We start from the raw sequence: 57671 nt of genomic DNA on the forward strand, positions 1-57671 counted from the left end.
TTCAATGCCCATCAGATATTGGAACGTTACAGAAAAAATGTAATAGAAGTGTTTCAAAAAGTGAAAACTATCCATCCGGATGTGGAAACTGTAGTCATCTACGGTGAATTGTTCGGAGGTGGTTTCAAACATAAAGATGTAGAACCCGTAAAAGATGCAGTGAAGGTACAGAAAGGTATTGAATATGCACCTTACAACGAATTTTACGCTTTCGATATTAAACTAAATGGAATTACCTATTTGGATACCGAAGTAGTCAATAAGTTTTTTGATGAGACAGGATTTTTCTATGCTAAAATTTTGTTTCAGGGAACTCTGGAAGATGCTTTGAAATTTCCCAATGTTTTCAATTCAAAAATTCCAGCTTGGCTGGGACTACCTGAATTGGAGAACAATATGTGTGAAGGTACAATCGTAAAGACCTTGAAAACCAAATACTTTGGTAACAGTGCCCGAATCATTCTAAAAAATAAGAATGAAAAATGGGTAGAAAAATCCAAAATGGTTAAAAAAGAAGCTAAAGCTGTTCAAAAACAGGTGTGTTTCAGTGAAAAAGCTCAGGAAATCTGGGACGAAATCCAAAAATATGCTACAGCCAACAGACTGAATAATGTGGTCAGCAAAATCGGCGAATTCGAACCTAAAATGATAGGTAAGGTAATTGGTCTTTTTTCACAGGATATTTTAGAGGACTTCCAAAAAGACTTCCCGGCAGCTTTCACAGCTATTGAAAAAGAAGAGCAGAAAAGGATCAATAAAAAGTTGAATTCTTTAGTAATTGATTTTATAAAAGAAGAGTTAATGACTCTTAAAGTATAGTTTCGGTAAATTTTTACCGAAACTTTTTTATGTATAATAAGTAACCATAAAAGTCAGAAGAACGAAAACACTTCATTTCCACCAAAAGAAATAGTGCAAATGAAGCTGTGAAAATTTCCATCCTTTTGAGGGGTGGCGAAAATTCAAAGAATTTTTGACGGGGTGGTTTTAAAAAAAGCAAAAACAATTAAAAAATGAAACCCAATATATTTTTTACAGCAGACCATCATTTTGGTCACGAGAATATTATAAAGTTTTCAGAGAGACCCTTTGAATCACTGGATCATATGAATGAAGAACTCATTAAAAGATGGAACGAGAAAGTTGAACCCGGTGATACAGTCTACCATTTAGGAGATATGAGTTTAGGAAAACCGGATTTTACAAAAGAGATTTTAGATCGGTTAAATGGCAATATCCATCTGATTAAAGGCAATCATGAAGGAGCTGCTTTAACGTATCCCAAACGATTTGCTTCCATCAGAGATTATCACGAACTGAGAATTGATGAACCTGATCAAAACAATGGTAAACAGAAAATCATCCTTTTCCATTACGCCATGCGTACCTGGAATGGTTCACACCGCGGAGTCTGGCAATTATACGGCCATTCACACGGAACTTTGCCGGATGATGAGATGGCACTTAGTTTTGACGTTGGGGTAGACTGCCACAATTTTTATCCGGTTTCCTACGAGGAAGTCAAAGAAATTATGAAGAGGAAAAAATGGACTCCTCCATTTGCTCCCAGAAATTAACAATTAACAATGAAAAAGAAGCTGAAAGGTAGGAGAAGTAGAAACATAACTAACTTCTAACCTCTGGCTTCTCATTTCTAAAAAAATCATGAAAACAACCAATGAGATCATAATCATCGATCTGGAAGCTACGTGCTGGGAAAACGACAGAATTCCCATCGGGCAGCAGGTCGATATTATAGAAATAGGAATTTGCAAATTAAATGTAACAACAAAAGCAATTTCCCAGAAACAAAGCATTTATATAATTCCGGAACGATCAGAAATCAACAGATTCTGCACAAAACTGACAGGAATTACTCCGCAGCTGATAGAAGAAAAAGGAATCTATTTCGAAGAAGCATGTGAAATAATCAGAGATCAGTACCATTCCGTACCGCTTACCTGGGCAGGATATGGAAACTTCGATGGAGAGCAGATCAGAGAACAATGTGACTGGCTCGGTATAACCAATCCTTTTTCAGAAAATTATATGAATGTGATGCATGAATTTAAAAGACATTTCAATTTGCACAAACAAATAGGACTTAAAAGAGCCCTGAGTTATCTGAATATGGATTTTGAAGGCACCCATCACAGCGGAGCAGACGATGCTTATAACACAGCCAGAATTTTAAGTAAGATTCTGTAAAAGTAATTAGGCTGGAAGACTGAAACTGGAAGCTGAAAGTAAATGAAACATTGTAAAAACTTCCCTCTTCCCATATTCATCTTCCACCATAACAATCAAATTTTAAACAAGTGAAAACAACAGAAAATATATTAATAGTAGACCTCGAAGCAACGTGTTGGGATAACCGGCCGCCAAGAGGTCAGGAAAGTGAGATCATCGAAATCGGGGTGTGCATTATGAATGCCAAAACCGGTAAGATCTCCAAAAATGAAGGGATTTTAATCAAACCTCAGTATTCAAAAGTAAGTCCGTTCTGTACGGAACTCACTACCCTTACCCAAAATATGCTGGATCATGAAGGTATCATGCTGGATGACGCTTTCGATATCCTGAGAGCAGAATATGATTCCGAAGAACTGACATGGGCAAGCTACGGAAACTATGACCTGAATATGCTTCAGGATCAGGCAAGAAGATTCTACACAGATTATCCTATGAGTGATGACCACATCAATGTGAAGACATTATTTGGTGAAATTCATCCTACCATCAGGAAAAGTGTCGGAATGAACAGAGCTTTGGGTGAATTGGGTATGACCTTAGAAGGTACGCACCACAGAGGAGTAGACGATGCAAAAAACATTGCGAAGATTCTGCATTGGTGCCTGAAGAATTATTAAATAATCTGAAATAATAGCAGATGCATTTAAAACAGAGACTGTCTCAAATAATGAGGCAGTCTTTTTATTTTGCCAAGTCTGTGATCTTATTGGAGATAAAATCATAAAGTTCCGCAGGAATAGAATGTCCCATACCTTTAATAATGATCAATTCAGCGCCCGGAATAGCATCCGCAATATCTTTTCCACATTCTAAATGAAAGATTGGATCATCTGTTCCGTGAATAATCAATGCAGGAGCAATTATTTTTTTCAATAGTTCAGGATCGTATTGAAAAGAGCCCATAGCCAAAAGCTGCCGGATGATTCCGTTTTTTGTCTTGGTACGTGTAAGTTCTTGTTCCAGCAATACTGTTTCCAGATTTGGATCAAAAACATATCCCGAACCTGATATTCTTTCCGCAAAACGTATCTTCTCCCTTAAGTATTCTTCTTTATGGAGAACAGGATCTGCAGGCACCCGTGTCATCATCGCCATCACTTCAGGATCTGGTTTGGGAAGAGAAGGATTCAATGAAGTTGACATAATGATTGTCAGTGATAAAACCCTTTCAGGATAATAAGAACCTAAAAGCTGAGCAATAATTCCTCCCATGGAACGCCCTGCAATATGAGCTTGTTTGATATTTAAATGATCAAGAAGCCTAATGACATCATTCGTCATATCCATCAGCGAATAAGGAACTCCTTCCTTACTAAGTGCGGCAAAAATCTCTTCAATACCTTTATCAGAAGGAATTTCTTTTTTTGCATTAAAAACAGAGCTCCCGGAATCTCTGTTATCAAAACGAATCACTCTGAACCCTTTTTCAACCAGATGCTCACATAATGCAGCATCCCAACGGATCATCTGACTTCCTAATCCAGGAATTAGTACAATATTCTGCTGATGATCTTCTCCGAAAATTTCGTAGCATAGATCAACCTCTTTTGTATGGATAATTTTCGTCATGATGAATAGAATTCCATGTTGCTTTCTGATATGAATGCCTGTTCAGCCTTTCGTATCTCCTGACGATAATTGATATATTCATTGTTCTGATCCGGAACAATTACGGCAAATTCAAAAGTAAAAGTATCACTGCCCAATTCTGTCCATTCCTTTTGTAATTGTGAATGCTCAAACATTCCGCCATTTAAAAGAAACTTCATTTTATTCACCAGTGCTTCCAGATTTAAAGATGCCTGAACATATTGTTTTCCATTTAATGTATTGGTAACAGCAAGAACTCCCATCGTTGTTTTATGATCTTTTGCTTTCTCTCTGAGCTGTTTTTTTAACGCATTTTTCATGTTTTCATTATTGTATATTTCCTCCCAAATCAAATAAAAGTTCGTTGATTATTTTTAAAGACTTACCTTTTTTAGAAGAGAGAATTTCTTTCGTAATATGCTCAGCACTTAGCTTAGCTTCTTCAAATATCTTTTTGCCGCTAGGTGTGATGACCACATAGCTGACACGGGCATCTCTTTCATTGGTTTCTCTTGCCACCAGTCCGATTTTTTCCAATGGGTTTAATAATCGGGTTACTCCCGAAGCTGTAAGACCTATTTTTTCAGCAAGGTCTATTCTTCGCATCCTGTTTTCCGATGAAGAATTGAGGACGTAAAGAATAACAAAGTCATTGAATCCCAAGCCATGAACGCTCAGAGAGTCAAACTTTCTGGCGATTACAGACTGCAGCTTATTGATGTTTATTAAAAATAATAATTCAGTACTTATCATTGAAAAGTGTTTGAGTTGTCAAGTATTTATGTTTTGCAAATATATAAAATTTAGAGAATTACAATCCTATTTTATTATTTTAAATAAAATTAACGTATCTGTATACTAATCCAATAGTCTTGCGTAGTATTACAATTTCTTAAATTAAGACACCGAATTGTGTGTAAATATTAGAATACAGGGCTTTTATTCACTTTTTTATCGATATATCTTTAAACAGGGAATTGTTTTTATGGTACTAAAGGTATTGGTAATGGTTGTTTCATTAACTTAATATTTTGTTAAAAAATTCACTTTAATGGGATAATTTACTGTCTGTCAGTCATTTTTTTTTATTTTAGCCGACAAGAATAAATTTATGTTTGTTGATGAAGGTTTTGAGGTAATATATTTAAACTATAAAATAAATGGAACGATTCGAATCTTTTGAAAGTTACCATCCTCAGAATACTTCTTTTTTGACCAATTTATTCAATCTTTATCATAGTGTTTATTATAATAGATTAATTAAAATTTTATTTTGAAGACCCTTTTTTTTAGGTTCTTTTTTCGAAAATGAAAATAATAAGATTTTATTACGTGTTGTTTATCAGTGTGATATTGATGGTAAGGTGGGATTTTCGGAGGCTTGTATAAAGCTGAACTTGTCTTCCTGGAAGAGGTGTGGTTTATTCCTGTTTCCGGGACTGTTTAATAATTATGAAACCCTTTATGGTACGGCTTTTGAAGGCTTATTAAATAAGGCAGTTTCAGATGATTTGAAGGTAAATGTACTGGGAGCAATAATTGGTAAAAAGATCATTTTAAATGGTCATCTGTAATGAGATTGAGAAACAGGATTTTAAAACTTATTGATTTGACTACCAGCTATACTACCATTTTTGAAAAACTGCTGATCTCCATTCTTTCAGCTGTTGAGAAATCAGTTTTTAATGCTAAAAAGCTTCCTGAGCTTTATTATAAACTGTAAAGAAGAAACTGATAAAAACCGAATAAGGCTGTTGTAAAACCGCTTGAAGAATGGAAAAAATGAATAACCTGAAACAAATTTATACATCAAATTAGAAGCACATGAAAGAAAGACTTTATGAGATCCTTAATGAGGAAAAAATACATGAGATTATCCCCTTTCTAAAAGAGCTTACCATTGAAGAAAGGAAAACACTGGTGCCATCTATAAAGAAAATGGATCGGGAGATTAGTAAAATTGTAATGACTAAAAACTCCTACCATACGGCAGGATCTGTGAATCAGCATTCCATTATTGATATTGCTTCATTTGTCTGCATGGACAAAAAGAATTTCGGTAAAAATTACTGGAGCCTTTTCCGTAATGCAGAACAGACCGAACAGATACTGGAGTGGGGGTGCCCGGATTGGTTTTCAGACTTTATCAATGAATCTGTAGAAGCCGAATTTACGGCATTTAATTATAGAGATATTTTAGGATGGACAGAAAAAGGGTACGTACAGCCTAAACCAGAATTACTGGGGCATCACCTGAGTAATCATCCGTCTGATCTGGATTGGCATCCTGAAACACTTAATACCCATTTTTGGTATCTATGTGAATATCCATCCAAATCTTTACCTTTCCGTAAAGAATGGTTTCCTATTGTTCAAAAGCTCATCACAGAGAAAAAAATTGAAAGAAAAAGATTCCTAAAAGAATGTCTCCTGGCTTCCAATAGAAACTTTAATAAAAATGTTACCGGCTGGTTTATGGATGCATTTACATCTTTAAAACCAACAGAAGAAGAATTATCTGATCTGCAGGATGAATTGCTTGCGGGACTAGCTTCTTCACAGTCAAAAGCGGTGAATACGATATTATCACATTTGAAAAAAATAGTGGGAACTTCTGAATTTAAAAATGATGAATTTTCACATTATCTTCCGAATCTGTTGAGCTCGGAGGTAAAAACAGTAGTGGTTTCCAGTTTAGTGCTTACCGAAAAAATATTTCAAAGAAAGAAAATGGATCCCGAAATGCTGGGAATGGCCTTAAGTTCAGCATTTGTAAGCAAAGACGACGGCGTACAGTCGAAAGCGGCGAAGATTATCCTTAAATACATTCCGGCTTCGGAAAATATGATAGAGGCGCTTTCTCATTATTCAGATAATATACTGACTAATGTACGTCCTCTTTTGACTAAATATATTGAAGAAAGGCAGCCGGAACTGGAGGCGATAGCTTCAGAGAAACTGTTCCTGACTGAAGGCGAAAATGCAATACAGGTCCTTCAAAATTTTGAAGATCTGATGTTTTATCTTCCTTTGGCAATGGATGATCCATATAGCTATCATTGTGATATTGCTTTAACAGGATTTATCAAGTTTGCAGGGGATGTAGACGCAGAATCTGTGAAACTCATAGAACCCGTTTTTTTGAAAGCCTGTAAAACCATTGCAAAATGGGAAGTTCCTTATCTGAATGTTTTATTATGTAATGCTATTATCAATTACGGTTTGGTTTTATTAGAAAAATATCCTATTCAGCTTAAGAATCTGGAAAAAATATATCAAAAAACCAAAGAAGAGGAAGTTGCAAGAGAATCTTACTCCAATTATCAGAAAAAATTAGGACCAATAGAGGATGTTGGAGCAGACTGTCCTGCAAGGCAGGCGTTTAAGGAAATTGCGATCTATGCTCTTGAAAAAATAAAATCCGGAGATAAAATTCCTCTGTTATTCCCAATCACCCATGCTCCATGCTGGATTTCTCCATTAATTTTGGTTGAGAGATTGGAAAGCTATCAGAATAGTAATGTGGAGCCCCATCACCTGGATATTCAGCTGGCACTGCAGCGTTGTGCTTTGGATGATACCTCAAAAGCAATAGTGGAAGTTGAGAAAAGGCTAAAAGGGGAATATAAAGAATTACTACTTTTCTTCTTTGGTAAAAATATAAAACCAGAAGGGAAATTTATACATCCCTCATGGTGGATGACAGCCGGAATTACCCGTTCTCCGGAGACTGTTTTTGAGGAATTCAGCAGTTTTGGATACGACAATATTCCTGCGGAATTCTTTTCCGGTGATTATAAGTGGAAAACGATTGACACTAAGAAAAACTCATACTACCCGGTAGAACTGAATATTGTGATTCCAAAATACCATCTTGAAAACAGGAAAGATCCTTTGTTCATGGAATATTTTGTTGCCGAGCAGAAAGAGCTTAATGAAATTCCGGCACTGATGTTGTGCTTTCCCAATACCCCTGCAAATGCATTGGCGAAGGTTATCAAATACTGTCTTTTCTATTCCGGGATTGCAGAGGTTTTTGAAAGAAGCCTTGTTTTGAATACCGCGAATGCGCTTTATCAGATCAAAAAGCCTCTGGATGAAATTGGTTATCTGTTCTTAGGAACTATTTTCCTGGACAGTGATAAGACCATCCGCGGAACAGCGGCTGAAATATGGCTGGAACATGTTTCTTACCAAATGATGGATAATGCATGGCTGGGAAGAGTGATTGGCCTACACGAAAAACTGGAATGGGCACCTGTAAAAAGATTGACAGACCTTATGCAGCATCATATGCTGAATGTAAGCAAGAATCATAATATAGCCCTTGAGGAATTGATCTCCAATATATTGCTTCAAATGGAAACACCTGTTACCAATCTGAAGAAAATTCTGGAAATCTACCACGAAGTATTGGCTTTGAATCATTCAGCAGCCCATAAAGAAGTTATTGAAAAATTAAACAACTGGAAAGAAAACTCAAGCCTGAAAAAAATCTGCAATCTTCTTCTGAAAAAATAAATTTATGGAAGATACGCTTGTTTACAACTACTCGGGAGCATCCTCTCTAGCAAAGAGAGGTGTTCTTGAAGAATTATTTCTCGCTAAATACAGTGAGATACATAAAAATACTGATGTCCCCTGCTTTTTTTGGGGAAATGTAGGACAGCCTTTTATTTTAGCACGGTGTCTGATTACGCTATCCAATATTGTGAAATCAAGTTTTAATCTGTCTCCGTTTCAGATGGTACTTCTTAAAGATCCGATAGTAACGGCCGGAAACGAAAAATTAAGGTTTGAAGGCTTCTCTCACTGTGCTGGAGTCTATGCAAGGGTAGATGTGATGCCTGATGGGTTGGAAGGTGAATTTTTGGAAAACGGAACAACGAATGTAGATTTTAACCAGCCAATGATAACCGCATTGGGAAGTATCCGCCCAAATGAAAAAATTATGCTTTCCGTAGGTGAAAAAGAAGTGGGATTGTACAAAGAAGAAGAAAAAATCATAGAAAGAAAAGTTCCTTTACCTGTAAAATGGATCAAAGGGTTGGGAACTGTTCAGGTCTATTTATCAGAATCAGAAAAGCGCTATACGTTTAATAAAATCCAGACACAGCAATTGTTTCGCGGAATGCCGAAAGGAGTGGTGAAGTCAGATTATTACTTGATTGTAAGAGGCAATAAACCTGTTTTTTCTCCCGTAAAATCTGCGGATTCTGTTAGTATAGGAGGGCTTCACAGACTTCGTCTTTTAGAACCTCTTCTTCCTTATATTGATAATATGCAGGTTTTTCCACATGCTGATATGCAGTCTATAACATGGCAGCTCTATATGGGAAATATTAGATTCACTTTTTCTTTATCAAGAGAGTGCTGGAGAGGTTTTTCGGGAGAAGGAGCACTGTTGGGCAGCATAATTTCGGATGTTTCCGATGAATGGATTGATGCTGTGGATAAATATGCCTATGCCAATCAGTCTTTCAACCCTTCCAGACTTGCTTTGGAAGATAATATCAATTTTGATAAGGCTGAAAATATTACAGGAAGGCTTGCAGCAATGGGATTGCTCGGCTATGATCTTGAAGATAAAGAATTTTTCTATCGCAGACTTCCTTTTAAATTAAACCGTATCATCGGATTAAATCCACGCTTGAAAAATGCTGAAAAGCTTATAGAATCAGGGAAAGTTGAGATTTTAAATAACAAGAAAGAAAGGACAGAGGCTAGAGTAGTAGGAACAGGTGTGCATCATACAGTAATCATAGAAGAAGAAAAAGAACGCTGTACCTGTGAATGGTTCAGTAAATATCAGGGAGAAAGAGGCCCTTGCAAACACGTATTGGCAGTAAAGAAACTGGTACATATTTAAAAACTGCTGATGCTCATTTATTATTTTGTTAACAATCGCAGAGGCGCAAGAAACTTAATTTCTTGCGCCTCTGTGTTGTATCGATTTAATAACTTTATCAATTTCCTGTTTGTTTCATCCATTCTTCATAGCTGAGCACTCCCAATTCCGGTTTGCCGTCACCTTCCAGAATAGAAATAAACTCAAGCTGGTTTCCATCAGGATCATTAAAATAAATGGCCAGCGCGGGCATCCATGCAAAAACCATAGGTTCAATACTTCCATTTTTTAGAAAATTGTACGGTTTTAAATGTTTTTTTTCCAAAAACTCCACAGAATAATTCAAAATATCTTCCTTATTGCTGGAAAAAGCAAAATGCCTGGTCTGAAGATTCTCCTTCTGTTCCCATAATCCCAGCATAAACTCTTTACCTTCTCCAACCCATAAAAAAGCAATAGGCCTGGTTTCGTCTCTATGAGCTAGCTTTAATCCTAATATATCTGTGTAAAATTGTATTGCATTTTCCAAATTGCTCACCTGAACATGAGTCTCATATAATCCTTTAATCATAGCTTAATTTTAATAATAACAAAGCTAGAAAACTCTCATCTGAAAACGCTCTATACGTGATTTCTTTAATGAAAATGAATGATAGAAGGATTTTATAATTAGGAACTAGGAACTAGGAACTAGGAATTAGGAATTAGGAATTAGGAATTAGGAATTAGGAATTAGGAATTAGATTGTTATTAAATCTCAATGTTTGTTTTCAATGTTAATTCAATAGAGGTGGGCTTTAGCCCGCCTAATAAATTATCATTAATTCATCTGGCTTTAGCCAAAACTTAAAATCTGCGTAATCCTATCAAATCCGTGTTAGCTAATCAAAATAAATCCCCTCACAATTACATTTCAAAAATAAAAATCAAAAAAAATCAAAGAAAAATTATCTACGCAAAAAGGTTGCGTAATGCTGTTTTTACTTTGCATCAGAAATCAGAGAGGAAGTATCAAACCTTCCCATGTTTAACAATAAAAACAGTAACCATGAAATTTAATTTTTTAAAGAAAGAAAATAAAAAAGTAGTACTGAACTACGAAGGTGCAAAAGCATATGCGATGACACCTGCAGAAGAATTGTATAGTGCTGTTGTTACAACAGGACTGTCAGATGCCAACTATGAAAAAGGGGCTGACAGATTGGAAAGAATCCAGTCTCTGATCAAGAAAAATGACCCAGAATTTGTGGCGAAGCTGGCTGTATATGCAAGAAAAGATATGTATCTAAGATCCATTCCATTGGTTTTGACGACTGAATTGGCAAAGCAGACTTCCGGTACAGATCTTATAAGCAAAACAGTAGATGGAGTCGTTCAGAGAGCAGACGAAATCACAGAATTGCTGGCCTATTACCAGCTTGCCAACAAAAGAACAGATACTAAAAAACTGAACAAGCTGTCAAAACAGATTCAGAAAGGCCTGGTGAAATCATTCAATAAATTTGATGAATACCAGTTTGCAAAATATAACAGAAAAGCGGAAGTAACTTTGAAAGACGCACTGTTTCTGGTACACCCAAAAGCTAAAGATGAAAATCAGCAGACAGTTTTCAACAAAATTGCTAACAATACACTGGAAACACCTTATACTTGGGAAGTTGAGCTTTCAGTTTTAGGTCAAACGAAATTTGCAGATGATGCGGAAAGAAAACTGGCCTTCAAAAACAAATGGGAAGAATTGATCTTCAGTAACAAATTGGGTTACATGGCAACCATGAGAAATCTGAGGAATATCCTGGAAGCGAAAGTATCATCTGATGCAATGAACAAAGTATGCGTCTATCTTTCTGATGAAAGAGCTGTATCCAATTCAAAGCAGCTCCCATTCCGGTTTCTGGCAGCTTATAGAGAATTAAAAAATGTTGATTCTCCTTATCTGTCTTCAGTATTGGAAGCATTGGAAAATGCTGTTGTTGTGAGTGCCAGAAACATCAAAGGCTTTGGTTTTGATACTTCAGTAGTGATCGCTGCCGACGTGTCAGGTTCTATGCAGAAAGCGGTTTCCAGCAAAAGTAAAATTTTGCTGTACGATATCGGTTTGCTAATGTCTATGATCTTGCAGTCACAGTGTAAAAACGTTGTGACAGGTATCTTCGGTGACCGTTGGCTAAGGGTTCCAATGCCGAAAAATGGTATTTTGAGAAACGTAGATGCATTCTACAAGCGTGAAGGTGAAGTAGGATATTCCACCAATGGCTATCTGGTCATCGAAGACCTTATCAAAAGAAGAGAGCAGGTGGATAAAGTAATGCTTTTCACGGATACTCAACTATGGGATACCAGAGGAAACAGAAACTCCTTTGAAGAAACTTGGAAGAAGTACAAAGCCATCGCTCCTCATGCAAAACTGTATATTTTTGACCTTGCGGGTTATGGTACACAGCCGCTTGATATCAGGAAAGACGATGTACACCTTATTGCAGGTTGGTCAGACAAAATTTTCGACGTACTGAATGCTTTGGAAGACAAAAAATCTGCAGTGAAAATGATTCAAAAAGTAGTGCTGTAACAGGCACTGCTTTGAAATATAGAATAAAAACAATCAATATATTGAGGAGCTTACTCCCGCTTTCCACTTTATCTTTTTCGCCAAAGCTTTTTTCAGGCCATTCAGAAAAAGGATGCCGTTGCAATCGGGGCTAGGAATGATAATTATAAACTATAAATTATAGATCATGAATTCTTCTTTATAATGAAGTAATAGTTCTTTGTAAAAACTTAAAAGAATCTATCTGAAAAAAAATAATAAAAGGTCAAAATTTCCATCAATGACAACTATGGAAATGTGACATAGGAAATGGAGGCGTTAAGAAAATAAGCAATACGAACGTTAAGAAAATTCTATTGTCTGAAGCGTGACACAGAAATTGAAACGAAGAACTCATATAACATTCGCGCAAGTTTTAGAATTTTTAGAGAGTATAGATTACTTTTAGCCGGAGTTTCCAGGTCTTGAATTTTTGGTTCTTTTGCTTCAAGGCAAAACGAACAAATTTTTAAATAAAAAAACAAACTACGTAAAAAGATTGCGTACCTACAATATAGTTTTGCAGTGTTAATAATACTGGTGCCGTTAGAAAGACATCCTTCGATTCCAAACTGACAGAGTCTTTCACCTGGTTGCCTGGTAGCTTACCAATGCCGTTAATAAGAGTTTCATCGTCAACTTTCAATTGAACATCAATTACTCTTATCATTCATTGCTTGGTTTTTAATAAAAAATAACTGCGTAAAAATAATGCGCAGTAAGAATATAAACTTGTAAAGAATAAAACTAATAACCATGAATAATTATAAACAAGATCTAAAAGAAGCACTGTATTGAGGTTAATACTCAATACTTATGAAAAAAGCTAAAGCTTTAAGACAAAAATTCGGATTCAATGAATATGGATTAATTAATTTTCCAAAGAAAATTTCCGGCGTACAGATCTCAAGACTGATGTACGGAGATGATATGGGTTGTTCATATTGTTTTCCACATGGTTTTGAAGTGATAAACGCAACGTATACAAAGTTCCAGCGGAACTGGAAGAAATACAGAAAAACCCAATGGAAAAATTAAAATCAGGTGTCGTTTTGGAATCATACTTCGAGTCCCCCGTCAGATGTAGGTTCAATTCCTGCCATTCTTGTTGTAAACGGAATGTAGTTCAAAAAGAAGAATAGATGGTATAGAAAGATTCCGCCACTTTTACCCTGATCTATAAAAGAGTGCCGTAGAGAAGGCTTACTTCGGTATAATTTGGTTCAACTCCAGAACAGATCATGAAAGTGATTTTGTAAAAGTCTTTTTGAATCTAGCCTCTTTTATTTAAATCACATCAATCAAAAAATAGTAATAAAAAGGTCAAAATTTCCATCAATGACAACTATGGAAATGTGACATAGGAAATGGAGACGTTAAGAAAATAAGCTATGCGAACGTTAAGAAAAATCTATTGTCTGAAGCGCGACACAGAAATTGAAACGAAGAACTCATATAACATTCGTGCAAGTTTTAGAATTTTTAGAGAGTGTAGATTATTTTTAGCCGGAGTTTCCAAGTCTTGAATTTTTGGTTCTTTTGCTTCAAGGCAAAACGAGCAAATATTTAAATAAAAAATAAAACTACGTAAAAAGAATGCGTAGTAATAATATAAATTTGTAAAAAGAAAACTAATAACTATGAATAATTAAAATCAAGTGTCGTTTTAGAATCATACTTCGAGATTGAATAAACATTGGGTCGCAGGTTCGAATCCTGCCTTTTCCCTCGAAAAGGAGAAGTAGCTCAGCAGGTAGAGCAAATGCACGGAAGATTCTGAGAATTTTACCTTGATTGTATAAAAGAGTGCCGTAGAAAAGGCCTACTTCGGTTTAATTTGGTTCGACTCCAGAAGGTCATGAAAGTGATCTTGTATAAGTCTTTTCGAATCTAGCCTCTTTTTATTTTAAACATAAACAAGTGCCGTAGAAAAATGTTACTTCGCTCATCACGACGGGGTCACGGGTTCGAATCCCGTCTCTTCCACAACAAAAAAACACAGTCTATAATAGGAAGAGTAGCTCAGTTGGTTAGAGCACGACTGCATTATTTGGTTTTAGCCTTGTTTTTTTCATATCAGAAGCCGGAAGTGGGGCGTTGAAAGATATCTTTGTATATAATTTTCTATAAAGTCAGAGAGATTTTCAGACTTTAACCCCTTTCTTCTTCCCACTTCCAGTTTCTTTATATAAGTACTTTAAAGTGTCGTTAGGAAAAAATTCATCGTAACACAACTATGGGAGGAATAGCGAAGCCGGTCACTCCGGCAAGGTTATCCGGTTCGACTCCGGCAAACGTTTAGCCCGGTTTTTTCCTTATTATTACCTTTAAAAAATGCCGGTAGATTACTTACCGGCATTTTTCATTGTATCTTCAAGCTCTTCTTCAAACATAACTTTCCATTTAGAAAGAGTAGTTCGGCTTATTTTATATTTTCTCGACATATAGCTTGTGGAATGACCATGCTTTTTCTGATACTGCAGCAGTTTCAGCATAGTCTGCCTGTCGTAGGTTTTAAGTTTTTGGTTTTCTCTGGACTGCTTGAAAAGTTTTTCATTGAACTTAAGTACATCTTCACTTGTGTGAAGCTTTTCAAGAAGCTCTTTGATTTTTGGATCTTTTAGCTTTTCCGGATATTCCATCCTGAGCATATCCACGTAAATTTTCTTATAATTGGGACGCATGTCTTATCTGTTTATCCGTTTGCATTATCACCCTTCTGAAGCCATCTGTGAAGAGTGCTTTTCGGGATAGAATATTCTTTAATGACTTCGCTTTGGGTCATTTCGCCAGAAAGAATCCTTTTCATAATAAAGTCTTTGATTTCCTGTGTGTAAATGTTTTTTCTGAAATAAGGCGTTTTTTCGGACTTCTGCTGGTTTTTGTTGATCGCAGAAGGTGGTGCGTATAAAATTAAATGCGAACTGTAGAGTCTGAAAAAATCGTATTCCAATAGTTTGCTCCATCTTAGAAGAAGATCTGTATCCATTGATCTGCTGTCATACATTATTTCGACAGCTCCTTCATCTTTACCTAAAAATTTGCATATCCTTTCTGTTGTTATTTCATTTTCATCTACCCTCTCCTTAATAAACTTTCCAATATGGATTTCTTTATATAACATTTTTACTGAATATTGTTTTTTTGTTAAAAATTATGTATCAAAAAAACGGAAATAGGGTGTATATATTATTTAATATAGCGGGAAATGATTCAGTTGAATTTGAAATCGATAAAAAATAGAAATTATGATATAAGAATATTGAAATATGCTTATAAAATGATTCATCTTAAAAACAGATGTATAACTTACCAAATATCTTAAAAAGCAGGCGGGTAGGTGGGCACCTTAATGTACTTGGGGTATATTCTTTATTTTTAATGGGTTTCCTCTTCTTCTCTTTCAAACTTCTCTTCCTGCCATTTGTGTAAAATAACATATAACCTATTAAGGTTTTTATACAATTCTATGAGTAAAGCTTGTACAAGAGTTGATAAACAGCTTTTTACACATTGAATTTTTGATTAGTACCAAATAATTGCTTATTCGCTTTCAAATGTAAACAAAAATAAGAAGCAATAACAAGTGAAAATGTAAAAATTGTGCGTAATAACTGTTTTTTAATTAAAATTAACATATTATATGAGTTGATGTATGAATTATTTAAAGCCACGCTTCTTACTTTAAAAAAAGGATAAAAAGAAAAAATTGTATACCAGTGAGACAGTCCATACCTTTGCAAATCAATGAAAAATACTATAAGCTTATTCGACTTTTCGAAAAAAATAAACTACAAGAATGAATTGCTTGCCGGTTTTACTGTGGCAATGACAATGATTCCTGAGTCGCTGTCATTTGCTATTCTTGCCGGTTTATCTCCACTTACAGGGCTTTATGCAGCTTTTATGATGGGTCTTGTAACAGCAGTCTTAGGCGGACGTCCGGGAATGGTTTCCGGTGGAGCGGGAGCAACCATCGTTGTACTGATTGCTCTTATCCAATCTCATGGAGTAGAATATCTTTTTGCCACCGTAGCACTTGCCGGATTACTTCAGATGACGGTTGGAATCTTTAAACTTGGGAAATTTGTAAGATTGATTCCACAGCCCGTTATGTACGGCTTCCTGAACGGATTGGCCATTATTATTTTTATGGCACAGGTAGAACAGTTCAAAATTACAGACAGCAGTGGAGTGGTAAGCTGGCTGCAGGGAATACCTTTGTATATCATGGCAGGTTTAACTGCGCTTACAATTGCCGTAGTCTATTTTTTTCCAAAAATCACAAAAACAGTTCCTGCCTCTCTGGTAGCCATTGTAGTTGTCTTTGCTGTAGTTCTTGGGTTTGATATTCCAACAAAAACGGTAGCAGATATAGCTCATATCAGTGGAAATATTCCAAGCTTTCATATTCCGCAGATCCCTTTTTCTCTGGAAACCTTACAGATTATCTTTCCTTATGCCTTAATTATGGCTGGTGTAGGTCTTATTGAATCTCTTCTGACATTATCCATGGTGGATGAAATCACAAATACCAAAGGAAGTGCAAACAAAGAATCCGTAGCCCAGGGATTGGCTAATATTACCAATGGCTTCTTTGGCGGAATGGGCGGCTGTGCAATGGTAGCACAGACTTTGGTAAACCTTAATGCAGGTTCCAGAGCCAGGTTATCCGGAATAATAGCATCCCTGTTGATTCTAATAATTATTCTTTGTGGAGCCCCTGTGATAGAGAAAATTCCTATGGCTGCTTTAGTAGGAGTTATGATGATGGTTGCCATCAGTACTTTCCAGTGGGTATCGATCAGGATTGTTAATAAAATGCCGAAGTCGGATATTTTTGTAGGAGTAACCGTTGCGTTGATTACAGTGATTTTACATAATCTGGCTTTAGCGGTTTTAATTGGAGTGATCATTTCAGCATTGGTTTTTGCCTGGGATAATGCTAAAAGAATCAGAGCAAGAAAGCATGTGGATGAAAACGGAGTGAAGTATTACGAAATATATGGGCCGCTGTTTTTCGGTTCAGTAACAACTTTTACAGATAAATTTGATCCCATGAACGATCCTGATCAGGTTGTTATTGATTTTAAAGAAAGCCGTATTGTAGATATGAGTGCCATAGATGCTCTGGACAAGCTATCCAAACGTTATAAACAATATAATAAAACCTTGCATCTGCGTCATCTCAGTGAAGACTGCCGGAAAATCCTTAAAAATGCAGAAGCTGTAGTGGAAATTAATATTCAGGAAGACCCGACGTATAAGGTGGTACCGGAAAAATAAGGAAATCAAAATTGAATTTTGTGTCAATTGTCAATTAAAATGCATAAGCCTCAATAACAAGACAAGGACTGTAAGAAAAAATCTACAGCCCTTGCTTGTTTAGGTTATTAATGTATTGGCGATAAAATCAGGTACTAAAGCATAGTGCGATAATTTCATGCTGATGGAAGCTCTTCCACTTGTCAGCGTTCTCAGGTCAGAAATATACCCGAAAGTTGAAGCTAACGGGACTTCCGCTGCAAAAATCTTTCTTCCTGATTTTTCATCAATCGAAGTAATGATTCCTCTTCTTCTGTTGATGTCCGCAGTGACAGCACCTGTGTATTCCTCAATACTCTGGATTTCTACCTGCATAACAGGTTCCATCAGTTTAGGAGTACATTCTTTTGCCGCCGCTTTGAATCCTTCTCTTGCTGCAATTTCGAAATCGAATGCGGCAGAATCCTGAGCGTGGAAAGAACCATCCAGAAGAGTTACCTTCATATTTTCCAGAGGATATCCTTTCAATGGTCCGTGTTCCATAGCTTCTCTGAAACCTTTTTCAACGGAAGGAATGAATTCGGAAGGAATAACACCTCCTTTGATCATATTGATGAATTCCAATCCATATTCATGATCATTCCTTGGTCCGATTTCAAAAGTAATATCAGCGAACTGGCCGCTTCCTCCGTTTTGCTTGGAAAGCTTTTCTCTGTGAGCTTTAGTCTCCGTTAAGATCTCACGATAAGAAACTTTAGGTTTTCCCTGATTGATTTCAATACCATGATTAAGACGGATTTTTTCAAGAGTAACCTCAAGATGAAGCTCACCCAATCCACTCAATAAAGTTTCCCCGGTCTGCGGGTCTCTTTCTACCACCAAAGAAGGGTCTTCTTCCTGGATTTTTGCCAGCACCAAACCGAAAGATTTCTCATCACCATTGGTTCTAGGCTCGATAGCGACTCTGATCACAGGAGTCGGAATGGTAATGGCTTCCAGTAATATTGGCTTGTCTATAGAAGACAAAGAATCACCGGTTTTGGCATCCTTTATTCCCGTTAAAGCAACAATATCTCCAGCTTTAGCTTCATCCAGTGATAATGTTTTATCAGACTGCATCTGTAAAATTCTCGAAATCCTGTAGCTTTCACCTGTTCTTACATTCAGTATCGTATCTCCGGATTGTATTCTTCCGGAATAGACGCGAAGCATAGCCAGTCTTCCCATATGTTTATCAATCACAACCTTGAAGACAAGCCCTGAAAAAGCGGCTGCTTCATTTCTTTCTAATGTCACCGTTTCTTCCGTTTGAGGATCTTTTCCTTGAAGATCAGCAAGCTGGTCCGGAGCCGGAAGATAAGTGACCACAGCGTCAAGAAGAGGCTGGATTCCCTTATTCTTAAAAGCAGAACCGCAAAGAACAGGAACGGCAGATCCTGTTCTGCAGACTCTTTGTATAGCTTCTGAAATCATTTCGATGGTTGCCGTTTGTTCTGTATCCATAAAGATTTCAAAGAACATCTCGTCATTTTCTGCCAAGGTTTCCATTAATTTTATCCTGTATTCATCGGCTTCAGCACTATAATGATCGGGAATTTCTTTTTCCGCAATGGTTTCACCGTTTTCATCGATCCAGTATAATGATTTCATTCTGACCAGATCAATAACGCCTTCAAAATGTACTTCAGCCCCAATCGGAATCTGAAGAGCAAGAGGCACAGCATTAAGTTTGGTTCTGATATCATTAAGAACCGCAAAGAAATCTGCACCAATCCTATCCATTTTATTGATGAAACAGATTTTGGATGTCCCGTGCTTTTCAGCCTGAAACCAAACATTTTCAGTCTGTGGCTGTACCCCTGAAGAAGCACAGAAAACTGCGACAACACTGTCCAGAACTCTTAATGAACGTTCTACTTCTACTGCAAAATCAATATGTCCAGGAGTATCAATAATATTGATATTATAAACTTTATTGTCTTTTTTCCATGCTGTAGAAACTGCAGCGGATGAAATGGTAATCCCTCTGTTTCTTTCCTGAATATCCTTATCCATGGTTGTATTTCCGTCGTCTACATTACCGATTTTATGAATGAGTCCCGTGTAATAAAGAAGTCTTTCCGATAACGTTGTTTTTCCTGCATCTACGTGTGCTATAATCCCTATATTTCGTGTGTTGTATTTCATTTTGTTTGATTTAAATTGTTGATTTTTAGATCTGTTTTTAGAAAATATTCTGAAAAAAATGAGCACAAAATACACTCCGGTCTTATAAAGCCGGCAAAACATTTTTCGTATTTAGTATCAAAGGAAAATTTTCAGAGATCTTAACAAACAACAGATTTTTTTGAATTGTTAAAGTCTGAAATCAGGGCAGCAAAAAAGACCTATCCGAATAGACAGGTCTTCAATATATTTTTTAGTATAAAAGATCTATAGAACTATTCAGATAAATATTCAGTGCTGCCAAAGAACACAGCTCTGACAGGATTGCTTAAAGTTATAATATTTATCATTTTTGTTGACATTGTTGATTTTTAATCGGTTGCGAAATTATAATTTTTTTTTGATTTCCAAAGAATTTTTTCAACTATTTTTTTGTGAACGGAAATTAAACGGTTCATAAATCATCTTCTGTGGGGCTGTGAAATTCGTCAATTTTCATAAAAATATCTTAAAACAGACAATGAACGTAATGCTTTTATGATAAAAATTTTATCTTTGGGAAGAATAGTCTTATAAACACTTTTTGATGAATGAAAATTTTAAATCTTTTTCAAGAAGCTAAATAAAAACTTTTAACTTAAAACCTATTGAAAACAGATATCGACATTCATAACCACTGTCATTTTTCCTTTGACCTGTGGCTTACTCTAATCAAATCTCACCCTGAATTTAAAGTAAAAAGAGTTGAGCTGTTCTCCTCATTTTTCAACGTAGATAAACCAATTGAGGAGATTGCGAAAATCGTAAAATATTATGATGATCTTTGCAATACGATCAATGAGGTTACAGGAGGGAGTATTGATACTTTTGAAATTTATCTGATGATTTTGGGTGCTTTGGATGTGGATGTGAAACTTTTGACAAAGGAAAAGCTTAATGACTTTTATACACAAAGCGAAGATCTGTTTCTGGAATACAGACCAGTAGTGATTTTTGAAAATGTTCATGGTTTTTTTGAGAATATCAAAAATCAGGGAAAGACTATTAATATTCTGAGCAATACAGGATTTATTAAAGGGAAAACAATGAGAAAATTTCTGATTCATGAAAATCTGGATCAGTACATCGATTTTCATATCTATTCTGATGAAATCAACTGTTCCAAACCGAACCCGCTTATTTTTCAGGAAGTGAAGAATAAGATCAAAGATCAGGACTTGCCACTCAATCAGATTCTGCACATCGGAGATAATCCTGTAGCAGATTATAAGGGAGCAAAAGACTTCGGTTTCAGTGCCCACTTACTTAAACACTAAAAATAAACATGAATACAAGGTACAGCTTACACCACATTCATTCGGCGGATGAGTTTAGTTTCTCACCTGCGGAATACAGCTATTTCAAGTATGGCGATAAGTCGTATGCTGAAAAATTTGCAAGAGAATTATTTGACGGATTTATTTCCGAAAATGGAGAACTTTTAAATACGGATAGAGAGATTGTCATACTTCCTAGCCCGTATATGGCGATTCCTACAGCATCCAATTTTTTATGTTTTTACTTTAAAAAACATTTGGATTTTTATCTTTTTCAAAAAGGAAAGAAGTCCAGTATTTTATCTAAAATCAACCGTAACCATACGTATATTACAGATTACGGGAATCTTAATTTTGAAGACCGTAAAAATCTGATCGCGAATGATACTTATTATATCGATAAAGATTTTTTGAGAGGAAAACTTTGTATTTTTATAGACGATATAAAAATCACGGGAAGTCATGAATATACAGTGAACAGGATTCTGGATGAATATAGGGTAGAAGCAGACTTTATGTTCCTGTATTACGCAGAGCTGATGAATTTTGACCTTGATCCAAAAATTGAAAACTTTTTCAACTACTATGCAGTAAAAAATGTAAATCATGTTGCAGAAGTAATGAATAAAGAGAGTTTTCAATTCAACACAAGGATTGTAAAATATATTTTAGGACTGGATTCAAGTAATTTTGATTATCTTACGTCTAAAGTAAAAAAGGAACAGATGGATCTGCTTTTGGAACTGGCTATCAGTAACAATTATCATTTAATAAAAGAATACGAAAATAACATCAATACTTTAACACAAACGGAATTATATTATGGCTATTAACTTACAAAAAGGACAAAGAGAAAACATTAACGCACCTAAATTTACTGTGGGTTTAGGATGGGATATCAATAATACTTCTACAGGAACAGCTTTCGACCTTGATGCCTCTTTATTTTTGCTTGGAGACGATAAAAAATTAGTTTCAGATAATCACTTTATTTTTTATAACAACCTTGAGTCTCCGGACAAATCTGTAATCCACACAGGAGATAATCTTACAGGAGAAGGATCAGGTGACGATGAGCAGATCAAAATTGATCTTACGAAAATAGATGATGCTATCAAAGAAATCACTGTGGTAGTAACAATTCACGAAGCAGATTCGAGAAAACAAAACTTTGGACAGGTAAGAAATTCTTTCATCAGAATTTTCAATACAGATACGAATGAAGAGATCTTAAAATATGAATTAGATGAAGATTTCTCAATCGAAACCGCTGTAGAATTCGGAAGAATCTACAACAGAAACGGAGAATGGAAGTTTGAGGCTGTAGGTGCAGGACAGAGAGAAGGCCTTGACAAATTTGTATCAATTTATCAGAAGTAATCATGGACAATCAGGAAAATCAACCCATAGATCCACTAGGATCGATAGAACCTCTTAAAACCTTTGAACCTACTCCAATGGTTCCTCCAACTCCGGCTCAGCCTGTTCAAAATGCAGCACCGGCAGTTCTTGTGGATAGAGAGGGAAATGTAAATCTTACTCAGCTGCAGTCAGAAGAACGTGAGAAATATGAAGTTCTTGCCAATTCTATTGATGAAACCAACCCAGGTTCCATTGTGAATTTCGGGGCGGAACTTCAGAAGACTCTAACCAATCAGAGTGACAGCTTCTTAGGGAATGTAAGAAGGTCAAACTCCGGAGAAGTAGGAGGGCTTATCAATGATCTTTTGGTAGAGCTTAACTATGTAGATGTAGAAGAGCTTAACGGAAATAAAGTTAAAAGCTTCCTGAGTAAATTACCATTCATGAAGAAGGTAATGACTCAGGTAGAGAACTTATTTGCAAAATATGATAAGATCATCAACAATATTGAGCAGATCTCGTACAAAGTAAATGCAGGAATCATCACTTCTACAAAAGATAATGCTGTACTTCAGACTATTTTTGAAAGTAACGTGAATTCTATCAAACAGATAGAAGGTCTTGTGATTGCAGGAAATATCAGAATGGAAAGAGCGGCAGTAGAATTGGCTCAAATGGAAACTGCTCCTCAGAATTTTCAGGATTATCAGATTGCAGATAAGAGAGATTTTATTGCAAGGTTAGACAGAAGAATGGCAGATCTTAAAGTGGTGCGTGTGATCATGATGCAGTCGCTTCCACAGATCAGACTGGTACAGAATAACAACGTTTCTATTGCTGAAAAGGCACAAACGATTCTTACCACTACACTTCCTGTATGGAAAAACCAGCTTTCACTGGCTGTAGCAATGTACAGACAACAGCAGAATATTGAAATCCAACAGAAAGTATCTTCTACTACAGAAGAGATTTTAAGAAAGAATGCAGAGCGTCTAGGACAGAACTCAATAAATGTTGCCAGAGCAAACGAGCAGACTATTGTATCTGTAGAAACATTGAAAGAAACAACGTCAATGTTGATCAATACATTGAATGAAGTGAAACAAATCCAGAAACAGGGAGCAGATAACAGAAGAAAACTGGATCAGGATCTTCAGACATTGGAGCATGAACTTAAAGCTAATGTCAGAGGTTAATTTATAGGATACTAAGGTGGGGGATGATGCAGCAACCATATTGTCGCAAAGCAAAAGAAGATTAACAAAGCTTAAGCTTCTTGCGAATTTTTTTGAACATATTGACATAATATCAATTTACATCAAAACTGATATTATCCACAATCTGTTCCAGGAAAATACGGCTTTAGATTACAATAAACTGGAACTTTTCCACCTGCAATATACGGACAGTCTCATAGAACTTCTGACTAAAATTAAAAAGCAGAAGGAAAATGATATGCTGGCGGTCATCAATGAAATTAACATTAATGGTAAATATATTTCAGGTTTTGAAGAAAGACAAGCAGACAGTTTTCAGACCGACAGGAAAATGTACAGCGGTATATTTTCCCAGCATCTGAAAACTTTGTATAAAGATCTTACTGAAGACAGTTTTACGGCTAATTGGGAGAATGTATTGTACTTTCATAAAAAATATGCACAGGAATTTTACAGGACAGGAGCAGATGAAGCATTGCTGAAATCTGATTCTTTCCCCGCATATCAATATAAAGACTATTCCATTGAAAGAAAATTGTTGGGAAGGCTTAATATACAGGGATTTAAAGTCCGTTTTGTATGCGGTTACCTTATCGGAACCCATGATTATGAGCTTTTCAAAATCTTTCAGTCGGATGATCATTTTATTTTCAGTGTAGACGAAAAGAAATTGTATCTTTTTGACAAAGAACTGGATAAGCTTGATATTTCTGAAAATCAATCGAATCAGAGTTCCATTATTGATCAGTTGAAAAGTAAAAATGAACAGCTGGAACACAGTATGAATGAGAGAAAACGTACATTACCACCAGAAGTAGAAGGTGTTTTGAAAGACTATATTAAAAACCTTGAAAATATGGACATTATGAGCAAAATATTTGACTTCGATGAAGAAACCAATATTCTGCGGGCAATGCTTAATTTGAATTTGAATAATAACTAAGACGAAATTTGAAAAGCAAAGAAGATTCACTTTTTTGCAAAAATGTAAATAACAACTAAACATAAAAAGATGGCTATCAACTTACAAAAAGGTCAGAGAATAAACCTTAAAAAAGAAAATGGAGCTGAACTTTCCCAGGCTTGTGTAGGAATTAACTGGGGAGCAATTGAAAAGAAAGGATTTTTTGGAACTAAAAAAGAAGCAGTAGACTTAGACGGAAGCTGTATTTTATATGATTCAAACAAAAATGTTACGGAAGTAATCTATTTCGGAAATCTTAAATCCAGAAACGGATCTGTAAGACATAGTGGAGATGACCTTACCGGTGACGTAGACGGAGATGACGGATTGGATAATGAAGTAATCACTGTAGATTTCAGCCAGCTGGAGCCGAATGTAGAGCACGTGGCAATGGTACTGAACAGCTACAGAGGTCAGGATTTTGGAACAATTCCTTTTGCTTCTATCCGTATTTATGAAGGAACACCTACCAATGTAAGAGAAGTTTTTGCAAAATATGATATTGCGAATGATGCATCTTTCAACGGACACGTTGCTATGGTAATGGGGGTTTTCTACAAGAGAAACGGAGAATGGAAATTCAATGCGATTGGAGACCCAACAGCAGATAAAAAGTTGGAGCAGACCATTCAGACGGTACAGATGAATTACTTATAATCAATTGTCAATCAAAAGATAAATAAAATAGCAATATTTGTACACCGTACATCTATTGCTTTTATCATATAATAACATAACTCAAGTGGAAAAACATCAAAGTATTTTAGAACTGCACCCAGGTCTGGTGTGGGGATTTGCGGTAACAGTCGTTATCATGCTGCTCCTGGACTTAGGAGTATTTAATAAAAAAAGTCATGAAGTCTCTTCCAAAGAAGCTACTATCTGGTCCATCGTATGGATCTCCCTTTCAATGGTTTTTTCAGGGGTAGTTTATTGGGTATTCAATACCGATGGAAGTCCTGAAAGCCATGCTTTGGCAGTAGAGAAATTTACACAGTATCAGGCTGCTTATTGGATTGAAAAAGCGCTGTCTGTGGATAACTTATTTGTATTTATTCTTGTTTTCGGATTCTTTAAAGTTCCGAAATACCTTCACCACAAAGTTCTTTTCTGGGGAATCATTGGAGCATTAATATTCAGAGCCATTTTCATCTTTGCAGGAGTAGGACTAATTAACCTGACTTATCTTCCTGAAATGAATATTTTTGGTAAAGCAGTACAGATCAATATTGTGATGGCGCTGTTCGGATTGTTTCTTGTATACGCCGGGATTAAATCATGGGGTGACGGTGGCGACGATGATGATGAAGATTACAGCAATACCGCAGGAGCAAGACTGATCAAGAGTTTCTGGAAAGTTTCAGACAACTATGATGGAGATAAATTCTTCACAATTCAGAACGGAATCAAAATGGCAACTCCTCTTTTAGTAGTAGTAGGAGTTATCGAGTTTACAGACGTTCTTTTTGCCGTAGACTCTATTCCGGCGATCTTTGCAATTTCAAATGACCCATTCATCCTTTATACATCGAATATCTTCGCTATTTTAGGATTAAGATCATTGTATTTCCTGTTAGCGAACTTTATCCATATGTTCAGCAAACTTCCATACGGATTGGCCATCATCCTGTCTTTCATTGGAGTTAAAATGCTTATTGCACCATGGATTCATATTACGTCTCCGGTTTCATTGGGAATCGTAGGAGGAGTATTGGTAATCTCTGTTCTTTTATCCATCATCTTCCCTGAAAAAGAAGAAGAGAAGAAAGAAGAATTGGAAGAAAAATAATTGAATTTTAAATATATAAAAAAGCCTCTGGAATTTATTTCGGAGGCTTTTTTGTTTATCAATTTTTTGTTGGAAAACCCAAAGACGCAAAAAGGATAAGTGTTGTGTCGCTTTTAAGACGCAAGAATATTTCGACTTCGCTCAATATTAGATTTTCAGCAAAGCTTTCTCTTAACTATTTGTTTCATTAAGAGTTAGTATTAGCGTTATTAAATTTTATCGGAGATAAAATCCTTGCGTCCTTAATATGCTTTACCATTAAAAAATTTTGCGCCTTTGCGTTTTCAAACATTTCACTCCAACATTCAAATAAAATATTTTCAAAAATAAAACAGACAGATCAGTCTGTTCATTATTTTTTTTCATACATTTGTTCCATAAAAGAAAGCAATATGAAATCTCCAAAAGAAAGAATAATAGAAACCACCTTTCAATTGTTCGCCAGACAAGGCTATAATTCTACCGGAATTAATCAGATTATTTCTGAAGCAGAAGTTGCCAGAGCAAGTTTCTACCAGTATTTTAAATCCAAAGAGGACCTTTGCGTGGAATTTCTGAATGTGAGACACGAATATTGGTTTGGTGAATTGAATAATTTTTTAGCAAAAGAAAAAAATCCAAAATCTAAAATCATAAAAGCTTTCGATTTTCTAGTCTATATGAATGAGAAGGAAAACTTTAGAGGATGCAGCTTTCTGAATATTCTTTCGGAAATACCAATGGATAATATTAAAATTCTGAGTGTTATTCAGTCCCATAAAGTTGACCTCAGAAACTTTTTTTTAGAATTAATGAATGATGATATTCTTTCCGATCATATCTATATGCTTTTTGAAAGCAGTATCATAGAAAGTCAGCTTTTCAGGTCTAATGAATTAATTGAAAAATCAAAAAAAATAGTCACCAATTTAATATAATAAGTTATGGAACAAAAACATCCGCTTCCGCCTTTCACCCTTGAAACGGCACTGGAAAAAATTCAACTGGCAGAAAATGCCTGGAACAGTCAGGATCCTGAAAAAGTTTCCAAAGCATATACCGTCGACAGCGAATGGAGAAATAGAGATACTTTTGTGAATGGTAGAGAAGAAATTGTTGCATTCCTTCAGAGAAAATGGGATAAGGAACTAAATTATAAACTTAAAAAAGAGTATTGGGCGCACACAGATAATCGTATTGCTGTTCGCTTTGAATATGAATACCAGACCAAAGAGGGGAACTGGTTCAGAGCCTACGGAAATGAAAACTGGGAGTTTGATGAAAACGGACTGATGGCGAAAAGATATGCAAGTGTCAATGATCTGGCTATCAGAGAAGAAGATCGGAAATTTTGATAAAAAAGGCTGTTGTAATGACAGCCTTTTTTATGTGTAAATTCATTTTCTTGTTTTATATTTGTTAAAAATTATTCGATACTATAAATTAATAACCATCTGAATTTTTCTTTCATTAGAAAGAGGATTTGGATATAAAACTTAAATACAAATGAGAAAAATTCGATCAGTCGAAAAAGTATTCTTACTTTTTTTATTCATGCCTTATCTGGCTTTTTCCCAATGTTGGAAAGAAATCTCTACAGGAAGATGGAACTCTGTCGGCCTAAAAAATGACGGAAGTCTCTGGACCTGGGGAAATAATTGGTATGGACAAGTGGGTGATGGAACCAATGTTTTTAAAACAAGCCCGGTTCAAATAGGAAATACTAACTGGAAAAGTATTATATCAACTCCTGCAGAAGATTATGTTATGGCTATAAAATCTGATGATTCTCTCTGGGGATGGGGAAGTAATTTTATGGGAATGCTTGTAAGTACTACTAATGAAAATATAACCAGCCCTACAGAAATCGGGAGTGCTGCAAATTTAAAGAGTATAGCTCCAGGGGTGCATATTTTAACTATACGAACAGATGGAACGCTTTGGGCCAAAGGAAATAATTCTTTTGGGCAGTTAGGTGACGGAACGCTGACAGATCAGAATTATAATTACATTCAAATAGGGACAGATAACAATTGGAAAGCCGTTGCAGTCGGGGTCTTTCACAGCATTGCACTTAAAACAGATGGAACACTTTGGGCTTGGGGTTTTAATGCTACTGGACAACTGGGAGATGGTACTACAATCATGAAAAAGGTTCCCGTTCAAATAGGAACAGATACGAACTGGAAAAACATATCAGTTGGTGCCAATCATACGCTTGCCTTAAAAACTGATGGCACAATTTGGGCCTGGGGATACAATAACAGTGGAAAATTAGGAGACGGAACGGGTATAGACAAAATTGTACCTACTCAAATAGGAGCTGCCTCCGATTGGAAAAATATCGTTGCCGGAGTGAATCATTCACTGGCCATAAAAAATAATGGAACACTTTGGGCTTGGGGAGATAATATGACAGCCCAATTAGGTGATGGTACATATCTTACTAAAATGACCCCAATACAAATAGGTACAGATAGTAATTGGAAAACTGTCGTTGGGGGTTATAATCATACACTTGCCTTAAAAACGGATGGTTCACTTTGGTCTTGGGGAGATAATACCGGAGGTCAGCTTGGAAATGGTACTAATGCTGAAAAAATAATACCTACAGCCATCTCATGCCCTACGACCATGACATTGCAAGTAGGAGAAAACAGTAAAAAAAATGAAGGAATATTATTGTATCCAAATCCTACAAAGAAGTTATTTAAGATTCAAAATCCATCAGGAATCAAAACAGTGAAAATCTATAACGAAGAAGGAAGGTTAGTCGGTTCCTATGCAGATAGTAATAGTATTAATGTACAATCCTTACCAGAAGGATTATATTGGGTTAAAGTAGAAGATGCCAAAGGCACTATAGTCACTAGAAAATTAATTAAAACTGAAAAGTAATAATTTATAATAAAGTAAAGAGGAACAGCCTAAATACTGTTCCTTTTTTTGTCCTCTATACTAATGTCTTTTTACGTTATGTGCAAAAATTCATAACTCATCATTTACAATTCATCATTATTCTACCCGTTTTTCCCATGCAGCAGCTTATTGATCTTCCTCCTTGTCTGCACAGAAACTTTATAAGCTTCATCACGTAACTTTTGAATCTTTCCTACAGGCTGGAAAAAGATTTTACTTTCAAAAGGGTTGAATGAAAGAAGCTCATTTGTACAATTACGGGAATCCAGCAATGAATCCTTATTTATTTTAACTTCACCTATTTTAATAAAAGGAGAATTTTTCCATTCCACATTCAGTTTGTTGATGGGCTGATCTTTTAAGTCATAACAAATCTGTATCAAAACCTCTGCAGTAAAATCATGAGTTTGCAGGTAATTTTTCAACGAGTCTTTGATATTCTGTTTTCTGCCGGTATTTTTATCTACAGACTGAGGGCAAAGCTTTATTTTGATAACCTGATCACCCAGACGGTAAGCACCTACAGAATAATAATCAAACGAAAGAATAAAATCATTTCTCTTCCCAATAAGCTTTAGCATATTTCTAATCATGTCACCTGTTAATAAAGAAGGAAGAATTTTAACCATCTGAATAAACATAGGAAATAAATTTCTCCACTGTTTCATATAAATCTGGTTAATTGCTGTAAACAACTTCAAAAACGTAGAAACAGAATTAATAGGGAACAAAGGAAAATTAACCAGCGGATAATTGGCAAGCAACACTCCGTTTTCATCCTTGATCTGCACAGCAAAGCCATAAGCTGGAATATCTTTTCTAGCATTCTTAATTTTCAGCTGAGCATTGGAAAAACGTATGGTAAGATCAAATTTTTCCTTATCAAAATAAGGTTTTAGCGATTCCGGAATATCAGGCTCAATCCAGAACGTTCCCTTTGCTATCGCATATGTTTTAGCATGGGCATTCCGGGTTGCATAATTGACGTCACTGATGGAAGAGGACTGCTCAACAAAATCAGCAATTGTTTTTTTATTGATTTCCAGAAGTTTTTTTTCCTCCTCATTCAGTTCATCAAACTTCTTATTATATTTTAATGGATCTGGCATTTAGTTTTTAAAATTCAATTATAACGCCAAGTTTCGAAATCTGTGTTAAATAAGTATTACAATTATTTGAATTTTGATTAAGGCAGAAACTGGAAGTAAGAAGTTGGAAGCTGCCAAACAGATTTTTTTAATGAATCTATAGTTTAACTTATTGATTAACAGTGTGGACTTGTTGTTGGATAATGATAAAATATAAATTGGGTTTGATATCCGAATTGTAAGCTTCCATCCCCGTGCTCCCATCTTCCAAACCCAAAAAGCCTTATCTTTGTAAAAAATTATAATATGGGAGTAGCAGATTTGTTATTTAAGCGCAAAAAAGAATTAGCAGAAAAGAACCTGAAAGATGGTAAAGAATATATGGAAGAGTATGGTAAGAGAGAAAGCGTTGTGCAATTACCAAGCGGCTTACAATATGAAATCATCACAGAAGGAGACGGTGCAAAACCAGGTCCTAAATCTACGGTAAAATGCCATTATCACGGAACTACTATTTCCGGTAAAGTATTCGACAGCTCTGTAAAAAGAGGTACGCCGGCATCTTTCCCTTTAAACAGAGTAATTTCAGGTTGGACAGAAGCACTTCAGTTAATGCCGGTTGGCAGCAAGTGGAGACTGATTATTCCTCCGCATTTAGCGTATGGAGATCAGGAAATCAGCAAAGAGATTGGGCCAAACAGTACCCTTGTTTTCGAAGTTGAATTGCTTGATATTAAATAATCCTTCTTAAAAATAGATTAAAAATTTACCTGAAATCAGGTAAATTTTTTTATTTGTATTATATTCGTATTGATGAATTGTAAGATGAAGGAGAAAGAAGAAGAGATGAACTTACAATACATCCGGGCAACACAAAAAATGACTGTATGAAAAAACTTTTTTACCTTTTTGCTATTGCTGGCTTACTGGTATCCTGTGTTTCTAAGAAAAATCAGGCTATTCAGCAGAATATTCTTACCCTGAAAGACAGTTACTGTAAGGCTCCTTTTAAATATAATTATAATAATAAACTTCCGTCTTATAACTCGGATTCTATTCTGACGGCCAATAAAGACCTTAAAGAAACATTTACAGACCAAAGTATTCTGATCTTAAATGCACTGAATAATCTGGATGATGTTCACAAAATTATTCAACTTAAAAAAGATTCTTCACTCACTTCACAGGTTAAAATATTACAGCTTAAAACCAAAATCAACAGCAGAATTACGATTGCATTAACTGAACTAGATGCAGTAGCCGCAGAATTCGATTGTGAAGGAGAAAGAGTAGCACAAATCGGAAACTATGTGGATAACCTGAATTCATCCAGAAATAATAAACTGATTTTATATTCAATCATTGCCGGAGCAGCCTCCTCAATTGCGGGAGGAATTGTGAAAAGTGACGGCTGGGATAATGCTATAGGTATCGGAGGAGGTATTTTAGGAGCAGGTTTTGGTTTGGCAACCCTTAATCCCAAAGGAAAAAAAGTGGAATTTATCCACCAGAGAAATTTGTTGAGAGATATCTGGAAAGAAAAACTGGAGTCTCCGAATTTTCCACCTTTCATCTGGTATATGTATACCGAGAAAAAGTTTTCCAACAAGGAAGAACATTCTATTATCGGAAACATGAAATCGAGATGGCTTCATTATCAGTTTGATGACAGTAAAGATGCTGCGGATAAGTCTGTGATTTTTAGTGATGGAGGATTTTACAGGGCAGATGATCTTCATAACCGGGCGGCCATGCTCAATCAGATGCAGTCGGCAACTCGTACCATCAATCAGAATATCAATTATCTACTGCTGGATCTGGATAAATTAATCCTTTAAGAAAAAATTAACTGTAATAAAATTTGTTACATTTAAAAAAATGTTTACCTTTGCAATGTAATTACAATGAACAATACAAGATTTGCTACGGCAGTACATATTATGACATTATTGGCAAAGAGTCCACAGGAGTGGCTTACTTCTGACTGGATGGCCGGTAGTATCAATGTGAATCCGGTGATTGTCCGAAAGGAGATCAGCGTATTAAGAGAGGCAGGTTTGATAATCAGCAGACAGGGAAAAGAAGGAGGGAGTCAGCTTGCAAAAAATGCTGAAATAATCACTATTTCAGAGATTTATAAAGCAGTAAAAAATACAGAAGTGTTAGGAAAAAAAAATCAAAATCCCAATCCGGCATGTAGTGTGGGAAAAGAGATTAACAATCATCTAAATACATTATTTGCAGAAACGGATCAATTGGTGGTAAACTTTTTAGGAGACAAGTCATTACAGGAATTCACGGATCAGTTCGAATAAAATTTTTTACCCTTAAATGTAACAAAATTTATTACAATTTAATTTTAAAAAAAATAAAACATTATGAAAAAAGTAGCAGTAATCGGTGCAACAGGATTTGTAGGAGCACACGTAGTATCAGAATTAGCAGATAGAGGATATGCTGTAGAAGCATTGGTAAGAGATGCATCAAAAGTAAAAACACAGGAAAATGTAACAGCAAAAAGTGTTGATGTAAATAATGTAAATGAATTGACAGAAGCATTGAAAGGAAGTGATGCCGTAATCAGCACATTCAATGCAGGATGGACTAATCCTAACCTTTACAACGATTTCTTAAATGGTTCTGAAAACATTCAGAAAGCAGTAGAACAGTCAGGAGTAAAAAGACTGATTGTAGTAGGCGGAGCAGGAAGTCTTTACACTCCGGATAATGTACAAATCGTAGATACTCCGGATTTCCCTGAAGCTTACAAGCCGGGAGCAACAGCAGCAAGAGACTATTTAAACAAAATCAAAGAGAATAATACGTTAGATTGGACGTTCTTCAGCCCCGCTGTAGAAATGAATCAGGCCAATGTAGGTGAAAGAACAGGGAAATACAGAACTTCATTAGAAACTCCGGTATTTGATGAAAACGGAAGAAGCCGCCTGTCTGTAGAAGATGTAGCTGTAGTTTTGGTAGATGAACTGGAGCAGAATAACCATATCCGCGAACGTTTTACAGCAGCTTACTAATCAATAATAAAAAGAACAGAAATGATACAAAAGAAATTATGGTCATTATTAGCACTGTTAGGATTTATCAGCATATTTGCCGGGAATCTCAAAGTGAAAGTATATAATCCGGGAACTAAAGCTATTTTTCCGATTACTTCTACCATTATTTATGGAGATAAAGATGCTATATTGGTAGATGCTCAGTTTCAGAAACAATATGCAGAACAACTGGTTAAAGAAATAAAAGCGACAGGAAAGAACCTGAAAACCGTTTTTATTTCTCACAGTGATCCCGATTTTTATTTTGGACTCGATGTCATTAAAAAAGCATTTCCTAACGCAAAAATTATTTCAACAGCTCAGACAGCTTACCTGATCTCAGCTTCAAAAGATGATAAACTTTCAGTATGGAAACCGCAGTTGAAAGCAGATGCACCATCAGAAATTATAATTCCCGAAGCAGCTGTTTCAATTCCTGACCTTGAAGGAAACAAAATTGAAATCAGACAAAATCCGGCACACAGTTTTCTTTGGATTCCTTCCATCAAAACTATTGCAGGCGGAATTTCAGTTTCTGTAGGCTCGCACCTTTGGATGGCAGATACGCAAAATGTAAAAGCAATTGATCAGTGGATAGGGCAGATTGATGCCATGAAAGCATTGAAGCCTGAGCAGGTAATTCCTTCCCATTTTGCAGAACTTTCTACATCTCCACAATCTCTTGATTTTGTAAAAAGCTATCTGGAAAACTATAAACAGGCTGTGACTGAAAATAAAACTTCACCTTCCATTGTAGATTTTATGGTGAAAAAATATCCTAATCTGCCAGGAAAAGATGAACTGGAAATGGGAGTGAAGGTCTTTCTTAAAGAAATGGACTGGGATCTGAAATCTCCATATCCGGCAATCGGACGCAAAGTGGAAGTGGATTTTGGCGCTGTAAAATTCATTCTCGATTTTAAAGATAATAAAACAATGACGTTTACAGGAACAGCCGGAAGTTCAAAAAACAGTACAGATACTGTAGAATATACTGCTGTGGAAGTTGCGAAGAATGTTTTTATGGTGTATTGGCATGAGCCTCATCTTGGTTTCAATGTAACCCACATTCAGGATTATAATAAAAATATTGTGTATTCAAATATTGCAGGTCCCGACGGTACATTTACTCATCCGAAGGGAAACATTAAGGTTTTAAAATAACAATAAGAAACAAAAAGTACATGTAAATTTTACATGTACTTTTTTGTTGTATTTAGTTATATCTTTGGGGGAATAGAATCTTTCTGAAAGCCTATGTTAGCAAAGATTCAAATCTATGAATGAAATTTTTACAATCAATTAATAACCAAATGAAATCAATTAAATTTTTGCCTTTACTGTTACTAATGTCTATGTTCAGCTGTGGTAAACTGGGCACAACACCCGAGGATAAAAAATCTGTCAACGAAATTCAGAAGTTCTATGGCGGTTATGTAGAAACGATGAAAGGAGTACAAACTTTGAATGGAAAGAGTAATGATTTTTTTGAAGTGGAGATCAAAGATAGTAAGCTGATTAATGAACAGCCTCAAAGAGCAGCATCTAATGCAGCCAATATTGCATATATGGTTTTTCAGAATCAGAAGCCGGGAAATTATGATCTTATTAAAATAAAGCTACTTTTATCAGATGGTGCTACTTTTACAAAATCTTTTACCGGAAAAGAATTGCAGGAAGTAAAAGACCTGTATTCCGAAGTTGATAAGATCAATGATCTTCTTATTAATAAAAATTATGATGGAGTTTCTGCTATGTTTGAACCTAAATTTAAACCCAGCGATAAGGCCGTAAAAGATGGGCTTTCTGATATAGATTCAAAATTAGGTCCGATTACAGAAATACAGTTTCAGGGATTTGAATTTCTGGATAATCCCAAGCTGGGACAGATGATCTTAATAAGAGAAGTAAGCAAAAGAGATAAGGTCTTCCCTTTTATCAATGTAGCATTTGACAGGAAGACTAAAAAAATGCTGAACATTGAATTCCCATAAAGAATAAAATACCCATGACGTATCCGGAATCCGGGGTCATATCAAAATAAAAAAGGCTGTTCAATTGAGCAGCCTTTCTTTTTATAAATTCATAAACAATTTCGGATTAACCGGAGTATTGTTTTTGTGTACTTCATAATGAAGATGAGGTCCTGTAGAACGTCCGGAATTTCCGGATTTAGCAATTACCTGACCTACTTTTACCTTATCATTTACTTTAGCTACAAGCTGAGATAAATGTCCGTATAATGTAGCGAGTCCGTTTCCATGAGAAACAATCACACAGTTTCCATAACCTCCTTTCTGTCCGGAAAAAATGATTGTTCCGGCAGCGGCAGCTCTTACATCAGAACCATAGGCAACAGCAATATCCAGCCCTTTATGGAACTGCATCTGGTCAGCTTCAGCAGGTGGATTGTTTTTCTCAGGAGCAGTAGTTTTAGTTGTCGTAGTTCCGGCAGAAGCTTTTGTAGTGGCAGGAGCAGAAGTTGAAGCCACAGGAGCAGCTTTGGGTGTAACCATTACTTTTACTTCTCTTTTGTTTCCATAGCTGTCGGTAAGCTCTATAATTTTCTCAACAGGTTCAGCCTTTACTTCAGGTTTTACAGCTGCAACAACCGTTGATTTTGATTCTGAAGCTGCACTGGTTTTTACCGAAGCAAAAACAGTTTTGAATGGAATCGGATTTTTTCTTATCCCGAAATTAGATGAGATATATCCGTCAGTAGGCATTCCTAATGGAACCTGCATCAGTTTTTTCTGAAGATCCATGAGATATTGACTGTATCGGTTGGCCTGTTTAGAAAGATAAATAGAATTTGAAATACTGTCCTGGTCGAGCATCATCAGTTTTTCGTTGGTAATGTCTTTAGATTTCAGGAAGGAGTTGAGTTGGCCAACGGTCTGATCTACGAGAGTAAGATCAGTTTTCATTTTTAAATAATCTACACTGTCTTTTTCAGTGTTTATTTTTACAAGGTTTACTTCGTAGGTTTTATCATCTCTTTCAGAAAAGAGTTTGGTAATACATACACCTTGTGCAAAAACTACTAGTAAAAGTCCTCCGAGGAGAATGTTTACGTTCTTCTTGCTGTTTAGAAATTTTTTCATATTTCTTCTCTTAGTAAGTTAAAACGGTTTTGAAGATGCAAATTTAATTAAAAATACGTTTTGAGAGTTATTTTTAATTAAAATTCATTTTTTTCTGTATTTAACGGTTAATTAGCTATTTAATTGTGTTGGAATGTTAATTTTTTCAGAAAATGGCTTTTATCATAGTTTCAAAGCCTGCGTTACGTCTTTGTTTTAATATCTTTGCAGTTCACATTCCAATTATGGCTAAAAAGAAAATTATTTCAGAATCTTCGAATCCAAAAAAGAATAAAAAGGATATTTCTGTAGGAGTTGTAGGAAGCGGAAGTTTTGCAACCGCGATCGTAAAAATGCTTGTTGAAAACTGCAAAGTAGTACACTGGTGCGTAAGAAGTGAATTTGTAAAAGGAGCCATTGAGCTGCGTGGGCATAATCCTACTTATCTTACGGCAGCTCACTTTAATCTAAAAAGTTTAAAACTGACAACAGATATCAATGAACTGGTTGCTGCCTGTGATGTTGTTGTTCTGGCAACTCCGTCTATCTATCTTTCCGATACATTAGATAAGATGACCTGCGATTATTCCGATAAGATCTTTATCTCTGCAATTAAAGGGATCATTCCTAAAGTAAATGATGTGGTAGCTCATTATCTTCGCGATGAATTTAAAATCGGTTTCAGAAATCAGGCTGTTATTGCAGGACCTTGTCATGCAGAAGAAGTAGCAATGGAAAGACTTTCTTACCTTACAATTGCTACAGTAGAAGATGAAACTGCTGAAAAACTTGAAGGTATTTTCAGTTCAGATTTTATCAAAGTACAAACAAGTAAAGATATTTTAGGAAATGAATACAGTGCGATTCTTAAAAATATTTTTGCAATCGGAGCAGGAATCGCAAGCGGATTAGGCTATGGAGATAACTTTACAGCTGTTTTTGTTTCCAATGCAATCCGTGAAATGGAAACTTTTCTGGAAGCCATCTATGAAGCACCAAGAGATGTGAATGAAAGTGCTTATCTTGGTGACCTTTTGGTAACGGCATATTCGCTTTTCTCCAGAAACAGAAACCTTGGAAATCTTATCGGAAAAGGATATACTGTAAAATCCGCCATTCAGTCTATGAATATGGTGGCTGAAGGATACTACGCTGCTGATTCTATTTATAAAACGGCAAAGCAGAAAAACCTTAAACTGCCAATTATTGATACCGTATATGCCATTCTCTATGAGGGGAAAAATGCAGAGAAACAATTTAAAAAACTTACCGCAAAACTGAATTAATAGTATAAAAAAAAACAAGGTTTTATTAATAAAACCTTGTTCATGAAAAAAAAATCTTTAATTGAAACTTAAGTATTTATGCTTAAGTATTTTTTATTGAGCCATCCTTGTAATAACAAGTGATAACGATGCTCTTACATTAAGATTACTGAATGTGAAACCATTTCCTGTATCAAATTCAAACTTCTGACGAATAGTAGTAGCAGCAGGCAATGTTAAATAAAAACTTCCCTGATAAAATGTAAAAGAACTTGACAGCTCACACATTCTGTTTATCTCGGTGATAGTAGCACTGGTAGCAGCATTAATCAGATAAGATCTTGTACAGGTGAAATTCTGGCCAAGATACTGTGTATTGGCTGTACCGTTATTGGTACCAGAGTTACTTGCATCCACGGAATAACGGATAATATACGTTCCTGCCGGTAGGGTAATGGTTGAATTATCTGCAGCAAGGGATGCCCCGGTAATTTTATTGGATGTTAATGTAAAGCTACCCAATATGTTATTTGTATTTCCGGCTGTAATTAATGTTGATGGACTCTTGGACAGAGACATGAGCTGAGGCTCACTTCCGGAAATAAGAGTACGCTGCCACTGATTCCTTACCCATACATAATATCCTTTTGGGTAAGTAGAAGCTCCTCCGCTGTTGTAGATAATAAGTCCGTCTGCCGGATTAGCCACGGGAGTTGAAGTACTGTTAAGAACAAGAAGGTCATATTGTGGAAAAAGAACCCCTTTGTTCGAAGAATTGATGTCCAGGACACTGCTTGTATTAGGAGTGTTCGTATTGATACCGACTTGTGCTTTTGTGCAAACGCTGAAAAGTATCATACAGACAATATAAATATATGTTTTCATTGTGTTTTGATTATTTATTGGTTAAGGGCTGATCTTTGAATGTCAATTTTCGCATTGTAAATGATGATCTCTCCGTTATTCGGAGCTGCTCCTCCTGCTCCGTTTTGGTAAGTTCCACCTGCATCATGAGCAATGGCTGGTACTAAAGAAATAGGAGATGCTGATGTGGTGACAAAAGAAAAACTCATATTTAATGTGTGGGTTTTATTGCTGGCAATGGATTGTGCATTGATGCTGATCGTCTTACCATACTGCGTTCCGCTCACAGGATCTACCAATTTTACCAGATACTGATGCAGGTGTACCTGAGTTCCTCCAATTCCGCCTGTTGTATTTTCAAGAGCTGTTCTGATATTCAGACACACATTGATCAGATAACCGCTGTTTCCCGGAAGAGTGATTGCCCCTGTAGAAGTATTATATGAAGCTCCGATATCATTGGATACCGTTGTAAAAGCAGCATCGTTGAAATTTTTGTAAGTACCGTTGGCCAAACCACCTAATATAGTATAGTCTGTGGTACGCTGAAGCATCATATAACTTACCAGGTTATAGGTGTCAGACAGCAGGTTCCACATATTGTTTTTCCAGATGTAAACCCCGGGGCTGATAGAATTTCCTTTATTGTAAACAACCAATCCATCTGCCGGACTGTTGATCGGTGATGTATTGTTTAGTACATCTATAATATCTACTCTTGGAAGAAGAACGCCTTTATTGGTTGTAGAGGCCACATCCAAAGCAGCTGAACTGTTCACTGTGGTCTTTCCAATCGCAATCTGTGCATATATGGTCTGCGCTATGATCAATAATAGCAGGATATAACTTTTTTTCATATTCATTATTTTTAAAGCTGAGATATTTTAATATAAGATCCATTGGCAATTACATTTACAAGATCGTAAAATGTACTTCCTTGCATTCTTCCCAGATTTAATCTTAATGCACCGATGATATTAGCATTGGCATTAGCCGGAACATTATAATAGAAAGACCATGTAGCCAGGTGGTTGGTACTTACTTTTGAAACAATAGGCACCTCTTTTCTGGAAACAGATACTGCTGTAAAAGTATTGGTGGTGTTATTATAAGTATCTGGGTAGAAATCTATAAAATATCCCATCAGATAGTAAGTGCTCCCTGAAAGTGGGGCAGTACTGTTTACTCCTGCCGGGTTTTCCTGAGGTGAATTTAAATTCAGATTCACTTCCACAAGATATTTTCCCTGTGGGAGAATCAAAGAGTAGCCTCCTAACGTGCTTGAGAGAACTTTAAATCCGCTGATATTTGATACCCCGGAAATCGCCGGCTTATTTACCAAAAGCTGAGTGTTGGCACCTGCCACAGCATTATCCAAAGCAGATAATGATCCGGTAAAATCAAGGTAAGCTATTTTGGGTGTATTTTGAGCATCAATGGTACTCTGCCATGAATTGGTGGTACTGTTGAAAACATGCAGTGCTTTATTATTGCTGTTAGTTCCGCCATTAAAGCCAATGAGTCCATTGGCCGGGGAAGCAACCGGAGTAGTAGTGCTGCTCAAATTGGCAAGATCCAGGTTAGGAAATAACATTCCTTTATTACCTGCTGAAATTTCTACAGTAGGAGCTGCTGTATAACCGTTTCCTCCATTGTTGATGGTGATACCTGTAACTACTCCTCCGGAAATAGTTGCAGTAGCAATGGCTTTTGAACCTCCGTTTACAACCGCTCCTCCTCCATAAAAATTAATTGTAGGAGCTGATGTATAACCGCTTCCTCCATTATTGATAGTAATACCGGTAACTGCTCCCCCTGAAATGGTTGCAGTAGCTATGGCTGGTGTTCCCTGGAAGTTTTCAATGTGCAGAATGGCACTGGGATCTGGCGCAGACGTGTTGATTCCAACACTTCCGCTTTGGGCAAATGCCGCTGTCGCGACCAGTGTGCCCAGGAAATTGATAATTTTCATCCTTTAATATGTTTTTAAAAATTGTTATAAATAAATGAGTAAGTATTTTCTCGTGAGGGGTATCTGTCTGTTTAATGATTAAAAATTAGTGTTGTAGAATTGGTGTATTTATCTTTCATCGAATTCTGTATGCAAATTTATTTCCATTTATTAAAAGTTGATATTACAGAGATATTATATAGGTATTACATTGGTTTTTATTGCTGTGTATAAGTATTACATATGTATTACATTTTATTTTATTATTGATTATCAGTGTTTTGTATATATTAGAAATAAGTGTTGTACTTATCCATTACATTTTGTTTTGTTGTTGATTATCAGTGTTTTGTATGTGTATTGGAAACAAGTGTTATACTTATCCATTACATTTTATTTCATTATTGATTATTGGTGTTTTGTGTATGTATTAGAAATAGGTGTTGTACCTATCTATTTTTTTTTAGTGCAAAATTAAGTTCAGATTCGACTTGCTATTTATAATTCAAAAGAAGAGTTTTATCAAGATGAACAATTATGTTATACTTGATAAATTACTATTTATAATTTTTATCAATCAGTCTAATTTAGACAAGGATTAATTGATGCTGTTTTTTTAATTTGATTGAAGCAAGTTTTGGTTGGCGGTATATTGTGTTTTATAGGGATGGTGATAGTAATAAATGATTATAGCTTTAATAAATTATCACCTACATCTTTTTTATAAAAAATAAGATCCTGCCTTTATTGTTTAGGTTGAGGGATAAAAATGGATAGGGTGTGAAAATTTTGTCATTCACATTATGAACATTCTATCTGCAGGGAAAAAGAAATAAAGAAAAAATTAAGAATCAACTACGGGGTACAATATGGATACTTAAGAATAGTAAAAGTTCCGGATAAGCAATATGATTCCGGATGGAAAATAAAAAAACAGGATTTAAATTCTTAAACCCTGTTTTAAAAATAAATAATTGAGCTTAAACATCAGAAATGCTTAAGCTGATTTTTTATTGCCCCATTCTTGTAATAACAAGAGATAATGATGATCTTACATTAAGAGTACTGAATGTGAAACCATTTCCTGTATCAAATTCAAACTTTTGGCGAATCGTAGTAGGAGAAGCCAATGTTAAAAAATAACTTCCCTGGAAAAATGTAAAAGAACTAGACAGCTGGCACATTCTGTTTGTTTCGGTGATAGTAGCACTGGTAGCAGCATTGATCAGATAAGATCTTGTACAGGTGAAATTCTGGCCAAGATACTGTGTATTGGCTGTACCGTTATTGTTATTAGCGTTACTTGCATCCACGGAATAACGGATAATATACGTTCCTGCCGGTAGGGTAATGGTTGAATTATCTGCACCAAGTGATGCCCCGGTAATTTTATTGGATGTTACTGTAAAACTGCCCAATGTATTATTTGTACTTCCGGTTGGAATTAATGTTCCTGAACCTATAAGTAAAGACATGATCTGAGGCTCACTTCCGGAAATAAGAGTACGCTGCCACTGATTTCTTACCCAGACATAATATCCTTTTGGGAAAGTAGAAGCTCCTCCGCTGTTGTAAATGATTAGTCCGTCTGCCGGATTAGCCACAGGAGTTGAAGTACTGTTAAGAACAACAAGGTCATATTGTGGAAAAAGAACCCCTTTGTTCGAAGAATTGATGTCTAGCACACTGCTTGCATTAGGAGTGTTCGTATTGATACCAACTTGTGCTTTTGTGCAAATGCTGAAAAGTACCATACAGACAATATAAATATATGTTTTCATTGTGTTTTTAATTATTGGTTAAGGGCTGATCTTTGAATGTCAACTTTGGCATTGGTAATGATGATCTCTCCGTTATTCGGAGCTGCTCCTCCTGCTCCGTTCTGGTAGGTTCCACCTGCATCATGAGCAATGGCCGGCACTAAAAGAATAGGAGATGCTGATGTCGTTACAAAAGAAAAACTCATATTTAATGTGTGGGTTTTATTGCTGGCAATGGATTGTGAATTGATGCTGATCGTCTTACCATACTGAGTCCCACTCACGGGATCTACCAATTTTACCAGATACTGATGCAGGTGTACCTGGGTTCCTCCAATTCCGCCTGTTGTATTTTCAAGGGCCGTTCTGATATTCAGACAGACATTGATCAGATAACCGCTGTTTCCCGGAAGAGTGATTACCCCTGTAGACGTGTTATATAAAGCCCCGATATCATTGGATACCGTGGTAAAAGCAGCATCATTGAAATTTTTGTAAGTACCGTTGGCTAAACCACCTAATATAGTATAATCGGTAGTACGCTGAAGCATCATATAGCTTACCAGGTTATAGGTATCAGACAATAGGGTCCACATATTGTTTTTCCAGATGTAAACCCCCGGGCTGATAGAATTTCCTTTATTGTATACAACCAATCCTTCTGCCGGATTATTTACCGGGGATGTATTGCTCAATACATCTATAATATCTACTCTTGGAAGAAGAACTCCCTTGTTGGTTGTAGAGGCCACATCCAGAACAGCAGAATTGCTAACCGTGGACTTTCCAATCGCAACCTGTGCATGTATAGTCTGCGTTATAATAAATAATAGCAGGATATAACTTTTTTTCATATTCATTGTTTTTAAAGCTGAGATATTTTAATATAAGATCCATTGGCAATTACATTTACAAGATCGTAGAATGTACTGTTTTGCATTCTGCCAAGGCTCATTCTTAGTCCGCCAATAATATTGGCATTGGCATTAGCCGGAACATTATAATAGAAAGACCATGTAGCCAGGTGGTTGGTACTTACTTTTGAAACAATAGGCACCTCTTTTCTGGAAACAGATACTGCTGTAAAAGTATTGGTGGTGTTATTATAAGTATCTGGGTAGAAATCTATAAAATATCCCATCAGATAGTAAGTGCTCCCTGAAAGTGGGGCAGTACCGTTTACTCCTGCCGGGCTTTCCTGAGGTGAATTTAAATTCAGATTCACTTCCACCAGATAATTTCCCTGTGGGAGAATCAATGAATACCCTGAAGAAGTGTTCGGAAGAACTTTAAATCCGCTGATATTTGATACCCCGGAAATAGCAGGATTATTTACCAAAAGTGGTGCGCTGGCACCTGCCACAGCATTATCCAATCCAGAGTACGATCCGGTAAAATCAAGGTAAGCTACCTTTGGCGTATTTTGAGCATCAATGGTACTCTGCCATGAATTGGTGGTACTGTTGAAAATATGCAGTGCTTTATTATTGCTGTTAGTTCCGCCATTAAAGCCAATGAGTCCATTGGCGGGGGAAGCAACCGGAGTTGTAGTACTGTTCAGATTGGAAAGATTCAGATTGGGAAATAACATTCCTTTATTACCACCTGAAACTGTTACTGTAGGAGCTGCTGTATAACCGCTTCCTCCATTGTTGATGGTGATTCCTGTAACCACTCCTCCTGAAATAGTTGCAGTAGCACGGGCTTTTGAACCTCCGTTTACAACCGGGCCTCCTCCATAAAAATTAATCGTAGGAGCTGAAGTATAACCGCTTCCTCCATTATTGATGGTGATACCGGTAACTGCTCCCCCTGAAATGGTTGCAGTAGCTATGGCTGGTGTTCCCTGGAAGTTTTCAATGTGCAGAATAGCACTGGGGTCTGGTGTGGACGTGTTGATTCCAACACTTCCGCTTTGGGCAAATGCCGACGTTGCGACCAGTATGCCCAGGAAGTTGATAATTTTCATCTTTAGTATGTTTATGAAATAATTTTAATTAAATATTGGGTCTAATATGTATTAGTTCAATTGAAAGGTACGTAAAAAAAACGATTGTTTTATGGATTTCATATAGATTTATATCTAATAGTTTAGTTATTTGTCAATAAAAGGTGATTTTATTTAATTATTTAACACTTGTTTGTCACTTATGTTTGAAAAAAAATAGAGATGTAAATGTTTATGGTTGCGACGTTTGATAAAATGAACTTAAGTAAACTTATCTTTTTACGGGATTTTAGCGGAAAAGGATGGTTGAATTATTTACCTAATGGTGAATTAAAAAAAATGAAAATTTAATTTTATTTTAATGTAAATCGTGATATTATCAATCATTTCGATGGTTGTTTATTGAAATTTTCCATGACTTTTTGTTGTGTGCTAAAGAAGTGTTTTCTGAACAAAAAATAACATGTTAAAATCGTTAAACGCGTTCCGGTTTTTAAAACTTTTCACGAAATTTGAAGTAAAATTTTAAAATTATGTCACAATCGCTTACAAGCAGAACACCGAAACCTAAATATGACGTTGTACTGATAGGCGGCGGAATCATGAGCGCCACTTTAGCAACGCTGCTTCATGAATTTGATCCTACTCTTGAAATCGCTATCTTCGAAAGACTGGGAAGGTTTGCCAAAGAAAGTACAGCAGCATGGAACAACGCCGGAACAGGGCATTCCGCTTTTTGTGAGCTAAATTATACTCCGGAAAAGCCAGACGGATCTATTGATATTTCCAAGGCAGAAAGCATTGCAGAACAGTTTGAAATTTCAAAACAATTCTGGTCTTACCTGATTACCAAAGGATATATTCATGAACCCAAAGAGTTTATCAATTCCTGTGCCCACATGAGCCTGGTATTCGGAGAAAAAGATGCTGAATATCTTAGAAAACGTCATGATAAAATGGCAGAATCTGTCCTATTCTCAGGAATGGAATTTTCTACAGATCATGAGAAACTGAGAGAATGGATTCCTTTGGTGATGAGCAAAAGAAATCAGTCTGAAGTAATGGCTGCAACGAAGATGGATATGGGGACGGATGTGAACTTCGGAACATTAACAAGAAAAATGGGAAGACACCTTTTGGAAGATTCCAATGTTGAGGTATTTTTATACCATGAAGTGAAGGATATCAGCCCGAGAGAAAGCGGTAAATGGGAAATGAAGGTAAAAGACAGAATTCATAGCCACAAACAGGAAGTCGTTGCAGATTTTGTATTTATCGGAGCAGGAGGATATGCGCTTCCGTTACTGGACAGTTCGGATATTAAAGAAAGTGAAGGATACGGAGGGTTCCCGGTTTCAGGGCAGTGGCTGGTAAGTCATAATCAGGAGCTGGTAGAAAAGCATCATGCTAAAGTATATACTCAGGCTACCGTAGATGCTCCGCCGATGTCTGTTCCGCACCTGGATCTTAGGATTATTGATGGAAAAAAAGCGCTTCTTTTCGGGCCTTTTGCTGGATTTTCCACCAAATTCCTGAGAGAAGGAAGTTATCTTGATCTTCCTGAAAGTGTAAACACCAAAAACCTGAAATCACTTTTCGGAGCATGGTGGCATAATATTCCGCTGACGAAATATCTGATCCAGCAGGTTGCCATGACGAAGTCTCAGAGAATGCAGCATTTAAGAGAATTTATTAAAGATGCAAAAGAAGAAGACTGGGAACTGAAAGTAGCAGGACAAAGAGTTCAGATCATCAAAAAAGATGAAAAAGAAGGGGGTAAGCTGGAGTTTGGAACTGAAGTGGTAGTAAACAAGAGCGGAACAATTGCTTCTCTGTTGGGAGCTTCACCAGGTGCCTCTACAGCAGTATATGCCATGCTGAATGTGCTGGAAAAATGTTTCCCGGAAAAATTAAATGGAGAATGGAAAGGGAAATTACTTGAAATGGTTCCTTCCTATGGTCAAAATTTGGCTGAAAACCCAGAACTGACCCATGAAGTAAGGAATTATACCAAAGAAAAATTAGAATTAGAATATTAACCTCAGTGATGAGCAATAAGTAATCATCGCTATTACTCATTGCTCATCACTTATTATATATAAAAAGGTGGAAGAAGTAATTGTAAAACCAGTTATTGCAAAAGAAATCCTGGAATCTCTTAAGGCGAAAACAGAAGAGGAGAGGCAGGTTATTGTACACTGTTGTTTTCCGGCATCACCATTTTTAGGAAACCTGATCAGAATCTGGCATTCGACTTATCTCTTTGACAACCAATCTGAGCATAGAAGCAAAATGATTCATGCGGAAAATATTTCAATTTCCCCATACTGGACACCGGTTCCCTTTATGAAAGACTTTTGGTTTACCCTGATATTTTCCGGGCTGCCAAGAGATTGTAAAAGTTTTGATTTGAAGGAAGTTATTCCTGAAGAAGGAGGTTTTTTTGTAGAATCAATCAAAAGAAATTCTTCTGACGTGTATCGTGTGAAAATATCAGAATCCTATTGATATGAAAGTAAGGGAAGAAAAACTGGAACAGATTATTCACTGGGCTGAAAACAACTCTGATATCCGTGCTGTTCTTCTGACCAGTTCATTGGTAAACCCTTACGCTCCCGTAGATGATTTTAGCGACCTTGATATAGAACTTGTTTTTGAAAACAGAGCATTGTATGAATCCGGAAATGAATGGATCTATCTTTTTGGCGATCCAATTTCTATGATTGAAGAAGGTGACCGTGTTTTTGACGGAAAACATGCAATGAAAATGGTTTTGTACAAAGACCATGTGAAAGTTGATTTTAAACTCTATCAGGTATCGGAATTTATTGAAGAAATCAATGAAGAAATCCTTCCCGAAGATTGGGATGTAGGATATAAAGTGGTAATAGATAAAGATAATCTGACCAAAAAGCTGAAACCTCCGACGTACCAGTCAATCATGATTCAAAAGCCAGCAGAAAAAGAATTTCAACAGCTGTTGAATGACTTCTGGTGGGATACAACCTATGTTGCAAAGTGCCTGAAACGCAGAGATATTTTTTACGCTAAATTCATGTCTGAAAATATTCTGCGTACAGATTATCTTGTCCCTTTGATCGAATGGTATATTGCCGGAAATCATGACTGGAAGGATATTACAACCAATAAACACGGAAGACTTTTCAAAAAATACCTTTCGTCTGATTTGTGGATAAAAGTGGAAAAAACTTTCTCAGGAAGTAATATTGAGGATAACTGGAAGGCACTCTTTTCCTATGCAGATCTGGTGCATGATCTGGGAACTTCTTTAGCAGAAAAACTCAATTTTACCTATCCGAAAAAGCTGGAAGGTGATATCAGAAATTATCTTAAAGAAGTACATGAGAAGTCTTAATTTCAGGCAAATTCATTCTGTTTAATAAGATTTTCAATACAGTATTCTGCAATGGCTGTAATGGTCACAAAAGGGTTGACACCAATGGTTCCGGGAATTAATGATCCATCCAGAACATATAAATTTTCATGCTCTTTTAGCTTTCCATATTCGTTGGTAGCTTCACCAAGGACGCATCCGCCAAGCGGATGATAACAGATATCTGCTCCAAAACCATTATTAAAAAGCAAATGACTTCTGGTACCACCATTAGCTTTATTCATTTTCCGGATAAAATATTGAGCATTTTCTCTCATTTTGACAGTATTGCTTTCATCCCAATTTAAAGCTAGGGATTGACTGGCTTTATTGTAAGTAACTTCTCCTTTTTTCTCAACTCTGTTGATCAGCAGATACAAAGCGGTAGCAACATCCATACCCATAGGCAAAGGCGCAATTTCTGTGAAAAACGGATGTTCCGGATCGTCCCAGTTATCAATTCCTCCTACAGGAATAGTAGATTGTTTGGCTCCTGTGCCTCCTGATAAAGGTTTAACCCAGTTTCTTCCGGTCATGAAATTTCCATTGTTTCCCCAGTTTTTTCCGATGTTTTCATGAACAGGGAGATTGTTCACTGCATTAGATTGTAACAGAAGTTGTAAAGTCCCCATTGTTCCTGCGGAAAGAATGAGTTTTTTACAGGTGAAAACTTTTTCCGCAGCCAAAGTCCCGGAAGTATCAATCTGCTGGACATTTAAGGTATAGCTTTTGTCATCATTGAGTTTAATGGTTTGAACACGATGAAGGTCAAGGATTTTCAAATTTCCGGTTTCCAGGGCTTTTTTAAGATAGGTTTTATCTAAACTGTTTTTTCCGTAATTATTCCCATAGATCACTTCCGTATTAAGAGCAGAGCGTGGAACTTCGTTCCGGAATTCTTTTTCCATATACTTAAAATCATATACATTCGGAACCCTCATCGTTTTGAAGCCTGCTTTATGAGCCTCTTCTTCACCTACCCGAGTAAATTTATAATAAGGACAGCCTTTCAGAAACTGTTCATCAATAACATTTACTTTGAGCTCTTCCCGTACCAAGGGAAAGTAATGACTGTAAAACTTTTCAGCATCAAGATTTGGAAAAACCTCTTTAAAATAACTTTCTTTAGGAGTGACGGCCATCCCGCCATTTACCAGAGAACCGCCTCCTACACCTCTTCCTACCCAGATCTTAATATGATCAAAATCCAGACGATCCAGTGTTCCGGTAAAAGGAGTGAGAGAAAAAATATTCATAAAAGGTGCAATGCTTTTCTTTTTCAGCCATGCCGAACTTTTGCCTGGTTTCAGCAGATTAGAAAATGGAATTTTTGCTTTTTCCCAGTTAAGACCCATTTCAAGCAGTACCACTTTTTTTCCGGCCTCACAAAGACGCAGGGCAGATACAGCACCTCCATATCCACTGCCAACAATGATAATCGGAACATCAACATTTTCTTTTATTGTACTGTTTTTTCTTTCCGTAGCATAAAATAATTCGGATTGAAGAAAATAAAATCCTGAAATCGCCAATGTACTGGTCTTAATGAATTTTTTTCTGTCCATGACCTTTGTTTTTCAAAAAGTATGCTAGATCTGCGGGGGCTCAATTTATTTATTACAGATTATATTTTTTGTTACAATTTTAACTTTTGTTGTTCTGAAAATTCATAGTTTTACTTATAATTTTAAACTCATGAAAAAATATATAATACTCTTTCTTTTGCTTCCGCTATGGGCTTTTTCACAAAAAAAGATATCAAAAGAAGAGAAAGAAGTACAGAAATTTCAGAAAGAATTGAATGCTGAATATCTCAATCCAAAGGAAACTCCATTAAGAGGAGACAATTTTAAAAATTTTAAAAAACATCCTTTCTTTCCTTTTGATGCAAAATATAGAATTACCGCAAAATTCGTTAAATCAAAAGATACTCAGCCTTTTGAACTTCCTACTTCTTCAGGGAAAACAAAAACGTATCAGGAATACGGAAAAGCAACCTTTACATTGGAGGGTAAACCTTATACGGTAACATTGTACCAAAGTCTGGCATTGATTAAGCAGGAAAAATACAAAGACTATCTGTTTCTTCCTTTCCGCGATGCTACCAATGAAAAGGAAACTTATGGAGGTGGAAAATATATGGATCTTAAAATCCCGAAAGGAAATACTATTGTACTGGATTTCAATCAGTCGTATCATCCTTTCTGCGCTTATAATGCTTACGATTATAATTGTCCCATAGTTCCTGAGGAAAATAAACTCCCCGTTGAAATCCGTGCCGGGGTAATGTATGAAGATATCTACCACCACTAATATTATGATACATTTAGAATTCTTTAAAAACGAGGATCTTTCCGAAGTAAGCTATGCTTTGGACGAAAATCAGATGAAGTTTACAGCAACAGCTCAACAGGCTTTGAAAAGTATCAGTGAGCGGGATGATGATAAAGCATTTCCTGTGACGATACTTGAAAATGATATACCTGTCGGGTTTTTTGTGCTTGATTTTGGGAAAGATAAATTGGAGCTTACCGATAATGAGAATTCAGTTTTAGTACGCTCTCTATCTGTGAATCCTAAGATGCAGGGTAAAGGAATTGGAAAGGCAGCAATGCTGGAAGTTGAACATTTTGTCAGAGACCGTTTCAATACCTGCGATGAAATTGTATTGGCTGTCAACCAAAAAAATGAATCTGCTCATCATATTTATCTTCGGGCGGGGTATATTTACGATGGTAAAACCAGAGTCGGAAGAAGCGGACCTCAATATCTGATGTACAAAAAACTTTAATAAATTTTAAGAGTTATAATTTTTTATCTGCTGATATCTTTCCATAAATTTGAGTAGAAACAAATTACAAAAGATGGAAATATCACTTCAAAATCAGGTAGCCGTAGTTACAGGAGCTTCCAGCGGAATCGGATCCGGAATTGCAAAATCTTTAGCATCGGCAGGAGCAACAGTCATTGTCAATTATCCTTCAGAAAGATCTATAGAAGATGCTAAAGCTGTTTTAAAAGAAATTACTGATGCCGGAGGAACAGGAATGACCTATCAGTGTGACGTCTCCAAAGAAGATCAGGTAGTCAAGATGTTTCAGGATGTAGTGGCTGAATATCAGACCGTAGATATCCTGATAAATAATGCCGGAATTCAAAAAGATTCGAAATTCACCGAAATGACTATGGATCAATGGAATGCTGTCATAGGCGTCAATCTGACGGGGCAGTTTCTATGTGCCAGGGAAGCCATTAAAGAATTTCTACGACGGGGAATAGATCCCTCACGTTCTATTGCCTGTGGGAAAATAATCCATATCAGTTCAGTACACGAAATTATTCCATGGGCGGGACATGCTAATTATGCTTCCAGTAAAGGGGCAATCAGAATGCTGATGCAAACCCTTGCTCAGGAATATGGTGCAAACAAAATCCGTGTGAATTCAATTTGTCCGGGAGCTATTCAGACTCCTATTAATCAAAATGCATGGAGTACTCCGGAAGCACTCAATTCTCTTCTTACTCTTATTCCTTATAACAGAATCGGACAGCCGAAGGATATCGGAAACTTAGCTGCATTCCTTGCAAGTGATCTTGCAGACTATATTACAGGAGCCAGTATTTTTATTGATGGTGGAATGACTACATTTGAGAGTTTTTCTACGGGAGGATAGTGTGGTTCAAAGTTTAAAGTTCAAAGTTTAGAATTTATGGTTTAAAGTTTTTGAGGTTGCTCTCATAGCTTTAAACGATACCCAATATTACTCATTATTTATTGCTCATTATTTATAATTATCGTTTATGTCGGAAAAACAGAGAATTTCAGATGTTTCATGGAAAAAATGGGGTCCCTATGTAAGTAACCGCGAATGGGGGCTTGTTCGTGAAGACTACAGTGAAAATGGAGATGCCTGGAATTATACCAATCATGACACTGCAGAAGCCAAAACATATCGTTGGGGTGAAGAAGGGATATGCGGGATTTGTGATGATCTTCAAAAACTTGTATTCTCTGTAGGATTCTGGAATAAGAAAGATAAAATGGTGAAAGAGCGGTTCTTTGGTTTGACTAACGGACAGGGAAATCATGGTGAAGATGTAAAGGAATATTTCTATTATCTGGATTCTACCCCTACGCATTCCTATATGAAAATGCTGTATAAATATCCTCAGAATGCTTTTCCCTACGAAGATCTTATCAAAACAAATGCTGAAAGAGGTAAAGATAAAACCGAATATGAGCTGATTGATACCGGTATTTTTGATCACAATGAATATTTTGACATCTTCATTGAATATGCGAAGGAAAGCCAAAATGATATTCTTGTGAGATTAACGATTGTCAATAAATCTGAAAAAGAAGCTCCTCTTTTAATATTACCGACCCTTTGGTTCAGGAATACCTGGAACTGGGGATATGATGATTATAAGCCACAATTGCATGCTGAAGATGCTGATCATATTAATGTTAATCATCAGGATATTGAGATTAAAAATGTGTATGCAAAACAATCTTTAAAGACGCTGTTTTGTAACAACGAAACCAATAATGAAAGGCTCTACCAGTCTTCTAATGAATCAAAATACAGTAAAGACGGGATCAATAATTTTGTGATGACGGGAAATTCCCAGTCCGTGAATCCTCAAAATACAGGAACCAAAGCTTCTTTTTTTATTGACGAAGACTTTAAGGCTGGAGAATCCAAAATATTTGAATTCAGACTGTCAGATAAGGATCTGAGAGAACCGTTTAAAGAATTTGATGCTCTTTTTGAACAAAGAAAGAAAGAAGCAGACGAGTTTTATACAGAAATACAAAACGGAATTTCTTCTGAAGATGAAAAACTGGTACAAAGACAAGCTTTTGCCGGAATGCTGTGGAATAAAATGTTCTATCATTACAATGTAGAAAAATGGCTGAAAGGAGATCCTTCCGAAATGCCTCCGCCAAAATCCCGCGAAACAATCAGAAACTACGAATGGAAGCATCTTAATAATGAACATATTATTTCCATGCCGGATAAATGGGAATATCCATGGTATGCAACCTGGGATCTTGCATTTCATACGATCAGTTTTTCATTGATAGATCCTGATTTTGCAAAACATCAATTAAAACTCTTTCTGTTCGAATGGTATATGCACCCCAACGGACAGCTTCCTGCTTACGAATGGAACTTGAGTGATGTAAATCCTCCTGTACATGCATGGGCTGTTTTCAGGGTATTTAAAATTGATGAATATTTAAAAGATAAACCTGATATTGAATTTTTGGAAAGTGCTTTCCAGAAATTGTTGATGAATTTCACCTGGTGGGTTAATAAAAAAGATCTTAACGGCAATAATATTTTTGAAGGCGGCTTTTTGGGACTTGATAATATTGGTGTTTTTGACCGGAATTCTGTTTTGCCCAACGGAGAGCAGCTGGAGCAGTCGGATGGAACGAGCTGGATGGCCATGTTTGCCCTGAATATGATGAGAATTGCTCTGGAGCTGGCTCTTTACAATAAAGTGTATGAAGAAATGGCAATGAAGTTTTTTGAACATTTTCTGTCGATTGCCCATTCACTGGATAATATGGGAGATGAAAATTTCAGTCTGTGGGATGAGCAGGATGAATTTTTCTATGATGCCATAGCATCCAGTGACGGAACACATATGTATCTAAAATTAAGGACTATTGTTGGGTTGATCCCGATGTTTGCCGTTGAGGTGATTGATGATGAAATGATTGAAAACCTTCCCAATTTTAAGAAAAGAATGAAGTGGGTACTGGATAACAAACCTGAGCTTGCTTCTCTGGTTTCAAGATGGGAAGTTAAAGGTCAGGATTCCAAACACCTTTTGTCTTTGCTTCGGGGACATCGCCTGAAAAGACTCTTAAGCAGAATGTTGAACCCTGATGAGTTTTTAAGTGAATATGGTGTGAGAGCTTTATCAAAAGAATATGAAAGCAATCCTTATACACTAACGTTGAATGATACGAATTACAGTGTAAAATATACCCCTGCAGAAAGTGATAGCGGACTTTTCGGAGGCAACAGCAACTGGCGAGGCCCCATATGGTTTCCTATTAACTTCCTGATCATTGACAGCCTGCAACGGTTTTTCTTCTATTACAGCCCTGATTTTTTGGTGGAATATCCTACGGGAAGCGGTAATTATTCAAACCTGGATCAGATTGCTGATGCTTTAAACAAAAGACTTGCAAAGATTTTTTTAAAGGATGAAAATGGAAAAAGACCCGTTCATGGGCAGTACGAAAGATTTCAGACTGATCCGGATTTTAAAGATCATATCCTTTTCTATGAATATTTTCACGGTGATAACGGACGTGGAGTAGGAGCTTCTCATCAAACAGGATGGACGGGACTTATTGCTAAAATCCTGCAGCCTAGATTTTCCAAGAAAGAAATCGCAGAATCTGAAACTGAAATGCCTGATGATGTTGAAAAAACAAAAGAGAAGTAAAAAAGGTAAATCTATTTTACTCAAATATCTGTTGGATAATTTCCAGGGATGTAGGAGTTTTGAAATCTGTGATATGATAATGATAGTAGACCAAAAGACTGTCCAGAAAATCTTTTCTTAAGGAAGAATGGATTTTTGTAGCATAAAAATCTTCTGCACATAACGCTTCTTTCCATAGTGTAGAAATTTCTTCATTGAACAGCTGATGACTCATTCCCAAAGAAAAAGTTCCGGTTTCCGGATCTAAGAACTTCCCTTCACTCAATAATGGGGCAACTCCCTGAATCTTTAAAAAGGCCAATAAAAACAACAGATGAGCCTGATAATTTCTATTGGTCAGTTCATTGATGAAATGATCAATACTGGAATAAATGGGAATGTTTTTATCTTCATATTTAAGAATATGGCTCAGAAAATCTGAGATAAAGAAGATAACGGTATTAACCTTTATATCTGTATAAATGTCATTATTCTTTACCAGTTCAAATTTTGAAACAGTTGCTATACCGTTACCGCGGGATGGATTTACAGAAAAATTAAGCTGGTTCAGTGGCTGAAGCAGGGCTTTCTTTTTATTCTTTTTAGCATAGATTCCTTTCAGGAAATAGCTTTGAAAACCCTCTTCTTCTGTAAAACAATGCAGTACAGCATCATTTTCTCCATATTTGATAAATGAAAGTAAAAAACCGTTTTGTGAATTCATTAATTAATTGACTACTCCTATTTTGGCTGTAGCTTTGTCAGATCCGTCTTCATTGGTCATCAGAACAAAATAAATACCTGATGCTACTCTTATTCCTTTCTGATTACTAAGATCCCATTCATAATAACCTCCTCGTGCTACTGCAGAGTGAACTACATTTCCTGCAGCATCTACAATTCTTATATTGGTTTTTTCTGCAAGACCTTTAATCGTCACTTTTCCCTTGAAATTGGAATAAACAACAGGGTTAGGATAGACCAAAACATCACCAAAATTGGAGGTTACATCTGCAACATCACCCTGATAAGTTACAATACCATTATAAGTTACAAAATACACTTTACCTGTTTTCTTGTCAATTTTTATGTCTGTGACACTATTTGTAGGAAGAGGTGAATTTTCTTTGGTAAAGTGCTTTATGGTTTTCTGGCCATCAGAAGACAGATAATATACACCACCTCCGTCAATAGATACCCATTTGTGATCTCCTCCGTCTACAGCAATCTGAAGAATAGCTGATTCTCTGAAAAGTTCTTCTCCCAGACCATTTTGTTCTATTACAATAGGTTCCATTGTAGGATGAGAATTTTTGATTTCAGATGAAGCACTAGGCATTACTCTTAAACCACTGTTTGTACCAATCCATGCATCACCGGCTTTGTCAAATGCTACGGATAGCACACCTCCTGAACTTCCTGGAAGCCCATTGTTTTCGGCAAGAATATAATTGGTGTCATCAGAAAGATTGGTTGCATTTTTATAATCATATACCCAGAAGTTATTGGATCTCGGTAGAGGAGTCCATAGCATGTTTTCATGAAAAACAGTTTTCTGAATACCATCACTGGCAAGAACTAATTTTTTGATAACAAAATCATCCGCCGCTTTATCAAAGATTCCAATAGAAGGGTTTCCATCATTAAATCCAAAAGATACAAAAAGGTTACTTTGGGAGTCTGTAGCAAAGCCTACTGGACGTCTGTAATAAGGCTGTGCCCCAAGATTATAGTATTTTACAAATTCAAAGTCTTTGCTGGAAGCGTTGTATTTCATTTTATACACCCCGTTATCAAACATTGTATAATTCGCAAAGAATACTTCATTGTTACTAAAAGGACTTATTGTAGCATCTAGTATATTAATGTATTTTGTATTATTAATAAAATAGGAAGGATAAATCCATTCTGTACCGTTGAAATAATAGAAGCCAGGTTTTTTAGGATTGATAACCGGTTCGTTATAGTTATTGGCTCTTGCTCCGGTAGAAACAAGCATCTGATTGTTATCAAACAGATTGATGTTATACGCGATATTGAAATAAGGCCCTGACGGTTTATAGGTAGTATTACCTTCGTCTTTTATCCCTGACAGTACTGTTCCTCCTAAGATTTTACCCCCAGCGGTTAGTGCAGTATTGCATTCTTCTCCAAGACTTACTGCATTTTGGGATACTCCGTTTATTCCATAAGTATAAACTCTGTTGTCTGTAACTATAATAGTATTGGATGTAACAACTACATCACGAATGTTACTAAAATTAGTAGGAAGTTGTATTGGAGCACCGTTGTTGTAAGCATATGCTGCAGTAGCATTTGAAAATACCAGCTCAGATTCTGAATCTATATGCTTGAATGCTCCGGGAACCTCAGTTGTCCATGTAGAATACACCGGGAAAGTAGTATTCATTTGATGACTCTTTAATCCTGTATTGGTTACAGAATATACTTTGTTCCCAAATATGGTTGCTTCATTACTTGCTTCATAAATACCACCATTCAGGAAAAATGTAGAATCTCCGAATTCTTTATTGTTCAGATTAAATATGGAAAGTCCATAGCCCACTGAAATGACAGCCTGATTTCCTGTTATAGAAATATGGTTGATTTTTTTATTTCCGTTGTAGCCGGTCGCAATAGGGATATCAACAATATATTTGATTTCCTGTGGAGTGATGACATCCATGGAGCCGTTTTCATAACCGATAAGCCCTGTTTTAGTTTGAGGGTTATAATCGAAAGCTGTGATTCCTATATTATGGAGGCCATTGGCTTTGGACAACTTCGTAATTTCTCCTGTTGCTATTGTATAATAGAATATTCCGTTTTCTGTGGCTGCAATAATTTTTCCATTATCTTCTTTCATAGCGAAGACATTGTTGTAGGAAAATAGATCTGCCCATTTTTTTGATGAAATGACCTGTGCTTTTGTAAACTGCAGAGATGCTAAAATACCAAGAGAAATTAGAGAGAGTTTTTTCATATTATGCGGTTATGCTGCTGTCTATTGCCTGATTGTTCCAGGAAATATGCTTTACGTTTTTGTTTATATCAAAATAAAAATCTATTCTACCCAAAAGAAGTCCTGCCCATCCCACCTGGTTTACAAGTACATTTTTGCCCTGTCTGTTGGTATAGGATTGAGGTTCTGGTAAGAATGTATGAGTATGGCCACCTAGGATAATGTCAATATTTTCTGTATTGGCTGCTAAAATTTTATCACTTATTTTATTCGGTTCATCTTTATAGTCGTAACCGATGTGTGAAAGACAAATCACAAGATCACAGTTTTGATCTTTTTTCAGGAAGTTTGAATAATGTTGTGCTACATCTATCGGATTAGAATAAACAGTTTCTCCATACTGCTTTTTGCCTACAAGACCGTCCAGTTCAATACCAACACCGAAAATTCCTACTTTGATTCCATTCTTGCTGAATATCTTATATGGGGAAGTCTTCCCATCAAGAACGGTGTTTTTAAAATCATAATTGGAACAGATAAAAGGAAACTTCGCATTCGGAAGTACCTTTAAAAATCCGTCAAGACCATTGTCGAAATC

The 57671-nt window shown here is 36.2% G+C and carries 53 protein-coding genes (2 of these 53 cut by a window edge); 34 read left to right on the forward strand and 19 right to left on the reverse strand.

Annotated elements, in window-relative coordinates; translation table 11 throughout:
• The 4 genes from LKL37_RS18465 to LKL37_RS18480 form a co-directional block, all read left to right on the forward strand.
• Positions 1 to 819, forward strand: the 3' portion of a protein-coding gene (locus LKL37_RS18465; RefSeq protein ID WP_431611918.1) for an RNA ligase family protein. Its footprint begins 198 nt before the window's first position; 819 of the gene's 1017 nt are visible here — the last part of the coding sequence; the start codon falls outside the window, past its left edge; it ends in the stop codon at positions 817 to 819.
• Positions 820 to 1013: 194 nt separating this feature from the next.
• Positions 1014 to 1577, forward strand: a complete 564-nt coding sequence (locus LKL37_RS18470; protein ID WP_431611919.1) for a metallophosphoesterase family protein — start codon at positions 1014 to 1016, stop codon at positions 1575 to 1577.
• A gap of 88 nt (positions 1578 to 1665) precedes the next feature.
• The gene (locus tag LKL37_RS18475) at positions 1666 to 2208 is read left to right on the forward strand and encodes an exonuclease domain-containing protein (protein WP_431611921.1); all 543 of its coding nucleotides are present in this window, start codon (positions 1666 to 1668) and stop codon (positions 2206 to 2208) included.
• Between the two features lie 110 nt (positions 2209 to 2318).
• Positions 2319 to 2870 (forward strand): 3'-5' exonuclease, encoded by a 552-nt coding sequence (locus tag LKL37_RS18480; protein ID WP_129042333.1) that lies wholly within the window; start codon positions 2319 to 2321, stop codon positions 2868 to 2870.
• A 64-nt stretch (positions 2871 to 2934) separates the two neighbouring features.
• Here the strand turns inward: LKL37_RS18480 and LKL37_RS18485 are convergent, their stop codons facing one another.
• From LKL37_RS18485 to LKL37_RS18495, 3 genes are read right to left on the reverse strand one after another with little or no spacing between them, the layout of a single operon-like run.
• Positions 2935 to 3822 (reverse strand): alpha/beta fold hydrolase, encoded by an 888-nt coding sequence (locus LKL37_RS18485; protein ID WP_431611922.1) that lies wholly within the window; start codon positions 3820 to 3822, stop codon positions 2935 to 2937.
• Positions 3819 to 4163, reverse strand: coding sequence for a GIY-YIG nuclease family protein (locus LKL37_RS18490; RefSeq protein WP_431611923.1), 345 nt, complete (start codon positions 4161 to 4163; stop codon positions 3819 to 3821). The genes LKL37_RS18485 and LKL37_RS18490 overlap by 4 nt, the downstream gene beginning before the upstream one ends.
• A gap of 7 nt (positions 4164 to 4170) precedes the next feature.
• Complete coding sequence (locus LKL37_RS18495) at positions 4171 to 4596, reverse strand: MarR family winged helix-turn-helix transcriptional regulator (RefSeq protein ID WP_105703872.1); 426 nt, start codon at positions 4594 to 4596, stop codon at positions 4171 to 4173.
• A gap of 820 nt (positions 4597 to 5416) precedes the next feature.
• Here LKL37_RS18495 and LKL37_RS18500 point away from each other — a divergent pair.
• The 3 genes from LKL37_RS18500 (at position 5417) to LKL37_RS18510 (ending at position 9712) form a co-directional block, all read left to right on the forward strand.
• Positions 5417 to 5566 (forward strand): hypothetical protein, encoded by a 150-nt coding sequence (locus LKL37_RS18500; protein WP_431611925.1) that lies wholly within the window; start codon positions 5417 to 5419, stop codon positions 5564 to 5566.
• Positions 5567 to 5667: 101 nt separating this feature from the next.
• Positions 5668 to 8364, forward strand: coding sequence for a DUF6493 family protein (locus tag LKL37_RS18505; protein WP_431611926.1), 2697 nt, complete (start codon positions 5668 to 5670; stop codon positions 8362 to 8364).
• Between the two features lie 4 nt (positions 8365 to 8368).
• Positions 8369 to 9712 (forward strand): SWIM zinc finger family protein, encoded by a 1344-nt coding sequence (locus LKL37_RS18510; RefSeq protein ID WP_431611927.1) that lies wholly within the window; start codon positions 8369 to 8371, stop codon positions 9710 to 9712.
• A gap of 97 nt (positions 9713 to 9809) precedes the next feature.
• Here LKL37_RS18510 and LKL37_RS18515 read toward each other — a convergent pair whose 3' ends face one another.
• Positions 9810 to 10262 (reverse strand): VOC family protein, encoded by a 453-nt coding sequence (locus LKL37_RS18515; protein ID WP_431611928.1) that lies wholly within the window; start codon positions 10260 to 10262, stop codon positions 9810 to 9812.
• 477 nt (positions 10263 to 10739) lie between these two features.
• On the opposite strand from LKL37_RS18515, the gene LKL37_RS18520 reads away from it, so the two are divergent.
• Both LKL37_RS18520 and LKL37_RS18525 read left to right on the forward strand, forming a co-directional pair.
• Entirely contained in the window at positions 10740 to 12260 is a 1521-nt protein-coding gene (locus LKL37_RS18520; RefSeq protein ID WP_431611929.1) for a TROVE domain-containing protein, read from the forward strand.
• An 834-nt stretch (positions 12261 to 13094) separates the two neighbouring features.
• On the forward strand, positions 13095 to 13316 hold the full coding sequence (locus tag LKL37_RS18525; RefSeq protein WP_431611930.1) for a phosphate ABC transporter substrate-binding protein: 222 nt from the start codon (positions 13095 to 13097) through the stop codon (positions 13314 to 13316).
• A gap of 1307 nt (positions 13317 to 14623) precedes the next feature.
• On the opposite strand, the gene LKL37_RS18530 is transcribed toward LKL37_RS18525, so the two are convergent.
• Both LKL37_RS18530 and LKL37_RS18535 read right to left on the reverse strand, forming a co-directional pair.
• On the reverse strand, positions 14624 to 14962 hold the full coding sequence (locus LKL37_RS18530; RefSeq protein ID WP_431611931.1) for a helix-turn-helix domain-containing protein: 339 nt from the start codon (positions 14960 to 14962) through the stop codon (positions 14624 to 14626).
• A gap of 11 nt (positions 14963 to 14973) precedes the next feature.
• Complete coding sequence (locus tag LKL37_RS18535; protein ID WP_431611932.1) at positions 14974 to 15402, reverse strand: transposase; 429 nt, start codon at positions 15400 to 15402, stop codon at positions 14974 to 14976.
• A 623-nt stretch (positions 15403 to 16025) separates the two neighbouring features.
• Here LKL37_RS18535 and LKL37_RS18540 point away from each other — a divergent pair.
• Positions 16026 to 17564: a SulP family inorganic anion transporter gene (locus LKL37_RS18540; protein ID WP_431611933.1), complete on the forward strand. Its 1539-nt coding sequence runs from the start codon at positions 16026 to 16028 to the stop codon at positions 17562 to 17564.
• 99 nt (positions 17565 to 17663) lie between these two features.
• Here LKL37_RS18540 and fusA read toward each other — a convergent pair whose 3' ends face one another.
• Complete coding sequence (fusA, locus tag LKL37_RS18545; protein ID WP_431611934.1) at positions 17664 to 19730, reverse strand: elongation factor G; 2067 nt, start codon at positions 19728 to 19730, stop codon at positions 17664 to 17666.
• A 626-nt stretch (positions 19731 to 20356) separates the two neighbouring features.
• Here fusA and LKL37_RS18550 point away from each other — a divergent pair.
• The 10 genes from LKL37_RS18550 to LKL37_RS18595 all read left to right on the forward strand — a co-directional run bounded on the left by LKL37_RS18550 (position 20357) and on the right by LKL37_RS18595 (position 29234).
• Positions 20357 to 21025: an HAD family hydrolase gene (locus LKL37_RS18550; RefSeq protein ID WP_431611935.1), complete on the forward strand. Its 669-nt coding sequence runs from the start codon at positions 20357 to 20359 to the stop codon at positions 21023 to 21025.
• A gap of 8 nt (positions 21026 to 21033) precedes the next feature.
• Positions 21034 to 21858, forward strand: a complete 825-nt coding sequence (locus LKL37_RS18555) for a phosphoribosyltransferase family protein (RefSeq protein WP_431611936.1) — start codon at positions 21034 to 21036, stop codon at positions 21856 to 21858.
• Positions 21848 to 22405, forward strand: coding sequence for a TerD family protein (locus tag LKL37_RS18560; RefSeq protein WP_431611937.1), 558 nt, complete (start codon positions 21848 to 21850; stop codon positions 22403 to 22405). Before LKL37_RS18555 ends, LKL37_RS18560 begins: the two co-directional genes overlap by 11 nt.
• Before the next feature lie 2 nt (positions 22406 to 22407).
• Positions 22408 to 23583, forward strand: a complete 1176-nt coding sequence (locus tag LKL37_RS18565; protein ID WP_431611939.1) for a toxic anion resistance protein — start codon at positions 22408 to 22410, stop codon at positions 23581 to 23583.
• A 16-nt stretch (positions 23584 to 23599) separates the two neighbouring features.
• Positions 23600 to 24547 (forward strand): hypothetical protein, encoded by a 948-nt coding sequence (locus tag LKL37_RS18570; protein ID WP_431611940.1) that lies wholly within the window; start codon positions 23600 to 23602, stop codon positions 24545 to 24547.
• Positions 24548 to 24616: 69 nt separating this feature from the next.
• Positions 24617 to 25225, forward strand: coding sequence for a TerD family protein (locus LKL37_RS18575; RefSeq protein WP_047382295.1), 609 nt, complete (start codon positions 24617 to 24619; stop codon positions 25223 to 25225).
• Between the two features lie 85 nt (positions 25226 to 25310).
• On the forward strand, positions 25311 to 26357 hold the full coding sequence (locus tag LKL37_RS18580) for a TerC/Alx family metal homeostasis membrane protein (RefSeq protein WP_431611941.1): 1047 nt from the start codon (positions 25311 to 25313) through the stop codon (positions 26355 to 26357).
• A 392-nt stretch (positions 26358 to 26749) separates the two neighbouring features.
• Positions 26750 to 27274, forward strand: a complete 525-nt coding sequence (locus LKL37_RS18585; RefSeq protein WP_431611942.1) for a TetR/AcrR family transcriptional regulator — start codon at positions 26750 to 26752, stop codon at positions 27272 to 27274.
• A 6-nt stretch (positions 27275 to 27280) separates the two neighbouring features.
• Positions 27281 to 27691: a DUF1348 family protein gene (locus LKL37_RS18590; RefSeq protein WP_431611943.1), complete on the forward strand. Its 411-nt coding sequence runs from the start codon at positions 27281 to 27283 to the stop codon at positions 27689 to 27691.
• Positions 27692 to 27842: 151 nt separating this feature from the next.
• Positions 27843 to 29234, forward strand: coding sequence for a T9SS type A sorting domain-containing protein (locus LKL37_RS18595; RefSeq protein WP_431611944.1), 1392 nt, complete (start codon positions 27843 to 27845; stop codon positions 29232 to 29234).
• A gap of 122 nt (positions 29235 to 29356) precedes the next feature.
• Here LKL37_RS18595 and LKL37_RS18600 read toward each other — a convergent pair whose 3' ends face one another.
• Complete coding sequence (locus LKL37_RS18600) at positions 29357 to 30364, reverse strand: catalase (RefSeq protein ID WP_431611945.1); 1008 nt, start codon at positions 30362 to 30364, stop codon at positions 29357 to 29359.
• Positions 30365 to 30649: 285 nt separating this feature from the next.
• Between LKL37_RS18600 and LKL37_RS18605 the strand changes: the two genes are divergently transcribed.
• The 6 genes from LKL37_RS18605 (at position 30650) to LKL37_RS18630 (ending at position 35390) form a co-directional block, all read left to right on the forward strand.
• On the forward strand, positions 30650 to 31084 hold the full coding sequence (locus LKL37_RS18605) for an FKBP-type peptidyl-prolyl cis-trans isomerase (protein ID WP_052186479.1): 435 nt from the start codon (positions 30650 to 30652) through the stop codon (positions 31082 to 31084).
• A 146-nt stretch (positions 31085 to 31230) separates the two neighbouring features.
• A complete protein-coding gene (locus tag LKL37_RS18610; protein WP_431611946.1) occupies positions 31231 to 32181 on the forward strand; it encodes a hypothetical protein in 951 nt (316 codons plus the stop codon).
• Between the two features lie 66 nt (positions 32182 to 32247).
• Complete coding sequence (locus LKL37_RS18615; RefSeq protein WP_431611947.1) at positions 32248 to 32658, forward strand: Rrf2 family transcriptional regulator; 411 nt, start codon at positions 32248 to 32250, stop codon at positions 32656 to 32658.
• A gap of 63 nt (positions 32659 to 32721) precedes the next feature.
• Positions 32722 to 33375, forward strand: coding sequence for an NAD(P)-dependent oxidoreductase (locus LKL37_RS18620; RefSeq protein ID WP_431611948.1), 654 nt, complete (start codon positions 32722 to 32724; stop codon positions 33373 to 33375).
• Between the two features lie 21 nt (positions 33376 to 33396).
• Positions 33397 to 34560 carry a MoaF-related domain-containing protein gene (locus LKL37_RS18625; protein ID WP_431611949.1) on the forward strand — a complete coding sequence of 388 codons (1164 nt, stop codon included), beginning with the start codon at positions 33397 to 33399 and terminating at the stop codon, positions 34558 to 34560.
• 149 nt (positions 34561 to 34709) lie between these two features.
• Positions 34710 to 35390, forward strand: a complete 681-nt coding sequence (locus LKL37_RS18630; RefSeq protein ID WP_431611950.1) for a hypothetical protein — start codon at positions 34710 to 34712, stop codon at positions 35388 to 35390.
• Between the two features lie 81 nt (positions 35391 to 35471).
• Here LKL37_RS18630 and LKL37_RS18635 read toward each other — a convergent pair whose 3' ends face one another.
• Positions 35472 to 36500: a M23 family metallopeptidase gene (locus LKL37_RS18635; RefSeq protein ID WP_431611951.1), complete on the reverse strand. Its 1029-nt coding sequence runs from the start codon at positions 36498 to 36500 to the stop codon at positions 35472 to 35474.
• Positions 36501 to 36724: 224 nt separating this feature from the next.
• Between LKL37_RS18635 and LKL37_RS18640 the strand changes: the two genes are divergently transcribed.
• Positions 36725 to 37765 carry an NAD(P)H-dependent glycerol-3-phosphate dehydrogenase gene (locus tag LKL37_RS18640; protein WP_431612152.1) on the forward strand — a complete coding sequence of 347 codons (1041 nt, stop codon included), beginning with the start codon at positions 36725 to 36727 and terminating at the stop codon, positions 37763 to 37765.
• Between the two features lie 93 nt (positions 37766 to 37858).
• Here the strand turns inward: LKL37_RS18640 and LKL37_RS18645 are convergent, their stop codons facing one another.
• From LKL37_RS18645 to LKL37_RS18670, 6 genes are all read right to left on the reverse strand, one after another.
• Entirely contained in the window at positions 37859 to 38629 is a 771-nt protein-coding gene (locus tag LKL37_RS18645) for a hypothetical protein (protein WP_431611952.1), read from the reverse strand.
• Between the two features lie 14 nt (positions 38630 to 38643).
• A complete protein-coding gene (locus LKL37_RS18650; protein WP_431611953.1) occupies positions 38644 to 39465 on the reverse strand; it encodes a hypothetical protein in 822 nt (273 codons plus the stop codon).
• Between the two features lie 11 nt (positions 39466 to 39476).
• Positions 39477 to 40580 carry a hypothetical protein gene (locus tag LKL37_RS18655; RefSeq protein WP_431611954.1) on the reverse strand — a complete coding sequence of 368 codons (1104 nt, stop codon included), beginning with the start codon at positions 40578 to 40580 and terminating at the stop codon, positions 39477 to 39479.
• Between the two features lie 989 nt (positions 40581 to 41569).
• Entirely contained in the window at positions 41570 to 42340 is a 771-nt protein-coding gene (locus LKL37_RS18660; protein ID WP_431611955.1) for a hypothetical protein, read from the reverse strand.
• A gap of 11 nt (positions 42341 to 42351) precedes the next feature.
• Positions 42352 to 43173 carry a hypothetical protein gene (locus tag LKL37_RS18665; protein WP_431611956.1) on the reverse strand — a complete coding sequence of 274 codons (822 nt, stop codon included), beginning with the start codon at positions 43171 to 43173 and terminating at the stop codon, positions 42352 to 42354.
• Between the two features lie 11 nt (positions 43174 to 43184).
• Complete coding sequence (locus LKL37_RS18670; RefSeq protein ID WP_431611957.1) at positions 43185 to 44288, reverse strand: hypothetical protein; 1104 nt, start codon at positions 44286 to 44288, stop codon at positions 43185 to 43187.
• Positions 44289 to 44800: 512 nt separating this feature from the next.
• On the opposite strand from LKL37_RS18670, the gene mqo reads away from it, so the two are divergent.
• From mqo to LKL37_RS18685, 3 genes are all read left to right on the forward strand, one after another.
• Positions 44801 to 46306: a malate dehydrogenase (quinone) gene (mqo, locus tag LKL37_RS18675; RefSeq protein WP_431611958.1), complete on the forward strand. Its 1506-nt coding sequence runs from the start codon at positions 44801 to 44803 to the stop codon at positions 46304 to 46306.
• Between the two features lie 67 nt (positions 46307 to 46373).
• A complete protein-coding gene (locus LKL37_RS18680; RefSeq protein WP_431611959.1) occupies positions 46374 to 46775 on the forward strand; it encodes a hypothetical protein in 402 nt (133 codons plus the stop codon).
• 1 nt (position 46776) lies between these two features.
• Positions 46777 to 47643 (forward strand): AadS family aminoglycoside 6-adenylyltransferase, encoded by an 867-nt coding sequence (locus tag LKL37_RS18685; protein WP_431611960.1) that lies wholly within the window; start codon positions 46777 to 46779, stop codon positions 47641 to 47643.
• A gap of 2 nt (positions 47644 to 47645) precedes the next feature.
• Here LKL37_RS18685 and LKL37_RS18690 read toward each other — a convergent pair whose 3' ends face one another.
• Positions 47646 to 49226 carry a GMC family oxidoreductase N-terminal domain-containing protein gene (locus LKL37_RS18690; RefSeq protein WP_431611961.1) on the reverse strand — a complete coding sequence of 527 codons (1581 nt, stop codon included), beginning with the start codon at positions 49224 to 49226 and terminating at the stop codon, positions 47646 to 47648.
• A 130-nt stretch (positions 49227 to 49356) separates the two neighbouring features.
• Between LKL37_RS18690 and LKL37_RS18695 the strand changes: the two genes are divergently transcribed.
• The 4 genes from LKL37_RS18695 (at position 49357) to LKL37_RS18710 (ending at position 54132) form a co-directional block, all read left to right on the forward strand.
• Positions 49357 to 49974 carry a DUF1684 domain-containing protein gene (locus LKL37_RS18695; protein ID WP_431611962.1) on the forward strand — a complete coding sequence of 206 codons (618 nt, stop codon included), beginning with the start codon at positions 49357 to 49359 and terminating at the stop codon, positions 49972 to 49974.
• Between the two features lie 4 nt (positions 49975 to 49978).
• Positions 49979 to 50452, forward strand: a complete 474-nt coding sequence (locus LKL37_RS18700; protein WP_431611963.1) for a GNAT family N-acetyltransferase — start codon at positions 49979 to 49981, stop codon at positions 50450 to 50452.
• Between the two features lie 73 nt (positions 50453 to 50525).
• Positions 50526 to 51335: a glucose 1-dehydrogenase gene (locus LKL37_RS18705; protein ID WP_431611964.1), complete on the forward strand. Its 810-nt coding sequence runs from the start codon at positions 50526 to 50528 to the stop codon at positions 51333 to 51335.
• A gap of 127 nt (positions 51336 to 51462) precedes the next feature.
• A complete protein-coding gene (locus LKL37_RS18710; RefSeq protein WP_431611965.1) occupies positions 51463 to 54132 on the forward strand; it encodes an MGH1-like glycoside hydrolase domain-containing protein in 2670 nt (889 codons plus the stop codon).
• A 16-nt stretch (positions 54133 to 54148) separates the two neighbouring features.
• Here LKL37_RS18710 and recO read toward each other — a convergent pair whose 3' ends face one another.
• The 3 genes in view from recO to LKL37_RS18725 are tightly spaced (at most 3 nt apart) and all read right to left on the reverse strand, a layout consistent with a single transcriptional unit that may run on beyond the window.
• Entirely contained in the window at positions 54149 to 54835 is a 687-nt protein-coding gene (gene recO, locus LKL37_RS18715) for a DNA repair protein RecO (protein WP_431611966.1), read from the reverse strand.
• Positions 54836 to 54838: 3 nt separating this feature from the next.
• Positions 54839 to 57094 carry a hypothetical protein gene (locus LKL37_RS18720; protein ID WP_431611968.1) on the reverse strand — a complete coding sequence of 752 codons (2256 nt, stop codon included), beginning with the start codon at positions 57092 to 57094 and terminating at the stop codon, positions 54839 to 54841.
• 1 nt (position 57095) lies between these two features.
• Positions 57096 to 57671: the 3' portion of a bifunctional metallophosphatase/5'-nucleotidase gene (locus tag LKL37_RS18725; RefSeq protein ID WP_431611969.1), read on the reverse strand. It continues 375 nt past the right edge of the window; only the last 576 of its 951 coding nucleotides appear in the window; the start codon falls outside the window, past its right edge — the gene reads right to left on this strand; its stop codon occupies positions 57096 to 57098.

This window comes from Chryseobacterium sp. 'Rf worker isolate 10' (genome assembly GCF_050753305.1).
Lineage (GTDB): Bacteria > Bacteroidota > Bacteroidia > Flavobacteriales > Weeksellaceae > Chryseobacterium.

What these genes read in the sequence shown, in the direction of transcription:
- LKL37_RS18645 (WP_431611952.1), bottom strand. Translation starts at nt 38,629, where the DNA reads ATGAAAACATATATTTATATTGTCTGTATGATACTTTTCAGCGTTTGC.
- LKL37_RS18620 (WP_431611948.1), top strand. Translation starts at nt 32,722, where the DNA reads ATGAAAAAAGTAGCAGTAATCGGTGCAACAGGATTTGTAGGAGCACAC.
- LKL37_RS18610 (WP_431611946.1), top strand. Translation starts at nt 31,231, where the DNA reads ATGAAAAAACTTTTTTACCTTTTTGCTATTGCTGGCTTACTGGTATCC.
- LKL37_RS18605 (WP_052186479.1), top strand. Translation starts at nt 30,650, where the DNA reads ATGGGAGTAGCAGATTTGTTATTTAAGCGCAAAAAAGAATTAGCAGAA.
- LKL37_RS18710 (WP_431611965.1), top strand. Translation starts at nt 51,463, where the DNA reads ATGTCGGAAAAACAGAGAATTTCAGATGTTTCATGGAAAAAATGGGGT.
- LKL37_RS18515 (WP_431611928.1), bottom strand. Translation starts at nt 10,262, where the DNA reads ATGATTAAAGGATTATATGAGACTCATGTTCAGGTGAGCAATTTGGAA.
- LKL37_RS18700 (WP_431611963.1), top strand. Translation starts at nt 49,979, where the DNA reads ATGATACATTTAGAATTCTTTAAAAACGAGGATCTTTCCGAAGTAAGC.
- LKL37_RS18490 (WP_431611923.1), bottom strand. Translation starts at nt 4,163, where the DNA reads ATGAAAAATGCGTTAAAAAAACAGCTCAGAGAGAAAGCAAAAGATCAT.
- LKL37_RS18670 (WP_431611957.1), bottom strand. Translation starts at nt 44,288, where the DNA reads ATGAAAATTATCAACTTCCTGGGCATACTGGTCGCAACGTCGGCATTT.
- LKL37_RS18475 (WP_431611921.1), top strand. Translation starts at nt 1,666, where the DNA reads ATGAAAACAACCAATGAGATCATAATCATCGATCTGGAAGCTACGTGC.
- LKL37_RS18505 (WP_431611926.1), top strand. Translation starts at nt 5,668, where the DNA reads ATGAAAGAAAGACTTTATGAGATCCTTAATGAGGAAAAAATACATGAG.
- LKL37_RS18520 (WP_431611929.1), top strand. Translation starts at nt 10,740, where the DNA reads ATGAAATTTAATTTTTTAAAGAAAGAAAATAAAAAAGTAGTACTGAAC.
- LKL37_RS18565 (WP_431611939.1), top strand. Translation starts at nt 22,408, where the DNA reads ATGGACAATCAGGAAAATCAACCCATAGATCCACTAGGATCGATAGAA.
- LKL37_RS18525 (WP_431611930.1), top strand. Translation starts at nt 13,095, where the DNA reads ATGAAAAAAGCTAAAGCTTTAAGACAAAAATTCGGATTCAATGAATAT.
- LKL37_RS18630 (WP_431611950.1), top strand. Translation starts at nt 34,710, where the DNA reads ATGAAATCAATTAAATTTTTGCCTTTACTGTTACTAATGTCTATGTTC.
- LKL37_RS18495 (WP_105703872.1), bottom strand. Translation starts at nt 4,596, where the DNA reads ATGATAAGTACTGAATTATTATTTTTAATAAACATCAATAAGCTGCAG.
- LKL37_RS18640 (WP_431612152.1), top strand. Translation starts at nt 36,725, where the DNA reads ATGGCTAAAAAGAAAATTATTTCAGAATCTTCGAATCCAAAAAAGAAT.
- LKL37_RS18535 (WP_431611932.1), bottom strand. Translation starts at nt 15,402, where the DNA reads ATGTTATATAAAGAAATCCATATTGGAAAGTTTATTAAGGAGAGGGTA.
- LKL37_RS18615 (WP_431611947.1), top strand. Translation starts at nt 32,248, where the DNA reads ATGAACAATACAAGATTTGCTACGGCAGTACATATTATGACATTATTG.
- LKL37_RS18650 (WP_431611953.1), bottom strand. Translation starts at nt 39,465, where the DNA reads ATGAAAAAAAGTTATATCCTGCTATTATTGATCATAGCGCAGACCATA.
- LKL37_RS18690 (WP_431611961.1), bottom strand. Translation starts at nt 49,226, where the DNA reads ATGGACAGAAAAAAATTCATTAAGACCAGTACATTGGCGATTTCAGGA.
- LKL37_RS18695 (WP_431611962.1), top strand. Translation starts at nt 49,357, where the DNA reads ATGAAAAAATATATAATACTCTTTCTTTTGCTTCCGCTATGGGCTTTT.
- LKL37_RS18510 (WP_431611927.1), top strand. Translation starts at nt 8,369, where the DNA reads ATGGAAGATACGCTTGTTTACAACTACTCGGGAGCATCCTCTCTAGCA.
- LKL37_RS18595 (WP_431611944.1), top strand. Translation starts at nt 27,843, where the DNA reads ATGAGAAAAATTCGATCAGTCGAAAAAGTATTCTTACTTTTTTTATTC.
- LKL37_RS18585 (WP_431611942.1), top strand. Translation starts at nt 26,750, where the DNA reads ATGAAATCTCCAAAAGAAAGAATAATAGAAACCACCTTTCAATTGTTC.
- LKL37_RS18575 (WP_047382295.1), top strand. Translation starts at nt 24,617, where the DNA reads ATGGCTATCAACTTACAAAAAGGTCAGAGAATAAACCTTAAAAAAGAA.
- LKL37_RS18625 (WP_431611949.1), top strand. Translation starts at nt 33,397, where the DNA reads ATGATACAAAAGAAATTATGGTCATTATTAGCACTGTTAGGATTTATC.
- LKL37_RS18530 (WP_431611931.1), bottom strand. Translation starts at nt 14,962, where the DNA reads ATGCGTCCCAATTATAAGAAAATTTACGTGGATATGCTCAGGATGGAA.
- LKL37_RS18665 (WP_431611956.1), bottom strand. Translation starts at nt 43,173, where the DNA reads ATGAAAAAAAGTTATATCCTGCTATTATTTATTATAACGCAGACTATA.
- LKL37_RS18635 (WP_431611951.1), bottom strand. Translation starts at nt 36,500, where the DNA reads ATGAAAAAATTTCTAAACAGCAAGAAGAACGTAAACATTCTCCTCGGA.
- LKL37_RS18470 (WP_431611919.1), top strand. Translation starts at nt 1,014, where the DNA reads ATGAAACCCAATATATTTTTTACAGCAGACCATCATTTTGGTCACGAG.
- fusA (WP_431611934.1), bottom strand. Translation starts at nt 19,730, where the DNA reads ATGAAATACAACACACGAAATATAGGGATTATAGCACACGTAGATGCA.
- LKL37_RS18500 (WP_431611925.1), top strand. Translation starts at nt 5,417, where the DNA reads ATGAGATTGAGAAACAGGATTTTAAAACTTATTGATTTGACTACCAGC.
- LKL37_RS18590 (WP_431611943.1), top strand. Translation starts at nt 27,281, where the DNA reads ATGGAACAAAAACATCCGCTTCCGCCTTTCACCCTTGAAACGGCACTG.
- LKL37_RS18555 (WP_431611936.1), top strand. Translation starts at nt 21,034, where the DNA reads ATGAATACAAGGTACAGCTTACACCACATTCATTCGGCGGATGAGTTT.
- mqo (WP_431611958.1), top strand. Translation starts at nt 44,801, where the DNA reads ATGTCACAATCGCTTACAAGCAGAACACCGAAACCTAAATATGACGTT.
- LKL37_RS18655 (WP_431611954.1), bottom strand. Translation starts at nt 40,580, where the DNA reads ATGAAAATTATCAATTTCCTGGGCACACTGGTCGCGACAGCGGCATTT.
- LKL37_RS18560 (WP_431611937.1), top strand. Translation starts at nt 21,848, where the DNA reads ATGGCTATTAACTTACAAAAAGGACAAAGAGAAAACATTAACGCACCT.
- LKL37_RS18660 (WP_431611955.1), bottom strand. Translation starts at nt 42,340, where the DNA reads ATGAAAACATATATTTATATTGTCTGTATGGTACTTTTCAGCATTTGC.
- LKL37_RS18600 (WP_431611945.1), bottom strand. Translation starts at nt 30,364, where the DNA reads ATGCCAGATCCATTAAAATATAATAAGAAGTTTGATGAACTGAATGAG.
- recO (WP_431611966.1), bottom strand. Translation starts at nt 54,835, where the DNA reads ATGAATTCACAAAACGGTTTTTTACTTTCATTTATCAAATATGGAGAA.
- LKL37_RS18705 (WP_431611964.1), top strand. Translation starts at nt 50,526, where the DNA reads ATGGAAATATCACTTCAAAATCAGGTAGCCGTAGTTACAGGAGCTTCC.
- LKL37_RS18540 (WP_431611933.1), top strand. Translation starts at nt 16,026, where the DNA reads ATGAAAAATACTATAAGCTTATTCGACTTTTCGAAAAAAATAAACTAC.
- LKL37_RS18720 (WP_431611968.1), bottom strand. Translation starts at nt 57,094, where the DNA reads ATGAAAAAACTCTCTCTAATTTCTCTTGGTATTTTAGCATCTCTGCAG.
- LKL37_RS18485 (WP_431611922.1), bottom strand. Translation starts at nt 3,822, where the DNA reads ATGACGAAAATTATCCATACAAAAGAGGTTGATCTATGCTACGAAATT.
- LKL37_RS18685 (WP_431611960.1), top strand. Translation starts at nt 46,777, where the DNA reads ATGAAAGTAAGGGAAGAAAAACTGGAACAGATTATTCACTGGGCTGAA.